General features: G+C 57.5%; 50 protein-coding genes and 1 pseudogene (1 of these 51 only partly in view). 17 read left to right on the top strand and 34 right to left on the bottom strand.

The features are described 5' to 3' along the window. The 10 genes from Enr8_RS19850 to Enr8_RS19805 form a co-directional block, all read right to left on the bottom strand. Positions 1-20: the 5' portion of an amino acid kinase family protein gene (locus tag Enr8_RS19850; protein WP_146434828.1), read on the bottom strand. 592 nt of this gene lie to the left of the window's left edge; the window shows 20 of its 612 coding nt (coding positions 1-20); the start codon lies at positions 18-20; the stop codon falls past the left edge of the window. 7 nt (positions 21-27) lie between these two features. After that, complete coding sequence (locus Enr8_RS19845; RefSeq protein WP_146434826.1) at positions 28-1038, bottom strand: hydantoinase/oxoprolinase family protein; 1011 nt, start codon at positions 1036-1038, stop codon at positions 28-30. A gap of 22 nt (positions 1039-1060) precedes the next feature. Beyond that, the gene (locus Enr8_RS19840; RefSeq protein ID WP_146434823.1) at positions 1061-2047 is read right to left on the bottom strand and encodes an ATP-grasp domain-containing protein; all 987 of its coding nucleotides are present in this window, start codon (positions 2045-2047) and stop codon (positions 1061-1063) included. A gap of 254 nt (positions 2048-2301) precedes the next feature. Then, positions 2302-2622 carry a metal-sulfur cluster assembly factor gene (locus tag Enr8_RS19835; RefSeq protein WP_146434820.1) on the bottom strand — a complete coding sequence of 107 codons (321 nt, stop codon included), beginning with the start codon at positions 2620-2622 and terminating at the stop codon, positions 2302-2304. Between the two features lie 18 nt (positions 2623-2640). Next, positions 2641-2955: a non-heme iron oxygenase ferredoxin subunit gene (locus tag Enr8_RS19830; protein WP_146434818.1), complete on the bottom strand. Its 315-nt coding sequence runs from the start codon at positions 2953-2955 to the stop codon at positions 2641-2643. Positions 2956-2973: 18 nt separating this feature from the next. After that, positions 2974-4293: a Fe-S cluster assembly protein SufD gene (gene sufD, locus Enr8_RS19825; protein ID WP_246120160.1), complete on the bottom strand. Its 1320-nt coding sequence runs from the start codon at positions 4291-4293 to the stop codon at positions 2974-2976. Between the two features lie 107 nt (positions 4294-4400). After that, positions 4401-5816: a Fe-S cluster assembly protein SufB gene (sufB, locus tag Enr8_RS19820; RefSeq protein WP_146434814.1), complete on the bottom strand. Its 1416-nt coding sequence runs from the start codon at positions 5814-5816 to the stop codon at positions 4401-4403. Between the two features lie 61 nt (positions 5817-5877). Further along, positions 5878-6699 carry a Fe-S cluster assembly ATPase SufC gene (gene sufC, locus Enr8_RS19815; RefSeq protein ID WP_146434812.1) on the bottom strand — a complete coding sequence of 274 codons (822 nt, stop codon included), beginning with the start codon at positions 6697-6699 and terminating at the stop codon, positions 5878-5880. Between the two features lie 78 nt (positions 6700-6777). Further along, positions 6778-7377 (bottom strand): NADH-quinone oxidoreductase subunit B, encoded by a 600-nt coding sequence (locus Enr8_RS19810; protein WP_146434810.1) that lies wholly within the window; start codon positions 7375-7377, stop codon positions 6778-6780. 142 nt (positions 7378-7519) lie between these two features. Further along, the gene (locus Enr8_RS19805; protein ID WP_146434808.1) at positions 7520-8239 is read right to left on the bottom strand and encodes a helix-turn-helix transcriptional regulator; all 720 of its coding nucleotides are present in this window, start codon (positions 8237-8239) and stop codon (positions 7520-7522) included. A gap of 211 nt (positions 8240-8450) precedes the next feature. Here Enr8_RS19805 and Enr8_RS19800 point away from each other — a divergent pair, with 211 nt between their 5' ends. Continuing rightward, positions 8451-10643 (top strand): alanine/glycine:cation symporter family protein, encoded by a 2193-nt coding sequence (locus tag Enr8_RS19800; protein WP_146434805.1) that lies wholly within the window; start codon positions 8451-8453, stop codon positions 10641-10643. 51 nt (positions 10644-10694) lie between these two features. Next, positions 10695-11225, top strand: coding sequence for a DUF4190 domain-containing protein (locus tag Enr8_RS19795; RefSeq protein WP_146434803.1), 531 nt, complete (start codon positions 10695-10697; stop codon positions 11223-11225). A gap of 185 nt (positions 11226-11410) precedes the next feature. On the opposite strand, the gene Enr8_RS19790 is transcribed toward Enr8_RS19795, so the two are convergent. Next, the gene (locus tag Enr8_RS19790; protein WP_146434801.1) at positions 11411-12829 is read right to left on the bottom strand and encodes an MATE family efflux transporter; all 1419 of its coding nucleotides are present in this window, start codon (positions 12827-12829) and stop codon (positions 11411-11413) included. A 60-nt stretch (positions 12830-12889) separates the two neighbouring features. Continuing rightward, the gene (speA, locus tag Enr8_RS19785) at positions 12890-14803 is read right to left on the bottom strand and encodes a biosynthetic arginine decarboxylase (RefSeq protein WP_146434798.1); all 1914 of its coding nucleotides are present in this window, start codon (positions 14801-14803) and stop codon (positions 12890-12892) included. 122 nt (positions 14804-14925) lie between these two features. Here speA and Enr8_RS19780 point away from each other — a divergent pair, with 122 nt between their 5' ends. Then, entirely contained in the window at positions 14926-15810 is an 885-nt protein-coding gene (locus tag Enr8_RS19780; RefSeq protein WP_146434795.1) for a hypothetical protein, read from the top strand. Positions 15811-15948: 138 nt separating this feature from the next. On the opposite strand, the gene Enr8_RS19775 is transcribed toward Enr8_RS19780, so the two are convergent. From Enr8_RS19775 to Enr8_RS19760, 4 genes are all read right to left on the bottom strand, one after another. Next, positions 15949-17040 carry an NHL repeat-containing protein gene (locus Enr8_RS19775; RefSeq protein WP_146434793.1) on the bottom strand — a complete coding sequence of 364 codons (1092 nt, stop codon included), beginning with the start codon at positions 17038-17040 and terminating at the stop codon, positions 15949-15951. Positions 17041-17222: 182 nt separating this feature from the next. Continuing rightward, entirely contained in the window at positions 17223-18218 is a 996-nt protein-coding gene (locus Enr8_RS19770) for an NADPH:quinone reductase (RefSeq protein ID WP_146435030.1), read from the bottom strand. A gap of 91 nt (positions 18219-18309) precedes the next feature. Next, complete coding sequence (locus tag Enr8_RS19765; protein WP_146434792.1) at positions 18310-19296, bottom strand: glycosyltransferase family 2 protein; 987 nt, start codon at positions 19294-19296, stop codon at positions 18310-18312. A 364-nt stretch (positions 19297-19660) separates the two neighbouring features. Beyond that, the gene (locus Enr8_RS19760; protein WP_146434790.1) at positions 19661-19969 is read right to left on the bottom strand and encodes a hypothetical protein; all 309 of its coding nucleotides are present in this window, start codon (positions 19967-19969) and stop codon (positions 19661-19663) included. Positions 19970-20169: 200 nt separating this feature from the next. On the opposite strand from Enr8_RS19760, the gene Enr8_RS19755 reads away from it, so the two are divergent. Next, positions 20170-21516 carry a nucleotide sugar dehydrogenase gene (locus Enr8_RS19755; RefSeq protein WP_186767756.1) on the top strand — a complete coding sequence of 449 codons (1347 nt, stop codon included), beginning with the start codon at positions 20170-20172 and terminating at the stop codon, positions 21514-21516. 218 nt (positions 21517-21734) lie between these two features. Here the strand turns inward: Enr8_RS19755 and ilvE are convergent, their stop codons facing one another. The 5 genes from ilvE to Enr8_RS19730 form a co-directional block, all read right to left on the bottom strand. Continuing rightward, positions 21735-22595, bottom strand: coding sequence for a branched-chain-amino-acid transaminase (ilvE, locus tag Enr8_RS19750; protein ID WP_146434787.1), 861 nt, complete (start codon positions 22593-22595; stop codon positions 21735-21737). A 240-nt stretch (positions 22596-22835) separates the two neighbouring features. Beyond that, positions 22836-24758 carry an ABC transporter ATP-binding protein gene (locus Enr8_RS26520; RefSeq protein WP_146434785.1) on the bottom strand — a complete coding sequence of 641 codons (1923 nt, stop codon included), beginning with the start codon at positions 24756-24758 and terminating at the stop codon, positions 22836-22838. A gap of 27 nt (positions 24759-24785) precedes the next feature. Beyond that, complete coding sequence (locus tag Enr8_RS19740) at positions 24786-25910, bottom strand: ABC transporter permease (protein ID WP_146434783.1); 1125 nt, start codon at positions 25908-25910, stop codon at positions 24786-24788. A gap of 12 nt (positions 25911-25922) precedes the next feature. Beyond that, positions 25923-26909 (bottom strand): ABC transporter permease, encoded by a 987-nt coding sequence (locus Enr8_RS19735; protein WP_146434782.1) that lies wholly within the window; start codon positions 26907-26909, stop codon positions 25923-25925. Between the two features lie 41 nt (positions 26910-26950). Next, positions 26951-28921, bottom strand: coding sequence for a peptide-binding protein (locus tag Enr8_RS19730; protein WP_146434780.1), 1971 nt, complete (start codon positions 28919-28921; stop codon positions 26951-26953). 440 nt (positions 28922-29361) lie between these two features. Between Enr8_RS19730 and Enr8_RS19725 the strand changes: the two genes are divergently transcribed. After that, positions 29362-33174, top strand: coding sequence for a DUF7133 domain-containing protein (locus Enr8_RS19725; protein ID WP_186767755.1), 3813 nt, complete (start codon positions 29362-29364; stop codon positions 33172-33174). A gap of 195 nt (positions 33175-33369) precedes the next feature. Next, entirely contained in the window at positions 33370-34875 is a 1506-nt protein-coding gene (locus Enr8_RS19720; RefSeq protein ID WP_146434776.1) for a hypothetical protein, read from the top strand. A gap of 135 nt (positions 34876-35010) precedes the next feature. Here Enr8_RS19720 and dusB read toward each other — a convergent pair whose 3' ends face one another. The 3 genes from dusB to Enr8_RS19705 form a co-directional block, all read right to left on the bottom strand. Further along, positions 35011-36081: a tRNA dihydrouridine synthase DusB gene (gene dusB, locus Enr8_RS19715; RefSeq protein WP_146434774.1), complete on the bottom strand. Its 1071-nt coding sequence runs from the start codon at positions 36079-36081 to the stop codon at positions 35011-35013. Positions 36082-36137: 56 nt separating this feature from the next. Next, the gene (locus Enr8_RS19710; protein WP_146434772.1) at positions 36138-36665 is read right to left on the bottom strand and encodes a hypothetical protein; all 528 of its coding nucleotides are present in this window, start codon (positions 36663-36665) and stop codon (positions 36138-36140) included. Between the two features lie 169 nt (positions 36666-36834). Next, the gene (locus Enr8_RS19705; protein ID WP_146434770.1) at positions 36835-37398 is read right to left on the bottom strand and encodes a hypothetical protein; all 564 of its coding nucleotides are present in this window, start codon (positions 37396-37398) and stop codon (positions 36835-36837) included. Between the two features lie 97 nt (positions 37399-37495). On the opposite strand from Enr8_RS19705, the gene queG reads away from it, so the two are divergent. Then, positions 37496-38629, top strand: a complete 1134-nt coding sequence (queG, locus tag Enr8_RS19700) for a tRNA epoxyqueuosine(34) reductase QueG (protein ID WP_146434768.1) — start codon at positions 37496-37498, stop codon at positions 38627-38629. A 396-nt stretch (positions 38630-39025) separates the two neighbouring features. Here the strand turns inward: queG and Enr8_RS19695 are convergent, their stop codons facing one another. After that, entirely contained in the window at positions 39026-40153 is a 1128-nt protein-coding gene (locus Enr8_RS19695) for an ISAs1 family transposase (RefSeq protein ID WP_146434766.1), read from the bottom strand. Between the two features lie 378 nt (positions 40154-40531). Between Enr8_RS19695 and Enr8_RS19690 the strand changes: the two genes are divergently transcribed. The 8 genes from Enr8_RS19690 to Enr8_RS19655 all read left to right on the top strand — a co-directional run bounded on the left by Enr8_RS19690 (position 40532) and on the right by Enr8_RS19655 (position 48048). Beyond that, entirely contained in the window at positions 40532-41077 is a 546-nt protein-coding gene (locus Enr8_RS19690; RefSeq protein ID WP_146434764.1) for a hypothetical protein, read from the top strand. A gap of 59 nt (positions 41078-41136) precedes the next feature. Then, on the top strand, positions 41137-43062 hold the full coding sequence (locus tag Enr8_RS19685) for an RHS repeat domain-containing protein (RefSeq protein WP_146434762.1): 1926 nt from the start codon (positions 41137-41139) through the stop codon (positions 43060-43062). A 17-nt stretch (positions 43063-43079) separates the two neighbouring features. Next, positions 43080-43871, top strand: coding sequence for a hypothetical protein (locus tag Enr8_RS19680; RefSeq protein WP_146434759.1), 792 nt, complete (start codon positions 43080-43082; stop codon positions 43869-43871). A gap of 15 nt (positions 43872-43886) precedes the next feature. Further along, entirely contained in the window at positions 43887-44399 is a 513-nt protein-coding gene (locus Enr8_RS19675) for a hypothetical protein (RefSeq protein ID WP_146434757.1), read from the top strand. Between the two features lie 145 nt (positions 44400-44544). Next, entirely contained in the window at positions 44545-45303 is a 759-nt protein-coding gene (locus Enr8_RS19670; protein ID WP_222434912.1) for a hypothetical protein, read from the top strand. Then, positions 45300-46268: an RHS repeat-associated core domain-containing protein gene (locus Enr8_RS19665; protein ID WP_146434753.1), complete on the top strand. Its 969-nt coding sequence runs from the start codon at positions 45300-45302 to the stop codon at positions 46266-46268. The genes Enr8_RS19670 and Enr8_RS19665 overlap by 4 nt, the downstream gene beginning before the upstream one ends. An 18-nt stretch (positions 46269-46286) precedes the next feature. Next, a complete protein-coding gene (locus tag Enr8_RS19660; protein WP_146434751.1) occupies positions 46287-46841 on the top strand; it encodes a hypothetical protein in 555 nt (184 codons plus the stop codon). 529 nt (positions 46842-47370) lie between these two features. Then, positions 47371-48048, top strand: coding sequence for a transposase (locus tag Enr8_RS19655; protein WP_146434749.1), 678 nt, complete (start codon positions 47371-47373; stop codon positions 48046-48048). A 310-nt stretch (positions 48049-48358) separates the two neighbouring features. Here Enr8_RS19655 and Enr8_RS19650 read toward each other — a convergent pair whose 3' ends face one another. From Enr8_RS19650 to Enr8_RS26715, 9 genes and pseudogenes are all read right to left on the bottom strand, one after another. Next, positions 48359-50143, bottom strand: a complete 1785-nt coding sequence (locus Enr8_RS19650; protein ID WP_146434747.1) for an amidohydrolase — start codon at positions 50141-50143, stop codon at positions 48359-48361. Positions 50144-50280: 137 nt separating this feature from the next. Further along, positions 50281-50820, bottom strand: coding sequence for an antibiotic biosynthesis monooxygenase (locus Enr8_RS19645; protein ID WP_146434745.1), 540 nt, complete (start codon positions 50818-50820; stop codon positions 50281-50283). Between the two features lie 9 nt (positions 50821-50829). Next, positions 50830-51501: a hydrolase gene (locus tag Enr8_RS19640; protein ID WP_146434743.1), complete on the bottom strand. Its 672-nt coding sequence runs from the start codon at positions 51499-51501 to the stop codon at positions 50830-50832. 180 nt (positions 51502-51681) lie between these two features. Further along, positions 51682-52146 carry a MarR family winged helix-turn-helix transcriptional regulator gene (locus tag Enr8_RS19635; RefSeq protein ID WP_146434742.1) on the bottom strand — a complete coding sequence of 155 codons (465 nt, stop codon included), beginning with the start codon at positions 52144-52146 and terminating at the stop codon, positions 51682-51684. Next, positions 52143-52565 carry a DoxX family protein gene (locus Enr8_RS19630; RefSeq protein ID WP_146434740.1) on the bottom strand — a complete coding sequence of 141 codons (423 nt, stop codon included), beginning with the start codon at positions 52563-52565 and terminating at the stop codon, positions 52143-52145. Before Enr8_RS19630 ends, Enr8_RS19635 begins: the two co-directional genes overlap by 4 nt. Before the next feature lie 236 nt (positions 52566-52801). Further along, positions 52802-53500: a pirin family protein gene (locus Enr8_RS19625; protein ID WP_146434737.1), complete on the bottom strand. Its 699-nt coding sequence runs from the start codon at positions 53498-53500 to the stop codon at positions 52802-52804. 61 nt (positions 53501-53561) lie between these two features. Then, complete coding sequence (locus Enr8_RS19620; protein ID WP_146434735.1) at positions 53562-54365, bottom strand: pirin family protein; 804 nt, start codon at positions 54363-54365, stop codon at positions 53562-53564. A gap of 56 nt (positions 54366-54421) precedes the next feature. Beyond that, positions 54422-54892, bottom strand: a complete 471-nt coding sequence (locus tag Enr8_RS19615; RefSeq protein ID WP_146434733.1) for a MarR family winged helix-turn-helix transcriptional regulator — start codon at positions 54890-54892, stop codon at positions 54422-54424. A 435-nt stretch (positions 54893-55327) separates the two neighbouring features. Further along, positions 55328-55420, bottom strand: a pseudogene (locus tag Enr8_RS26715) (pentapeptide repeat-containing protein); the annotation flags it as partial. 136 nt (positions 55421-55556) lie between these two features. Between Enr8_RS26715 and Enr8_RS19605 the strand changes: the two are divergent. Continuing rightward, the gene (locus Enr8_RS19605; RefSeq protein ID WP_146434731.1) at positions 55557-56237 is read left to right on the top strand and encodes a transposase; all 681 of its coding nucleotides are present in this window, start codon (positions 55557-55559) and stop codon (positions 56235-56237) included. 426 nt (positions 56238-56663) lie between these two features. Next, a partial coding sequence (locus Enr8_RS19600) for a DUF1559 domain-containing protein (RefSeq protein WP_146435024.1) occupies positions 56664-57671 on the top strand: 1008 nt, incomplete at its 3' end.

Below are 57671 nucleotides of genomic sequence, written 5' to 3'. Positions count from 1 at the left end.
TTCACCACCCGCAGGTTCATTGCGGCGTTACCAATTCTCTTCGGCGTAAACCGCCAGGGCGAAGGCGGGGCCGCAGCGGGCGGCCCGATCGTTGATCAGGTCCGACAGGTAAATCTGCTGCGAGCTGACGCCGACGGCGTCGAGAATCGCTTCGGCCAGAAAGTCGCCATGGCCGGAGATCACCACCAGTTCTGGCGACAGCGAATGGGCGCTTATCGCATGTTGCCAGCGAGCGGCGGCGAACTTGACCTGTTTGCGGAACAGTTCGCGAGCCATCTCGTTCACTTCGGTCCAGGTCAGCTCTTCGGCGTCAGCGCAAACCATGCGAGCCAGCCGCGACTTGGCGAATTCGCGCGTCGCCGGGCGGCCGTCGGCTGTCTCATGATTTTCGGTCGCTTCGTCGATCTGCCCCATCACCAGGAAGATGTCGAGCGACGTAGCGAACAGCTCGGCCGCCAAGGGGCACTCTTCCCCCCGCAGCTGCACCGTTTGCGCCATGGCACAAATCGGCGTTCGCTCAACGCCGGAGTAGACCAGCTCGCCGGAGAGAAGCCGCTCGGGATCGGTCCGGCCGACGTTGGCCAGCTTGCCGTTGCGGATCGGTACGAAGTCGATCGTCGTCGAGCCAACGTCGATGACGGCGCCATCTCCGGTCGCGGGGAAGTGGCGGCAGGCGTAACTGCCTAAGGCGTGCCAGTTGGACGCGGCGGCGTCGAGCGGTCGTTCGGCGGCCCCAGAGACGGTCGCCAGTTCGCCGGTGGTCAGGTAGACCTTAATCTCGCTGTCGTCGAACACGCTTTGCACGGCGGAGAGGATGCAGCGAACTCCCTCCTGCTTGGTGCCGAAGCAATCGGCCAATTCGCCGGTCATGGTCAGCGCGACCCGCTCGAAGACGGGCGAGTGCTCGCGAACTTCCTTCAAGATCTCAGGCAAGTCATCGCGGCGTTTCCAGAGCGGAAATTCCATCGAATCGGCGTATCCTGCAGCGTTGGCGAACTTGATGTTCGCGCCGCCAACGTCGAGAGCAAGTACCGGCATCAGTCGTTCACCGTAGACGTCGTCAAAGGTCTAAGTCGTACGCCTCGCTCGAAAACTGCAGCTCGATCGCGTCTCCCATGGCGAAGGCCAACATCGCCGCCGACAGGTTGCCGCGACAAAGGCGACGCAATCCAAAGAACGAGGTGGTCAGACGTGGATTGATCTCAATGGCGAAATCATCGCCATCTTTCGCGCCCAGAATCATATCAACGCCGATATAACCCCGAAAAGGCGGCAGAGCCGTGGCGGCCTGCTTGGCTAGTGCCTGAGCACGCTCCGTTAGATCGCCCGAAAGCGGCCAACATCCTCCACGATATTGAAATCTGTTACATGGATCAATCTTCTGCGTCCCAGGAGGGAGACAAACGATCTGTTTTGCGTCACTTAACAGCGCGCAGCTGGCGTGCAAGCCTTCACAGTAGGTTTGAACAATAGCCTCGGCGGCGCCGTCGAATTTTTCTCCAGAATCGTAGAAATCGATCGCCTGAGATCCGGCGCCGTCCCGCGGTTTTCGCACCCACCGCGACGTTTTGCCTGCGGATGTCGCATCAAACTCGCTGGCCAACCAGGTCGGCGGCGTCGGTACGCGGGCTCGCGTCCAGCGGCGATAGGTGTTCCATTTGTCCCCAGCGATCGCGGTGAAGTCCGATCCTGGACTAACCAGCCGGGCAGGGCCAGCTTCGGCCCAGAGAACGCGTTCCAGCAGCAGGGCGCCAAACTCCGGCGCGATCACCAGCACCTCGTCCGCCGCTTCGCAGGCCGCGGCAAACGCCGTCTTCTCGGTGTCGGCCGAGTCAATCACCGTCTCTTCGCAGCCGGGCTTCGCCAGCGGAGCGAGTCGCTGGTCGCGGAGGAGCGAGACCTCGACGCCGACATCCAACAGATCGTCGACCACCGCCGACCGCATCAACGTTCCCTCGTCCAACAGCGAGCCGCTTGGCTCCGGAGCGCCCGGCATGGCGAAGAGACCGCCGGCGGTGATGAACTCGTAGACGAAGACGCGCGTCACGGGTGAGCCTTTTTGCGAGTCAAATCTCGGTACCGCGGCGGGTGGTTGGCCGCGATAGCTCCGCTATCAGGGCCGACGTAGTCGGCAGGAAGCATCGCTCCGCGGCGAAAAGTAAACCGGAGGACGTTTCGCGTTAGGCAGGTGGAGCCACCCCGCCGCATCTGACTTCGACCTGATGCTTCCAGCGGCTGCGCCGCCCCGATAGCAAAAGCTATCGCGGCTAACCGTTGGATGCTATACGAGGGCGATCGGATCTAAAAAATCCCCAGCTGATCCCGGGCGTCTTCGGTCATGCGATCGGGAGTCCACGGCGGCTCCATCACGATCTTCACTTCGACTTCGTTGACTTCTTCCATCTGGCTGACGAACTGCTTGGTTTGGCCAATCAGTTGTGGGCCGGCCGGGCAGGCAGGGCTGGTCATCGTCATCTCGATGAAGACGTTCGACTGCTCCGAATCTTCGACCGGCTGAATGTCGATCACATAGACCAGACCAAGATCGACGATGTTGACAAACAACTCGGGGTCGATCACTTTGCGGATTTCTTCGCGAACGGAATCTTCGCTAATCGCCATCGTATTGCTCTCTCCTAGTTAACTACGAAGCCGAACCCAAACGGCGTCGTCTTCAACTTTCACTTCGTGGCATACGGTCGGACGCGTGGCGGGCATCGACAGAGCCGCGCCGGTCCGAATGTCAAACTTGGCGCCATGTCGCGGACACGCGATCGTACAGCCTTCGAGACGACCATCTCCCAGAGGACCGTCGTCGTGCGTGCAGACGTCGTCCAGGCAAGAATACTGCCCGTCGACATGAAACACGACCACGATCTGATCTTCGACTTCAAATACCTGTTTGCCAGGATCGGCAATTGCATCGGCCGCCGCGACGCGAACAAACTCAGACATAGCTGGTTCCGAGCCTTTCTATTCGTATTCGCGAACGCGAACGGCGATCGACTTGCCAAGCGCTTCTCGCACGCTTTCGACCGGAATCCGATCAAAGACCTGCTGGAAGAAGCCGATCACGATCGCCCGGATCGCTTCGTTCCGCGTGAAGCCGCGGCACTGGGCGTAGAAGATTTGCTCTTCATCTACTTGCCCGGTCGTAGCGCCATGCGTGCAGCGCACGTCGTCCGCTTCGATCTCCAAGCCGGGGATCGAGTCGGCGCGGCAATGTTTGGTCAGCAGCAAGTTGTCGTTCCGCTGATAGCCGTCGGTCCTTTGGGCGCCTTCGTCGACTTTGATCATCCCCCGCCAAACGGTGCGCGAGCGATCTTGCAGCGCCGCTTTGTACAGGAAGTTGCTGTGACAGTGCGGGGCCTGGTGATGTTGGAGCGTGTGATACGAGAGGTGCTGACGACCTTCGGTGAACATCACGCCGTTCACTTCGCACTCGGCGCCTTCGCCGACCAGGCCGACGTGCTGATTGACCTTCGACAGCTTGCTGCCGAGCGCGCCAATCGTCCACTGGATATGGGCGTCGCGATCGACGACTCCCTTTTGGTGGGCGAAGTGCCAGACGCCGCGGCCCCAGTTCTGCAGGTTAACGTAGCGGAGACGAGCCCGCGGATGGACGAACAGCTCAATCGCCCCGCAGTGCATTCCCGGCGAGGTTTCGTCGACGCTGGCCGTCTCGTTCAGCATGGTCGCTTCGGCGCCTTCTTCCAGGATCACCAGCGTGTGTCCCAGATCAACGCCGCCGGCGCCCATCAGCGACAACGCGTGCAGCGGCTTCTTCACAACCACACCGCGCGGCACGTACAGGACTTGCCCGGTGGTGAAGAAGGCGGCGTGCAGGGCCGAGAACTTGTCGAAGTGGGGATCGACCGCGTGACAGAGGTGCTCGCGAATCACTTCGCCATGCGACTCCAGCACTTCGGCAAAGCTGCCGAAGACGACCCCTTGCTGCTTGAGTTCGTCGCTCAGCTCCGACGAAATGGTCCGACTGTTGTACGAAACGACTCGACCGCCCAGGTCGACCCCTGCGGTCAGCAAGCCTTCCGGCAGGTCGGCGGGAATTTCGGAAAGCTCAGCCGGCGGCTCGAAGTTGTCGAGATGGAAGGTGCGAATGTCGGTCCGCATCCATTCTTCTTCTTTGCGCGACGGCAACGCTTTTTCGCAGAACGTTTCAAAAGCGGCGCGGCGCAAATCGACCAGCCATTCCGGCTCTTGTCGTGCGGCGATCAATTCGTCGAGCGCGGCGGCGCTAAACTTGGCGGAATCAGTCACGGCGGTGACGCCCATCGTCATAACTCTATTGCGGTAATGTCTCAGTTAGGAAACAGTTTCGGCCGGACCCAAAGGCAGCGGACCCGGCCGAACTGCGATGATTTTCTCAGCTGGAAGCGGTCTTAACCGACCGAACCTTCCATCTGCAGTTCGATCAGGCGGTTCAGCTCGACGGCGTATTCCATCGGCAGCTCTTTAACGAGCGGCTCGATGAAGCCGTTGACGATCATGGTGCTCGCTTCGGCTTCGCTCAGACCGCGGCTCATCAGGTAGAAGAGCTGCTCTTCGCCGATTCGCGACACGCTCGCTTCGTGCCCGATCGAGACGTCCGGTTCGGCGATCTCGATGTAGGGATAGGTGTCGGTGCGGCTTTCCGGATCCAAGATCAACGCGTCGCAGACGACGCTGCACTTCGAGTTCTTGGCGCCTTCTTCGACCTTCACCAAACCGCGATAGCTGCCGCGTCCGCCATCCTTCGAGATCGACTTCGAGACGATCTGGCCGGTGGTGTTCGGGGCACAGTGGACCAGCTTGGCGCCGGTGTCTTGATGCTGATCTTTGCCGGCGAAGGCGATCGACAGGATCTCGCCGCGAGCCCCCGGCTCCATCATGTAAACGGCCGGGTACTTCATCGTCAGCTGGCTACCCAGGTTGCCGTCGACCCATTCCATGGTCGCGTCCTGATAAGCGACGGCTCGCTTGGTTACCAGGTTATAGATGTTGTTGGCCCAGTTCTGGATCGTCGAATAACGACAACGCGAACCCTTCTTGCAGACCACTTCGACCACGGCCGAGTGCAAGCTTTCGGTCGAGTACATCGGGGCGGTGCACCCTTCGACGTAATGAACCTGGGCGCCTTCGTCGACGATGATCAAGGTCCGCTCAAACTGGCCCATGCTTTCGGCATTGATGCGGAAGTAGGCCTGGAGCGGGAAGTCGATCTTCACTCCCTTGGGAATGTAGATGAACGATCCGCCCGACCAGACGGCCGAGTTGAGGGCGGCGAACTTGTTGTCGTCGGTCGGAATGATCTTGCCGAAGTACTCGCGGAGCAGTTCGGGATGTTCGCGAACGGCGGTGTCGGTGTCGGTGAAGAGCACGCCCTTCTTCGCCAGATCTTCCTGCAGCGAACCGTAGACCACTTCGCTCTCGAACTGCGCCTTCACGCCGGACAGGAACTTGCGTTCCGCTTCCGGAATGCCGAGCCGCTCGAAGGTGTCTTTGATTTCCGCCGGAACGTCGTCCCAGGTTCGCCCCTGGTGATCGGTCGGCTTCAGGTAGTAATAGATGTCCTGGAAGTTGATGTTGATGTCGCCGCCCCATTTGGGCATCGGCTTCGCGTTGAAGACTTCCAGCGCATCGAGACGGAACTTCCGCATCCAATCAGGCTCGTTCTTGATGTCCGAGATCTGATTGACCACTTCGGCGTCGATGCCCTTGCGGGCTTTGAAAACGCCAGCGGTCTCGGTGCGAAAGTCGTACTTGTTGATCTCGCCAACGGGAGATTCAACCGCATCAGACGTAATATCAGTCGCCATATGCTCGCTCTATATTCTTTCTTGAAGTCGCATTTGCCAGGGGGAAACGAAGACGGCCTCGTTAGCCGGCGACTTGCGTTTCTTCTTCATTCATCTCTTGCTCGATTTCGGCCGCTTCCGGATAGGCTTTGCGAATCCGGTCGTAACCGTGCGAATGCAATTCCTTCGCCAGTTCGACGCCGCCGGTCTCGACAATTCGGCCGCCCAGCATCACGTGGGCGAAGTCGGGCGGATTGTGTTCCAGCAGCTTGTCGTGGTGGGTGATGATCAGCAGGCCCATCTCGGCGCCGCCGATCTCGGCGATGCTCTGGCTGGCCAGACGCACGGCGTCGGCATCCAGACCGCTGTCGGTCTCGTCCAGGATCGCGAACTTCGGCTGCAGCATCGCCAACTGCAGAATCTCGGCACGCTTCATTTCGCCGCCGGAGAAACCGTCGTTGACGTAACGGCGGGCGAAGTCGAGATCCATGTGGAGCTGCTTCATCTTGGTCTTCATTTCCTGGCGGAACTCCCGCATCGGAATCAGCTCTTCGCCTTCTTTCCGCTCAGGATTGCGAACGTTGGTCGTCGCGTGACGCAGGAAGTCGGCCAGCTTGACGCCGGGGATCGACATCGGACGCTGGAAGGCCATGAACAGGCCGACGCGGGCACGCTCGTCCGCTTCCATCTCCAGCACGTTCTCGTCATTCAGCCAGATGGCGCCACCGGTCACTTCGTACTTGGGGTGCCCCATGATCGCGTAGCCGAGGGTGCTCTTGCCGGAACCGTTCGGTCCCATCAACGCGTGCGTTTCGCCCCGACGAATCGTCAGGTTCACGCCGGTCAGAATCGGCTTATCTTCCACGGCGACATGCAGGTTTTCAATCTTTAAAACGTCAGTCATGCTCGTCTCAATCAATCCCATTCACACTTCGCCCCAACGGCGAGGCATCGTAACTTTTTGCCAGGCCAACCAGGTTGGTTAGCTCTTGGTAATCTTCTGGTGATCGGTCAGGGGAGCGTCGCCGCCGGGAGCGTCGACCCATCCGCTGTGGTGCGGAATCGGCAGTTCGTCTTCGACTCGCACGCCATTCCGCTTGTTGATTCGTTTTCCCTTGATCTTGTCCTGGATCCGCATCAGCCCTTCCAGCAGCGCCTCGGGCCGCGGCGGACATCCCGGCACGTACACGTCAACCGGCACGACTAGGTCCACGCCTTTGACGACGTGGTAGCCATACTTGAAGTATGGCCCGCCGCCGACGGTGCAAGCGCCCATCGCGATGACGTACTTCGGATCAGGCATCATGTTGTATAGGCGACGCACTCGGCTCGCCATTTTGTAAGTCACCGTGCCGGCGACGATCATCAGGTCGGCTTGTCGCGGGGTCGCCCGAAACGCCCCGGCGCCAAAACGATCCATGTCGTATCGACTCGCCCCCGCCGCCATCATCTCAATCGCACAACAAGCCAGACCGAACGTCATCGGCCAGATGCTCGATTGCTGCGCCCAGTTGATCGCCTGTTCGAGCGTCGTAAACACGACGTTTTCTTCAAAGCGACCTTCAATCCACGGCTTCGTCATCACAAGCTCCGTCTGTAAGACCAGGCAAGACCCGCAGCTAGCAGATCACGCCGCCATCCTACACCGCCGGGGGCTCAACCGTCAGGTCTTCACCACAGCCAACTGCCGAGTGGCTGGCAACTGCCGGGGGTTGGGATCGGGCTTACGACAACTCAAATCTGCAACAATTGTCGCCGTTCAGACGACACTCTCCCAGCCGCACGTCGCTTCCCAGCAGTTCGCCGAACATGATCTTCTCCATCGCGCAGACGGACTGATCAATTTCGGCCAAACCGGGGTAGGGACAGGCCAGAACATTCAGCACCGGGAGTTCCCCCTCGTGCTGTTCTACTTGTATGGGGATGCGGCGTTCGCCGAAGATGGCGGCCACCCGCTGGACTTTTTCTTCCAGCTCGACCCCTTTCAGCTCTTCCGCATATTGGGCGACCAGGCGTTCCGAAATCCGCTGCAACAGCCCGCGGCGAACATCCGGGTCTTTGATCGACCGCACTTCCTGCCACAAGGCAACCGCCAAATCGGCAAAGTTGCCCCCACCCTTACGTTTCCCCTTATCGGTCAAACGATAGTGGTGGATCGGCCGGCCGCGGCCCGACTTCTCGGCAAAACGCTCAACATAACCCTGTGCCATCAAACGATTTAGGCGTTGACGCACCGCAGTCGCGGTCACTTCCAGCTCGGTCGCCAGCTCCGCAATCGTCATATGCGAGGTCTGCCGTAGCAGGTCAACCAACACGATGTCGGACGGAACCACTTCCTGCGCCCAATAGGGATCGCTGGCAGGTTGTTTGGCCTGCTCGGCTTTTCCCGCGTCGGGGCTGGTCGACGCTGTGGGGCTGGTCGAATTGTGGTTATTGTCCGCCATCTATTTTGTTTCCTCTGTAGGCCATCTTATTGATTATCGCATTTTTGACAACCATATGTTTGAAAATTCGCGGGGAGCCCAACTTTGCGACGTAACCGGTTGACAGACAATTAGTTAAAATGGTAGAACCTTTTCGCCCTTACCCCACATGCGCAGATCCCCCTTATCACTAACGGCTAAATAGCCGCCAATCACGAAGGACTCTTCGGGCATGTTTCGCGCGCCACTCTCCCTGTGCGTAATCGCTTGCGCTGCGATCGCTTTCTCTCCTCTCGCTAGCTACGCTCAAGACCAGCCGGAAACGCCGGTCGCTGAGGAGCAACCTGCGGCCGCAGCGCCGCCGCTCTCTTACGAGCCAGTTGACGAAGAACAGTCGACCGTCGAGCAAATCAACGGTCAGGTCAACTCGGTTTTTGAACCGGGGGTCGATCTAGCGGCCAGCGTACTGATGGCGCCTGTCTATTCGACGACGCAAAAGTACGTGCAACTGGACCATATCGTCCGCTACACCCGGCCGATCGAAGAGCCGGAGATCCCCTTTACGATCTATCCGCCCGACGCCGCCGAGAAACCAGTCAACTTCCCCGACTCGCTCACCCTGGCTGACGCCAAGACGTGGCAAGCCCGCGGCAAGCTGCTGACCGGCAACTCGAAACAGCCCTTCAGCCCCGGCAAACTGGGCGAGAAGAGCGTCGAGGTGATCGTGATCAAGGTCAACACCTCGACCAAGTACGTCCAAACCGAGTCGGACGGCAAAGTCATCTACAAGGAAGCGGGCGACATCCGCGGCCTGCTCAGCCAGAACGAGGCCGACTGGAAAACGCCGGAGCAAATTCAAGAGATGGCCGACCGCCATCTGTTAGCGGTCCGCTCGGACGTAAAGACGGACGATAAAGATCCGCCGTACGTGCTCAGCGAATCGGTCGGCAAAGCGCCGCTGGTCGTCGTCTGGCTGGCCGGCGGGGCGTTGTTCTTTACGCTCTACTTCGGCTTCGTCAACTTCTGGGGCTTCCGCCATGCGATCGAAGTGGTCAAGGGAACCTACGACGATCCCAACGAGCCGGGCGAAGTGACCCACTTTCAGGCCTTGGCGTCGGCGCTGTCGGCGACTGTCGGTCTCGGCAATATCGCAGGGGTGACGATCGCCATGACGACCGGCGGCCCGGGGGCGTTTTTCTGGATGATGGTCTGCGGTTTCATGGGCATGGCCAGCAAATTCGCCGAATGTACGCTGGGGCAGATGTATCGTGAAGTGAAGCCGGACGGCACGATCCTCGGCGGTCCGATGCAGTATCTGCTGCGGGGCTTTGAAGAAGTCGGCCTGAAACCGGTCGGCGTCGTTTTCTCGGTCATCTTCGCGGTGCTCTGCATCATGGCGAGCTTTGGCGGCGGCAACATGTTTCAGTCGAACCAATCGGCCAACGCCGCGGTGCAACTGATTCAAGGCGCCAAGCAAGACCAGATCTCGGCCCTGACCAACGAAATCAAAGCGGCCGAGAAGGCCGAAGACTGGACGAAGCTGGGGGAACTGCAAGAGCAGAAAGCGGCTCTGCAATCCGAACTGACCGCGTTCGCCCAGACCTTTAAGATGGTCTTCGGCGTGGTGTTCGCCATCCTGGTGGCGCTGGTCATCATCGGCGGCATCAAACGGATTGCGGCCGTTTCTAGCAAAGTGGTGCCGCTGATGTGCGTCTCGTACGTGCTGATGTGCATTTACGTCATCGTGATGCACATTGGCGAAGTTCCGCACCTGTTCCAAAGCATCTTTACCGAAGCCTTCACCCCGAAGGCCGCCTTGGGGGGGATCATCGGCGTGGCGATCATCGGCATTCAACGCGCCGCCTTCAGTAACGAAGCGGGCGTCGGTAGCGCCGCGATCGCCCACAGCGCCGCCAAGACCGATCAGCCGGTTCGTGAAGGCCTGGTCGCCTTGCTGGGTCCGTTCATCGATACGATCGTCGTCTGCTCGATGACCGCGTTGGTGATCCTGATCACCAACGCTTGGGACAACCGCGAATGGATCCTCGACCAAGACCTGCAAGGCGCCGCTTTGACCGCCCAGGCCTTTGAGAATGAGGTTTGGTGGTTCTCGTACGTGCTCTCGATTGCGATCCTGCTGTTCGCCTACTCGACGATCATCTCGTGGAGCTACTACGGCGAACGTTGCTGGGAACGCCTGTTTGGCGCCGGCAGCACGATGATCTACAAGATCATCTACGTCGGCTTCGTCTTTATCGGCGCTGTGGCCAATCTGGGCGCGGTGATCGACTTCTCCGACATGATGCTCCTCTCGATGGCCTTCCCCAACATTGTGGGGGTCGTGCTCCTTTCGCCCAAGGTTCGCCGGGCGCTTGGTGAGTATTGGCAAAAATATAAGGCCGGAGAGTTCAAGAAATTCAAATAGCCGACGAACACCCTCTTGGAATAAGAGCCATTTTTCCCTGAGGGATCGTCCATGTGTTGTCGTAACTCCAATCAAGCCAAACCGTTGCGTCCCCCGGTCAACGCGCTGGGGATCTGGGGATTTTTCGTTTCGCTGTTTGGCCTGGTCTTTACGCTAGGCGCGATCAGTCCGATCGGCCTTATCCTAAGCCTCTTTGCGATGTTTCATCCTCGCCGCGGTTTCGCCGTCGCCGGGATGTTGATCGGCATCGTCGGCACAGCGCTAATCGCGGCAATTGTCGGCGCCGCGGCGATCGCGGCCGACACGTACCATCACTACGCCCACGAAGTGCCGCAGATCGAGCAAACGCTGGCCAAGCTAGACGACGCGATCATCGTGATCGAGACCGATCGTCACGAGAAAGGGGAACTGCCGGAAGGGGTCGACGGCAACAAGCTGGTCCTGCCGATCACCGACGCCTGGCAACAGTCGCTCCGCTACGAACCAGCCGACTCCGGCGAAGACTACGCCGTCCGCAGCGCCGGCCCGGACCAGAAGTTTGATACCGCGGACGATCTAAGGATGGCGCCGACGGCGCATTGAGTCGATAGATAACGACGGCCCATCGTAGCCCGAGGCGCAAGCCGAAGGAATGCGATAGGATCAATGACGAATACCGAAACCAAAATGACGAATGAAGAAGCGTTCGTCAGTCGAGCTTCGACATTCGTCATTCGCTTGCGTCCGCTTTCCCTCGGCACGCGCCTCGGGCTGCGATGGCACTATCTCTACACCTCGATCTCGCGCCATCCGCCGTGCCAGTAGCGGCCGGTCATCAGCAGCGCCCGGACCACGACGTCAAACACCATCACCCACCAGGCGCCCAGGATGCCGTAGCCCAACCCCGGCACATCGCCGAAGAAGGGGAGTGGAATCGTATCGAGGGCAATGATATAGACGCCAGGGATGCGGATCCCCAAATGGCCGATCATTGTGATCAAGAACGGAAATCGCGTATCGCCGGCGCCACGCAGCGCCCCAGCCAGAATCGCCAGGATCGCCATAAACGGGGTCGAAAAGGCGACGATCTTCAATAGCCGCACCGTCAGTGCGGCGGTCTCGGCATTGGCGCTGCCAGGTTCGACCTTTCCCAAGTAGAGCCACGTCAGGATGTCGCCGCCGAAGTAGAGAAACACGCCATATGCGGAGACCAGCGCCATCCCGGCGCCCAGCGAGTTCATCGTGCCGCGAAACGCCCGGACGGGATCTTTCGCCCCCAGGTATTGCCCCGTCATGGTCGACGCCGCCACGGCAAAGGCCCCAGCGCCCAAGAAGCTCGGCCCTTCGCACCGCACGCCCAATCCATGCGCCGCGGCAGTCAGCGTTCCCATGCTGTTGATCAGTCCCAGGTACCAAAGATGGCAGCCGAGAGTCAGCGCGTCATTGGCGCCGCTCGGCAGACCAATTCGGACCAGTCGCCAGATCATCTCTCGGTCGGGACGCAACCAACGCCAGTGCAGCTGCATTCCGGCGCGTCCGCCTGCCAACAGCAGCAGCACGAGGCCTCCGCCCACCACATGGGCCACCGCCGTGCCGATCGCAATGCCTGACCACCCCAACTGCGGCGCCGGTCCCCAGCCAAACGCCAGCGTTGTGCTGAGGCCCACGTTGATCAAGTTGACGATCGTCATCACGCCCATCCCGCTGACCGTATCGCCGGCGCCATGCAGACAGGCGGTGCCGATCGCGATGATCATCAGAAAGGGGATGGAAGGGGCGATGATCCGCAGGTACTGGGCGGCTAACTCGGCCGCTTCCGCTTCGAGCTGCATGATTGAGACGAAGCCGCTGGCGCCAAAGTAAAGGGCCGCCGTTCCCAGAATTGCCGCAAAGGCGCCTGCGACCAAAGCCTGATTGGCGGCCAGCGCCGCGTCTTCTTTTTCGCCGGCGCCGATCAACCGGGCGATCACCGCCGTCGCCCCCACGCCGACCGACGCGAAGATGGTGAAGGTCATCCACATCGCGTAGGCCATCAAGCCGACCGCCGCCAAGCCGGGCGTTTTCAGATCGTCCGGCAGCGCATGCCCGGCCAGGTAGGTGTCGACCATGCCGACCAGAAACTCAAGCGACTGTTCGGCCAAGACCGGCAACGCAAGTTGCAGCATCGGCCGGAATTCGCCGCTGGCGCGAACGAGATGCGTCGACAATGAATCAGCTCCACATAACCAAGGTCAAACGCCGCCCCCAGGCGGCGCTTCCTCGCCCGACTACGGCGACTTTTCCAGATAAGTATAGCCGCGGAGGCCTTGCTCGTAATACTGCATGATCGAGCCGGCTTCCTTGTGCTCGAGTTCTCCCTTGCGGGTCAACTCTTCGACTGATTTTTGCATCTTGTCGACCAGCTCTCGCTCGGTGAACTGCACGTACTTCAGCACCTCGGTCACCGTATCCCCCTTGATGATGTGGGAGAAATGGGGCTGCCCGTCGTCACTTAACTCGACATGCACGGTGTTGGTGTCGCCAAACAGGTTGTGCAAGTCGCCAAGGATCTCTTGATAGGCGCCAACCAGGAACGCCCCCAGCACGTACTGCCCGCCGTTGAGCTTATGCAGCGGCAGCACGCGTTTGACGTTGCGCAGGTCGATAAACGAGTCGATCTTGCCGTCCGAGTCGCAAGTGATGTCGCCGATCACGGCGCTGCGCCCCGGCTCTTCTTCCAGGCGATGGATCGGCATCACCGGAAACAATTGCCCGATCGCCCAGCTATCGGGCATTGATTGGAAGAGCGAGAAATTGCCGAAGTAGGTGTCGCAGAGCAAGCGGTCCAAGCCTTCCAACTCTTCCGGCACGTTCGACATGTTTTGCGTCAACGTCCGAATTTTGGCGCACAGGCTCCAGTAGATCGTCTCGGCGGTGCTCCGCTGATCAAGCGACAGGTTGCCGTTACTGAACATGTTGAGCGCGATATCGAGCGCCATCTGAGCGTCGTGGAAGCTTTCCAGCACGGTCCGCTGGGTGACGCTTTGGTACGCTTCGTACAGTTCCCGCAAGGGCGAAGGAGCGTCGTCGGCGACCGGTTCGATTTCATCGCCGGTCGTCTGCTCCGCCACGCCCAGAACTTCAAACAACAGCATGCTGTGAAACGCGACCGTCGCCCGACCGCTTTCCGACAGCAGATGAGGATGATCGACGCCGGCCGCATCGCAGATCCCCTGGACGTGCGAAACGACGTCGCGGGCGTACTCTTCGATCGTGTAGTTCATGCTCGACTCGAAGTCAGTCTGCGAGCCGTCGTAGTCGACCCCCAAACCGCCGCCGACGTCCAAGTACCGCAATCCGGCGCCGCGGCGAACCAGATCAACGTAGATCCGGGCCGATTCGACCAGGGCCGACTTCACGTGGCGGATGTTGCTAACCTGGCTCCCCTGGTGGTAGTGGAGCAGTTGGAAGCAATCTTCCATGCCGCGCGACTTCAGCTCTTCCAGCCCTTTCAGCACTTCGGTCACGGTTAGACCAAACTTGCTGCGGTAGCCGCCGGAAGCGGACCACTTGCCGGCGCCGCGCGACGCTAACTTGACCCGCATGCCGATCTGCGGCCGCACGCCGATCTTCTCGGCATATTCGAGAATCAGCATTAATTCGCTGTATTTCTCGACCACCGGGATGATGTTGCGGCCCAGCTTCAGCGCGTACATTGCGATTTCGATGTACTCGGCGTCTTTGAAGCCGTTGCAGATGATCGGCGTGTCGTTGTCGGTCAGCGCAATGACCGCCATCAGCTCGGGCTTGCTGCCGGCTTCCAGACCAAAGCCATGCGGCCGGCCGAACTCCAGCACTTCTTCGACCACATGCCGCTGCTGGTTGACCTTGATCGGGTAGACGCACGAATACTTGTTTTGGTAGCCATACTCGCCGATCGCCGCATCAAAAACGTCGCGGATCTCTTTGAGGCGGTTTTCCAGAATCCCGCTGAACCGAATCAGAATCGGCAAATCGACCCCGCGCTGCTCCAAGCGGTTGACGATCGACTCCAATTCGACCGAGACCTCGGGATCACGGTTAGGATGCACGGCGAGCTTGCCGTTTTCTTTGATCGAGAAAAACCCCTTCCCCCATCGCGAGACTTCGTACAGTTCTCGCGAATCGGAGACGTTCCATCGATTGCCTGCCTCTGTAAGCATCGCTAACCTTAGATTGGAAATGTCAAAGGCCAAACGCCTGCGTCCAGGCGTCACGAGTGTGGAAAAACCAATGCCGGGTATTCTAGGGCATTGGGGGCCAGTTGCGAAAGGAAGCATTCCAGATGAAACCAGAGTTGACCTGGCTGGCCAGCAGCACTGCCAGTCATTTGCACGTAGCCGAACTGCTCCGCAGGGGCGACACGATCGACGATACGGCCCTCGCCAACGCGACCGCCGAGCCGCTGGCGGCGCTAAAAGCCGACCTGGAAACTTCACAAATTGACGTTCGGCGGTTTTGGCGACACGTGGTCCCTTTGGCGGCCGGAATCGAGAACGAGAACGAGCTGGTCGAGGTTATCACGCGAAAAATCGGGGGTGGCGGCGGTCCCAACGATAACTCGCGGATCGCCGGACGGCTCCGCGACCTGAAGCTGGCGATGCAAGCGGCTACCCCGAATCTGACCGACCAACTAACCCAGCGCGGCGGTCCGATCCGCCAGCACTGGGAAGCCCGCGGGCCGGGGCTGCTCCACTATTTCTCGTTTCTGACCAGCGGCGACCTGCTAACCGAGACCGCCACGGTGATCCTGGTTCAGCCGTGTCGGGGGGGAGGCCTGCGGGCCCATCTGCCGTATAACAGCGTTCGCTTAGAGGCGATGCTTTACGACGGCGAGCCGCGACTGCCGGAGACGGTTCGCTTGGCCTGGGGTTTGGCCCAATTGAATCTGGATCTGCCGATCTACAGCGAGTTGATCTCACAGGATCGACTGCCAACGATCGCCGGTCTGGCCGCACTGCCGCCGATCTTGGCTGCGGCCGAATATGTCGAACTGACCCACTTCAACGAAGAGACGGTCCGCCTGGCGTGCGACGTCTGGCGATTTCCGCAAGGAAAAGATCTGGACCTACCCGGCACGGCGCTCACCTGGTGGAATACCTACCAGCAAAGCAAACCGCCCTGGCCGGTAGCGCTGCAGGCGCTCGACCGGATGATCCCCGAGATCTAGACACACCATCGAAAACTTGGCGCCATGCTCTTATCGCGTCTTCGCGAGAAGAGCATGTCTTCAATGCGGTTTAACGGGACCAAGCCATGCTCATCCGGCGAAGACGCCGCAAGAGCGCATGGCGCCAAGAGTATCTTCCTATTTCTTAGGCTCAACAATCCGCACGCGGTGATTGTTCGTGTCGCCGATGTAGACCGTGCCGTCGGCGCCGACGCAGACGCCGTGAGGGCGATCTAGCTCCGCTTCGGTCGCCGCGCCGCCATCACCGGCGCCTCCGCGGGCTTTCGGTCCTTGGCCGGCGACCGTCGAGACGGTGTTCTTCTGTAGATCGATTCGGCGAATCGTTTGGTTTTCGGTATCGACGACAAACAGATCGTTATCGGGGCCCAGCGCGATGCCCTTGGGACCGTTGAAGCGGGCCTTCTTGGCCGGGCCGCCATCCCCCGCAAAGCCCGACTTCCCTTCGCCGGCGACGTGGGTCAGTTGCTTGGTCGGCAGGTCCAACCGCCAGACGCTGTGACCTTCTCGCAAAGCGATCCACAACGTATCGCCATCCAGGTACAACGCCCGGGGACCGATCAGCGGTTTGCTCCCGTCGAGCAGACCTTCGCTCGGCAGTTCTCGCTTGCCATTGCCGGCCAGCGTGTTGATGACGCCGGTCCTCAGGTCGACGTGGCGAATGCGATGGTTCTGAATATCGGCGACGTACAGATTCTCGCCGACCGGATCGACGACGATGCTATGGGGCCGATTGAACTGAGCTTGGGTCGCCGGTCCGCCGTCGCCGGAAAAGCCCGCCTTGCCGGTACCGGCAAGGGTTTCGATCTTCTTCGACTTGCTGTCGACGCGACGAATGTTGTGCCCCTGCATGTCGACGATGTAGAGATTGTCGGCCGCGTCAAAACGCAGTTCGTACGGTTCGATCAACTTCGCTTCGGTCGCTGGTCCGCCATCGCCGGAGATGCCGGGCTCACCCGTGCCGGCGACGACGCTGATTTGCTTCGAATTGGGATCGAGCCGCAGCACGCGGTGGTTTTCAACCTCGGCGATGTACAAGGCGCCATCCGGCCCAACTTCGACGCCAAACGGCTGACCGACGTTCGTTTCCAAGGCAGCGCCAACGCCGTTCGGTTTCGGCTGCCCGGTTCCGGCGATTGTTACAATCTTCGGCGATTGGGCGAGCAGGGGTCCAGCGACGAGCAAACAAGCGAGGAAGGCGAGATGGCGCATGGCGGGCAAGTCCTTGCAAGACAGGTGGGGGCGAGTCTCTTCGTAGGGTCCGCTGTGCGGACCAAGGGAGCCGCACAGCGCATGGCAACACCGTTGGGCGATTCCGCTGGTCCGCACAGCGGACCCTACAAAATTTTTAATTTTTGGTAACGCCAGCAGTATAGTTCACCCACCAGCGCGAATCACGGGTGCAGGACGATTTTGCCGGCCAGGGTCTGCTGCTTGTGCAGCGTGTTCCCTTCCTGAAGCTCGTGGGCTTTCGCCGCTTCGCCCAGCGGGAACTCGGCGCCGATTTGGCTTTGCAGCTTGCCGGCGCCCAACAGGACGCTGATCGCCTCGCCGCTGACCCGCATTTCCGAAGGGGACGCCTTGAACATGACGAAGCCGAAGATGCGGCACTGCTTCACATAGAACGGTCCGACCGGGAATTCGGGCCGAGCGTCGCGGCCCGCCATCAGCACGATCCGTCCTCGCTCGGCCATGGCGCCGACGATCAAGTCAAAGTCGGGCTCGCGCTGCGTTTCCCAAAAGACGTTGATGCCGTTGGGGGCGAGTTCTTTGATCCGCTCGGCGACGTTCTCGGTCTTGTACAGCACGACCTCGTCAGCGCCCAACTCGCGGCAGATCGCCGCTTTTTCTTCGCTGCCGGCGGCGGCAATCACGCGGGCGCCAGCCAACTTGGCCATCTGCACCACCATCGAACCAACGCCGCCTGATCCACCTTGGATGTAAAGCGTTTCGCCCGACTGCAGATCGGCGTTCCCTTTGAACAGCCCCAGATGCGCGGTCACGCCGACCAAAGCACAAGCGGCGGCGTCCTTCTCGCTGGCGCCTTCCGGCAACTTGTAAAGCCACTTGGCGTCGACGGCGCAGTATTCGGCGAACGTACCTTGCTCACCGAAGAAACCTTGATTGGAACACCAGACGCGATCGCCCACTTCCAGGCTGTCGACCTCGGCGCCCACTTCTTCGACCACGCCAGCCAGGTCCGAGCCGATGATGTACGGCTGCGGCAGATCCCAGTAGTTGGCCCCGTTGCGAATGTAGGTGTCGATTGGATTAACCGACACGGCGGTCATCTTCACGAGCGCCTGATGCGGGCCGATCTGCGGAGTCGGCAGATCGCCATACTGAATCACGGACGGAGGACCGGGCTCCGAGAAGTAAGCGGCTTTCATCATGCGTCAACCTGCCGGGGCGGGGGATACGAAACGACAAACGTCGCTTCGTATCATATCGCAACCGCCAGCGGCTGACGACAAGTCGCCCTTAAGCCGCCCGACGTTCGAGCGGCACCGACGAATCAAACTGCGGATCGAAGTTGGTCAGCGTTCGCACCGCATAAGGCTGCTTGCGGGCGTCAGAATAGTAGATTCGCGCGTTGACTTCACCGATCATGCCGAGGCTGAAAAACTGCCCCCCCATAATCGTCGACAACACGCAGAGCAGCAGCAGCGGATTGCCGGTCATGTCGACGCCGCCAATCAGCTTCATCGCCACCACGCCGAGCGCCGATGCGGCCGAGAGCGCCAAACAGCCAAGTCCCAACCGTCCGAACAGCTTCATCGGGCTGGCGAAGAAGTTAAGCATGTAGGTGATCGTCAGCAAGTCGAGCACCACGCGGGTAGTGCGGCCGATGCCGTACTTGGTAGTACCGAAGCGGCGAGCATGATGCTTGGTCACCACTTCCACACAGCGAGCGCCGCGCTGATGGGCGAGAATCGGAATGAACCGATGCATTTCGCCGTAAAGTTCGAGCTCTTGCGCGATTTCGCGGCGGATCGCTTTCAGCGTGCAGCCAAGGTCATGGATCGGAAACTTGGTCACTTTCGAGATCAACCAGTTGGCGATCTTCGACGGCAGCTTGCGATTGACGAGCGCGTCTTGGCGATTCTTCCGCCAACCATGCACCAGGTCGTATCCTTCGTCGATTTTGGCCAACATCATGGGGATGTCGGTCGGATCGTTCTGCAGGTCGCCGTCCATCGTAATCACGACGTCGAGCGACGCGTATTGAATGCCGGCATGCATCGCGGCGGTTTGACCGTAATTGCGACGGAACTCGACCACCTTCACATTGTGATCGGTCGCGGCGATCTCTTGCACGCGAGCCAACGTCCCATCATTCGACCCATCGTCGACGAAGATGATTTCATAAGGCCGGTCCAAATTGGCGACGACGTCATGAATCTGTTGGTATAGGTGGGGGATATTTTCGAGTTCGTTAAAAATCGGAACGACGACCGAAACGCCCATGCTGTGCGATCCTCTTTGCTAGCTTCCATGCCGCAATCGCTACGCGTGCGAATTGTTGTGGCGAAGTTTAGTCGAACAAGGCCAAGCGAACAACCTCAATGGGTTGCTCACAGGTAGTACGAGAAGCTAGGCAAAATGGTTTTGGGGAAATCGGGATTTCCCTCGTTCCAAGGATAGTAGCCCGGGGCGCGAGCCGAGGGAAAGCGGCGTCCGTCGGAGGAGAGCTTCTACATCGGTTCAGCCCGGAACGAAACGATCCGCCTCTTCGACGCTGCGACACGCATTCCCTCGGCTCGCGTCTCGCCCTTAGTGTGTTGCCGGCTTCCTCCGCTTTCCGCTTTCAGCTTTCCACTTTCCGCTTTTCTCAGCAAACTCCCCGGGCCAGGTTTTCGATCTTGTCGAGCGCCAGCATTAGTTGACTCCACTCGGCGACCACTTCCAGCGTGTCGTATTGCGTGTCGGCGAGGCGGTCGAAACCTTGTTCGTTCAGGGTGATGGCATCCCCCAGCACCATGCCGCCCACCGGCTCTTGATCCGCTTCGTCCGGCACTTCTTCGACCAGCGGCAGAACCTGCTCCATTACGCGGTGGACCGACCAGAGGGCGGCGCGGCGAGCGTCAGCGGCTTGAATGACCAAACGGACCGAACCCGATTCAACGTAATACTTCGCCATGAGTCTGTTCCTTTTTGCTTCCTGCGTTTATGACCGGCGGGTTTCCCCCGCCCGCAATTACTTATCGCAGTCGGCCCGACACCTTAGGTCCTAGGACGAAAGATCCTGGAAAAACGTTCGCATGATACGGATGAAAAGGTCTGTGCTAGAATTACGTGTTCAAGATGGAACATCTGCGTAACCTTCAACGACTTAAAACCATGAGCCAAGACGCTAGCACCGAACAACTCTCGACTCAGCTCCACCAGGCGATCCTCTCCAAAGAGGCCAAAGTGGGGATAATCGGCCTTGGCTACGTTGGGCTGCCGCTGGTACAGGCCTTTATCGGCAGCGAGTTCTCGGCTCTGGGCTTTGATGTCGATCAGAAAAAGGTCGACGCGCTGACCCGCGGCGATAGCTACATCAAGCATGTCGACTCGAAGTGGATCGCCGATTGGGTCCAAAGCGGCCGCTTCGCCGCGACCAGCGATCCGAAGCGACTGGCCGAGGCGGACGTGCTGTTGATCTGCGTGCCAACCCCACTCGACGCGTCGCGCGATCCCGACCTGTCCTACGTCGAGTCGACCACCCAGATGATCGCCGAGAACCTGCGCCCCGGCCAATTGGTCGTGCTCGAAAGCACCACCTATCCCGGCACCACCCGCGATGTTGTGGCGCCGATTCTCGCCAAGTCAGGCCTCCAGCCAGGGGTCGACTTCTTTTTGGCCTACAGCCCCGAACGAGAAGATCCCGGCAACCCGAACTTCACCGCCAGCGGCATTCCCAAAGTCGTTGGCGGCTACGATCCGGTCAGCTTGAAGCTGGCCGATGCGTTCTATGCCCAAGCAGTCGTCCAGACGATTCCGGTTAGCAGCTGCGAAGTGGCCGAAGCCTGCAAGATTTTGGAGAACACCTACCGGGCGGTAAACATCGCCCTGGTCAATGAACTGAAACTGCTGTTCGATCGGCTCGACATCGACGTCTGGGAAGTGATCAATGCGGCTAAGACCAAGCCGTTTGGCTTTCAGGCGTTCTATCCGGGGCCAGGTCTGGGCGGTCACTGCATCCCGATCGATCCGTTCTATCTCAGTTGGCTCGCCCGGGCGAATGAGATGCCGACGCGGTTTATTGAACTGGCGGGCGAAATCAACACGTCGATGCCGCTGTTCGTCGTGCAAAAGTTGGCCGACGCGCTGAACAACGTCCGCAAACCGACCAACGGCAGCAAGGTGCTGATCCTGGGCGCCGCGTATAAGAAGAACGTCGATGACCCGCGCGAGAGCCCGACCTTCAAGATCATGGAACTGCTGGCCGAGCGGGGCGCGGTTCTGTCATACAACGATCCCTACATCCCGAAGCTGCCTTCGATGCGGCACTACGACCTGCCGCCGCTGGAAAGCGTCGAGCTTTCGCCGGCGAACCTCGCTTCGTTCGACGCGGTGATGATCGTCACCGACCATGACGACTACGACTATCAACAGATCGTCAACGACGCCCAGCTGGTGATCGACACCCGCAACGCGACGAAAAACGTGACCGAAGGCCGCGAGAAGATCGTCCCGGCGTAAGCGATCGCTCTTCCCAAACTAGCACGCAGCGCGAGCAAGGGAATTCGGCATCCATCGCAAAGCGGCCAAGAACAAAAGAAGCCCGCAGGACGCGTGACTAAAACGAAGTCACTCTGGCCTGCAGGCTTACTTGTTTGAATCTCTTCTTGGCGGCTGAAGACATGCTACAAGCCGGCGAAGACGCCGCAAGAGCATGGCGCCAAAGCTAGTGTTGTGTACTACGAACGGGCCAGCTTGTGGAACAGTTCCTGCAACTTTAGCGTGATCGGGCCTGGGCGGGCGTCGCCGATCGGGCGGCTATCGATGCGGACGACGGCGATCACTTCGGCGGCGGTGCCGGTCATGAAGCACTCGTCGGCGACGTAGACGTCGTGGCGGGTCAGCGTCTTTTCCTGCGTCGGAATGCCGGCTTCGACCGCCAGTTCCAAGACCGCTTCACGGGTCACCCCTTCCAGGATGCCGGCGTCGGTCGGCGGGGTCATCAACACGCCGTTCTTGACGATGAAAATGTTATCGGCGGTGCATTCCGACACTTCCCCTTTGTGGTTCAGCATCAGCGCTTCCAGGCAGCCCGCCTTCGAGGCTTCGCACTTGGCCATGATGTTGTTCAGGTAGTTCAGCGACTTGATTCGCGGGCTGAGGGCGCCGGGATGGTTGCGAATCGTGCTGGCGGTGACGATCTCAAGCCCGTTGCGGTAGTGCTCTTCCGGATAGAGCGAGATCTTGTCAACGATGATGATCACTTGCGGATTCGACGTCCGCTCGGGGCCAAGGCCCAAGGTGCCGGCGCCGCGGGTGATCAGCAGACGGATGTAGCAGTTGGCTAGGCCGTTCTTTTCGACCGTTTCCAGCACGGCGTCGGTCATCGCTTCGATCGGAAGCGGGATTTCCAGCAAGATCGCCTTGGCCGAGTCATACAGGCGTTTCAGGTGCTGCTCCATCCGGAAGACCTTGCCTTCGTAGACGCGCAAGCCTTCGAAAACCCCGTCGCCGTAGAGCAAGCCATGGTCGAAGACGCTGACGACCGCTTCTTCTTTGCTGTAGTACTTTCCGTTGATGAAAATTTGCTGCGACGACATGCCATCTGCCGGGGTTAAAAGTGCACCACTGAGGGCGGTGGTTGAATTGGAAAGCGACATTATAGCGACTACCTGTACGAGGGAAGGGGGGACATAATTTGCGTCCGAACTACCAAAGGAGCGGAATCGCCCCCAACGGGTTCGCGGGTCCAAAAATTGGTCCCTTATTCGCCGAATTCCTACAAAGCGGGGTGCGATTTTCCAGCGGCGCCCCGGCAATTGCGACGAAAATTTACCCGATTAAACTTCCGCCATCCGGGCCTCGAGCGCCTTTTTCCGCTCGGCCTGACGCCGACGGATATGATCGAGGTCATCCTGCGGCGTCGCACTGATCAGCCGCTTGGTGTAATCCTGCTGCGGGTTGGCGTAAATGTTGTCGGCCGGGCCAAACTCGACGATTTTCCCTTGGTTCATGACGGCGATCATATCCGACATGAACTTCACCACGCTCAGATCGTGGCTGATAAACAGATAGGTCAGCCCGCGACGCAGCTGCAAATCTTTCAACAGATTTAACACTTGGGCCTGCACCGAAACGTCCAAGGCCGAAACCGACTCGTCGCAGATCAAGAACTCGGGCTCCACCGTCAACGCCCGGGCGATACAGATCCGCTGCCGCTGACCGCCGGAAAACTCGTGCGGATAGCGGCGCAGATGCGACGCGTTCAGGCCCACTTCTTCGAGCAAGGCGGCGGCCCGGTCGCGGCGTTCTTTCTTGTTGCCAATCTTCTGGATCACCATCGGCTCGCAGATCGCCGCTTCGACCGTCATCCGCGGATTCAAGCTGCCATACGGATCTTGGAAGATGATCTGAAACTGGCGACGCAGTTGGCGCAGCTTGCGGGCACGCTGCCAACGATCGTAGGTCACCCACGGCAACACGTCGGCCATCGACGGGGCGGGGTTGAGCCACGATAGTTCGGTGTCTTCAAAGTGCATCGTGCCCGAGGTAGGACGAATCAGCTGTATGATCGCCCGACCGGTGGTCGTCTTGCCGCAACCTGACTCGCCAACCAGTCCGAGCGTCTGACCGCGATAAATGTTGAAGCTGACGCCGTCGACCGCTTTGACATAGCCGGCGACCGTGCGGAAGATCCCTTTGCGAACCGGGAAGTGGACATGCAAGTCACGGACCTGCAGCAGCGGCTCTTCCCCTTCGGCGACCATCTTCGCATCTTCCGCGTGATGACCTTCTTCCCAGGGATGCCCCATCGCGTCCAGTTCCGACTTCGGGTGCAGCAACCGTCCGCGGCCTTCGGTCATCAACTCGCCCAGGCGAGCTTCGTCGACGATCTTCTCGGTGATCTTCACTTCGCCGTCTACGGTCGTCGCCGACATAAAGTCGTCAACCGTCGGCAGCTTTTTGTATTTGGTATCAAGCCGCGGCCGACAGGCGAGCAAACCTTTGGTGTACGGATGCTGCGGGTCCTCGAAGATCGAGACGACATCTCCCTGCTCGACAATCTTGCCGCGGTACATCACCGTCACATAGTCGGCGATGTCGGCGATCACGCCCAGGTCGTGCGTAATGAACAAGACCGCCATGCCTCGTTCATCGCGCAAACGGCGAAGAATGTCGAGGATCTGCGCCTGGATCGTTACGTCAAGCGCGGTGGTCGGCTCGTCGGCGATCAGCAGTTTCGGATTGCAGGAGAGGGCCATCGCGATCATGACGCGTTGTTTTTGCCCGCCTGACATCTGGTGCGGATACGAGTCGATCCGCTCTTCTGGATTGGGGATGCCGACTTCTTCGAACAGCTCGATCGTCCGCTGCCGGGCTTCGGCCTTGGTCACCTTCTGATGCAACAAGATCGCTTCCATCACCTGGGCGCCGACCGTAAAGACCGGGTTGAGCGAGGTCATCGGCTCTTGAAAGATCATGCCGATGTCTTTGCCGCGCACTTTGCGCATCTCGGGCTCGGGCAGATGAACCAGGTCGCGCCCCAGAAACGAGATCGAACCGCTTTCGACCCGAGCCGCCTTGGCGAGCAGCTGCATGATGGTCAGCGAGGTCACGCTCTTGCCAGACCCCGACTCGCCGACGATCCCCATCGTGGTGCCGGGGTCGATATGCAGCGAAACGTCGTCGACCGCTTTGACGACGCCGCTTTCGGTGTGGAAGTAGGTCTTGAGATTGTCGATTTGGACGAGTGCGTCAGTCATAGATTCAATACGCCTGGCAGGTGTAGCCTAAGCTCCCTCACGGGTACGCGGATCAGTCGCTTCCTGGACCCCTTCGCCGATCAAGTTGTAGGCGAGCACGGTGAAGAAAATCGCCAAGCCGGGGAAGAGGACAAGCCACCACATTGACTGAATATTGGCGCTTCCTTCTTTGAGCAGCGTGCCCCAGCTGGGATTGGGCGGGGGCGCCCCGAAACCGAGAAAACTGAGTGCGCCTTCAGTCAAAATCGCCGAGGCGATGCCAAACGAAATCGGCACCAGGATCGGCGCCAGCGCGTTGCGGAGAATATGGACGAACATCAACCGAAACTGACCGGCGCCCAGCGAGCGGGCGGCCGAGACGTATTCGATTTCGCGGATCTTCATGAACTCGCCGCGGGTCAATCGCGCGACGCTGGTCCAGCCGGTGATGCCGATCAAGACCATCAAGTGCCAGATCGTGATGTCATCTAAAATCGAGCGGACCGCCAAAATCAACACCAGCGTCGGCAGGCACATGACCATTTCGATCACGCGACTAAGGATGATGTCGACCCAGCCCCCGTAAAAGCCGGCCAAGGCGCCAACGACGATGCCGATCGTCGCAGCGATTCCCATCGACACGATCCCGACCAGCAGCGAGATCTGCGTCGCATGGACCATCTGAGCGAAGACGTCGACGCCGTCGAGGTTCGTCCCCAACAGGTTGAACGAATTCGGCTGACCAGCGCCTCCATAGGGATTCTCGGGCTGATCGGGCCATTCGCCTTCTTCGATCGCCCGATAGGGATCTTGGTAGACCAGCGGCCAGATCGCCCAGCTATCGGGATCTTTCTCTTTCAGGTTGCCTGGATAGACGCCGCGAAACTTGTCTTGGGTGAAGACCGCCTCGATCTTGAAGGCCATCGAGTTCAGGCCGAGGATGCGGTAGTAGTAGTACGTGCAAGGAAAGTGGATTTCCCCTTTGTACTCGCAGACGATCGGACGCGTGCCGACGATCATCGGCGCGGTCAATGCGACCAGCGCCAAGAAGCCGACAAAGGCGAGCGCCGCCATCGCTTGCGGACGCTTCCGAAAGTTTCGCCAAGACTCGCGCCAGAAACCGTAAGATTCGCGCTCTTTGGTCGGTGAGTTAGGAGCCGGTTCGCTCGACATGTTTAACTGCGTCTAGGAATAAGAGATTCGCGGATCCACAACGCCATACAAAATGTCGGCGAGCAACTGGCCCAGCAAGGTCAGTGAAGAGAACAACAGGACGAGCCCCATCACCAGCGGATAATCGCGCTGACTGATCGCATCCAGAAACAGGGCGCCCATGCCCGGCCAGCTGAAGATCTTTTCAATGATGATCGCGCCGCTGAATAGCGCCGGCAACGTCAGGCCGATCAGCGTGACGAACGGAATCAACGAATTGCGAAACGCGTGGACCGTCAAAATCTTGAAGGGGCCGACCCCTTTCGCCTTCGCCGTGCGAATGTAATCCTGCTGCACCACTTCCAGCATGTTGGCCTTAATGAACCGCGTGTAATAGGCCAGCGAGGTGTAGGTAAAACAAGTCACCGGCAGGACGCAGTGCAAGAACAAGTCCCACGCTTTCCCCCACAGCGACAGCTCGGCGTAGTTGGAACTGGTCACCCCGTACAGCGGCAACCACTCCAGCTTCACGTGGAACAGAATCTGCAGGTAAAGCGCCGCAACGAAGACGGGAAGCGAGTAAAGCATGTACAGGACCAAATTCGTCCCGCGCTCCGGTATGGTTCCGTTTCGCGCGGTCGAATAAAGGCCGAGTGGGATCGAAAGCAGATACGCCAAAATGAGCGACGTCACCGACAGCAACAACGTCGCCGCGATTCGGTCCCCAATCAGCTTGGCGACCGAGCCGGGTCGCGAAAGCGCGTTTTGCAGGTCTCCCTTGAGCACCCCGCCGAGCCAGTCAAAGTAACCCAGCGTCCAGTGCTTGTTCAGACCGAACTGCTCCTTCATCCGCTCGTACTGTTGCGTGCTGATCGACTTGTCAGAGGCTTCGCCCCCGCCAGCCAATAGCGCCGTCAACGGCGAACCGGGCATCGCACGGATCAATCCGTAGATGCAGCCCGTAATCAAAACCAACGTGATGACGCTGATAAACAGACGTCGAACGATGTAAATAAGCATAAGTAAAAGCTACTTCGGTTTCGCTGGCCAGAAACTACGTCCTACTCGGCGGCCCAAATGCCGCTAAACCCGGGGCTGTAGTTGTAGGGTCCGCGGGGACTAAAGCGATAACCGCGGAGCTTCTTGTTGAAACCGTAGAACGAGTTGCGATAGAAGAGCCAGGTGTAGACCTGATCTTCGTACAGGATCTCGTGCACCTTGCCGTAGATTTTTGCGCGTTTCTCTTTGTCGAACTCGCGCAGACCTTGCTCAAACAGATCGTCAACTTCGGGGTTGGAGTACTGGCCGTAGTTACGACCTTCTTTCGTTCCGAAGATGTTCTCGGTCGAGTAGGGATCGGTGCTCGTTCCCCAGCCGCTGACCGAGGCCTCAAAGTTATGATCCAGGTTCAACTGCTGGAGCGCCGTGAACTCGACCATCTTGATGTTGCAGGCGACGCCGATCTTGCCCAGATCGCGCTTCAGCAGTTTGCAAACGCGCTCCAGCAGCGGATTCGGCGGGCAGACGACCGAGAACTCAAAGCGGACCTTCTTGCCGTTGATCTTCTTGTCGCGGATACCGTCCAGATCGGTGTCGACCCAGCCAGCCTCGTCCAACAGCTCTTCCGCCTTGTCCAAGTCTTGTTTGTAAGGTTCCGGAAACGGCTTCGGCGCCATCCAAGAGGTGGGATGAAACGGACCAGCGGCCGGCTCATAGAGTCCCCCAAACAGCTTGTTCAGCATTTCCTCGTGATGAAACGAGTACGACATCGCCTGGCGAACGCGTTTGTCTTCAAAGAAGACCGACTTCACATTCCAACAAATATGAAAGCTGACCCATTCGGTGTCGGTCGCTTTCGTGTTGTGCTCATAGAACTTTTCATCCGCCGCTTGCGTCGACCACAAATTGGCGGGAATCGCCATTTCCTCGATCGAACCGGTTTTCAGCGCCAGGATTGCAGTATTCGGGTCTTCGATAATGCGGAAGCGGATCGTCTTGAAGTAAGGCTTATTACGCACCTGCTTGCCGTCGACCATGTAGAAGTCTTCGCGGCGTTCCAAGACGATTTCCTGCCCGCGATCATGCTTGACCAGCATGTAAGGACCGCCGCAGACCGGGTTCTCTTCCAGGTCGGCGTGCGCCTTGCTCAGCCGCATCGTTGGATCTTCTTTGATCGTCTCTTCGTAGATGTGCTTCGGAATCACGGGGAAGTTGATGTTCCAGACGTTGACCGGAGTCGACTCGCGATGGAAGTAGACGATCGTGTTGTCATCGTAGGCCTGCACCCAGCGAATCCGATCGGTTCCCTGCTTCACGGCCGGAACCTGCGACGCCGGATCCATGATCACCTGAAACGAGAACATCACGTCCTGGGCGGTGAACTTTTTGCCGTCCGACCAATAGATGTCGTCCCGCAACACCACCTTGTCGTACAAGCCGTCCTCGCTCGTCTGCCAGCTGACGACGTAGTCGGAGTTGGCCAACGGGTCCATGTTCCAATCGAAGCCGAAGACCTCGATCCCCATCAGCCCAACCACGTCGAACTCGGTGACCGAGCTGATCATCAGCGGATTGGTGCTTTTGGCGTCGCCGCCAACGTGACGCACGATCGTCGCGTCGTAGTTGACCTCATCCTCTGACAAGGGCTGCCGACCGAGGGCCGACAAGATCTTTTCGTTATTCTCTTTATTGGGCGGAAAGTCGTTCTTCAGCGACAGCGCGGTCTCGGCATCGGTCAGCGCCGGCTCTTTTTCGAGCTCTTTCTTCAGCTGCTCGATCGGATCGACGACCGGCTGATCGACCCATTTGACTTTTTCATCCAGCTCTTCGAGCGTCGGAGCGTCATACGGCTCAAGCAGCGTTTCCGCTTCCTCCGGCTCTTCTGTCTCGGTCGTCGTTTCGCCTTCCCCACTACCAGAGGTAGTCGGCTGCTCAGTCGTCGTCGTCTCTCCTCCAGAACCGCCGCATCCAGAAACGCCCGCTAGCAGCAGGCAAGCTACGATCAGAAACCCTGGGAGAAAACGCCAATTCATCAGCAAATATCCTTTCCACGACGTCGCCAGAGGATAGCGAAGCCGCGCGTGGTGGGAATTTAAGGACTAGAGCCAAGCGAGCTAAGACAGGTAGCTTCCGCAAACGCTGCCCCTCGCGTCAGACAAGGTGTTTGCATCCTATTCTGTTGACGCGGTAACGGTCAATAACAAGTAAATGCGCAACTTTTTTCCCTTACTTTTCTCGCAATGGATGCGCCAGAGTGCTGGCACGTTTCCGCTGGCGCGGTTGGTAATTTTTCATAATTAGTCCGGAAATGCCAGTTTTGCTGATTTTGTGAATCGCGAGGCCCGATTCATGAAATGATGCCGCATTTTTCCATCTGCGACAAAGCGTCGTGGGAGGGTGGCATACCCCTACAGGGCAGACCAGTAACGACGTAACTAAGCCAACTGCTCGAATGCTCCAACCAGCCATGAACGTGAAAAGACTGACTCAGCTCCTGACTTGCGGGCTCCTGCTGATTGCCGCAGGATCGGTAAATGCCGAGACCGCCAACTGGATTTGGGCCCCACAGCATTCCAAAGACGCGGTCCCGCGCACCAGCTGTTTCTTCCGCAAGACGATCAACGTCCGCGGTTCGCAGCGGGTGATTTTGCAGGCCGCCGCCGATGACGCCTACGATCTGTGGATCAATGGCGATCGGGTCGCCAGCGGCCAGTCTTGGCAGCAAATGCGGACAATCGACATCAGCCGGCACATCGTCGCCGGCCGCAACGTGATCGCCGTTCAGGTCACCAATACGACCGGCCCGACCGCCGCTTTGGCGGTGCGTCTGCAGTTCACCGATCAAAACGGTCGCACGGTCGATGTCGTCAGCGACGGCACCTGGCTGGCCAGCACGCGGATCATTCCGCAGTGGCAATCGACGCAATACAACGACTCACAGTGGTCGGCGGTGCAGGTTTACGGCCCGAGGGGCACGACCGCTCCGTGGTTGGCCGAAGGAGCGATTCCGGTTCCGTCGGTCGACGATCCGACCACCACAACCGTTTCGACTCCCATCGCCCCGAAAGAAGAGCCCCGCTTCCAGATCATGCCGGGCTTCGCGATTCAGGAAGTAATCTCGGCCGAAAAGACCGGTTCGCTGTTGGCGATGGCCTTCAATGAGTTCGGCAGCATCGTCGCCTCGCAAGAGGGTGGCCCGCTGATGATCTTCTCGGACGAGAACAAGGATGGCGTCGTCGACACCGGCCGCGTCTACTGCGACGAAGTGAAAAACGTGCAGGGAATCCTGCCGCTTAACGGCGACGTTTACGCCATCGGCGAAGGCCCGCAAGGGACCGCCATGTATCACCTGAAAGACGAAGACCAGGATGGTCAGCTCTCGATCAGCGAAACGTTGATCAAGTTCACCGGCCCGCTTGGCGAACATGGCGCCCACCAAATGGCGCTCGGCCCTGACGGTTTGATCTATCTGACGGTCGGCAACCACACGCAAATGGCCGGCCAGATTTCCGAAACCAGCCCCCATCGCAACTACTACGAAGGGGACCTGGTCAAACGCTTTGAAGATCCCGGCGGACATGCGGTTGGCGTCAAAGCGCCCGGCGGGATGATCCTGCGGACCGATGTCGACGGCAGCTTTGTCGAAGTGGTCGCCGGCGGTCTGCGGAATGCGTTCGACCTGTCGTTCAATCGCGACGGCGAACTGTTCACCTACGACTCGGACATGGAATGGGACGAAGGCCTCGTCTGGCACTTGCCGCCGCGCGTGCTGCAGGTCATCCCTGGCGCCGAGTTCGGTTGGCGCAGCGGTTGGGCGAAGTGGCCGTCGTTCTACATCGATAGCCTGCCGGCGACGCTGGAAACCAAGGCCGCCTCGCCGACCGGCATGGTCTTTTATGATCACCAGAAATATCCGCCCCGCTACCAGGATCGCCTGTTTGCGTGCGATTGGTCGAATGGCCGCATCACCACGCTGCAGTTCATCACCGACCGAGCCGGCTACCGCGCTTCGCAGGAAGACTTCCTGGAAGGGAAGCAGTTCAACGCCACCGACATCGACGTTGGCCCCGACGGTTGGTTGTACATCAGCACCGGCGGTCGCGGAACCGACGGCGGCATCTACCGCATCGTCTGGAAAGGCGATGAACCGGCCGGCCAGCTGAAGGATGACGAAACCGGCATTGTCGCCGCCGTTCGCCAACCGCAGCCGCATAGCGCCTGGGGTCGCCAGCACATCGCCGAAATTCAAGCCGACATGGGCAACACCTGGGACGCCCAAGTCCAAGGGGTCGCCATCGCCGAGAAAAACCCGTCGCAGTTCCGCGTTCGGGCCCTCGAACTGATGCAACTGTACGGCCCGACGCCGAGCATCGAATTTCTGCTGAAGCTTTCCAATGATCCCGACGCCGACGTGCGAATGAAGACGCTGAAACTGCTCAGCCTCCGCAACGAATCGGAAGCGGCGGATCGCATCGCCGATATGCTGTCGGACGCCAGCCCCAAGGTGCGCCGCTCGGCCGCCGAAGCGCTCGCCTACAAGGACGCCAAGATCCCGCTGAGCCTGATCGAGCCGATTTTAACCTCGACCGATCGTCGCGAAGCCTGGGCGGGTCGCCGGTTGTTGGAACGTCAGCCGGTCGACGAGTGGTTTGGCGAAATCCTGTCGACCAAGGACGCTCACCTGTTCAACATGGGCGCCGTGGCGGCGATGATCGCCGATCCGACGCACGACCGGGCGGTCAAGATCTGCAACCGGGCCAGCGAGTTGCTCGACACCTACCTGACCGACCAGGATTTCAAAGACATCATGCGAGTGATTCAGGTCGCGATTTTCCGCGGCGAAATGAAGAACTCGGAACTGGGACGCCTGGGCGAACAGATTGCCCGCGAGTTCCCGGCCGGCGATCACGTGATGAATCGCGAGTTGATTCAGACGCTCGCCTTCCTGCAGGAAGGTTCGATCACCGATCGGTACATCACTCACCTCGACAGCAACATCCCGAACAGCGAACGCCTGTTCCTGGCGATGCAGATGACCTTCATTCCGACTGGCTGGTCCCGCGAAGAGAAGCTGAAACTGATCGGCCATCTTGAGAAGGGGTTGGAGATCGACGGCGGGGAAGGGTTGCGAGGCTATGTCGAAATGTCGACTAAGCAGTTCGTCAAACATCTGGACCCGGAAGAGAAGCTGTTGTTGTTGACCGTCGGCGACGTCTGGCCGAACGCGACCTTGGCGGCGTTGTTTGAACTGCCGGAAGAACGTCCGGCCTTCATCATCGACACCCTGTGCGGCGTCGACAGGAAGCTGCAGGGCCGCGAAGGCGCCGTGATCGAGCGGCTGCAGATGGGGATCGTGGCGATCCTGGCCGAAAGCGACAACGACGAGATGATGGCTTATCTGCGAGAGGTCTATCGCGACTATCCGGAACGCCGAGCCTCGGTCGCGATGGGTCTGGCCCAGCAGCCGACCGGCGAAAACTTCGCTTTGCTGTTGGACAGCCTCTCGATCTTGAAGGGGGAATTCGCCAGTGCGGTCCTCGCCAAGTTGCGCAACGCCCCGGCCACGTCGACCAATCCGGAACATATCCGCCAGTTGATCATTTTGGCCGACCAACTGCAGGACGAAGGGGGAATCAACGCGATTCGCCTGCTCGAAAAATGGACCGGCGAGTTTCCGGCCAGCAACACCGCGCCGATCGCCGATCGCGTCGTCGCCTGGCAAGATTGGTTCGCCGAGAACCATCCCGAAATGCCGGAAGCGAAACCGGTCGACCTCGCCAAGGGGAACTGGAACCTGGATGAGTTGGTCGACTACCTGACCGACGACGAGTTCCAGGGGGGCGATCACGCCAACGGCAAGCAGGTCTTCAAGAAGGCCCAGTGTGCGGCGTGTCACCGCGTCGGCTCGTTTGGCGAAGCGGTCGGTCCTGACTTGACCGAGGTTGCCCGTCGCTTCCAGAAACGTCAGATCCTGGAGTCGGTGTTGTTCCCGTCGCACGTGATCAGCGATCAGTACGCGGCTCGCAAAGTATTGACGATGGACGGCAAGGTCCTGGTCGGCTTAGTGACTCGCACCACTGACGGCGACGTCATCCTGACTGGCCAAGATGGCGCCAAGCGGACGATCATGGCCAACGAGATCGACGAGATCGCCAGCAGCCCGACCAGCGTGATGCCGGAAGGCCTGCTCGATCAGCTGACCGCCGAAGAAATCGCCGACCTGATGACCTTCCTGGGCGCCGCCCCCGAAGCGAAAGTCGCCGGTCAGGCCAAGACCAGCCGCTAGGCAATAGATGACAATCCTAAAAGGAGCCGCTTTCACCCGAAAACGGCTCCTTTTTTCGTGCGCCAGTCCATGGACCGGGTGGCCCAGCTTCTTCCTCGGCAAAGATTGCATTCCCCCCGGCGGTCGGCTATAAAAATCGAATCCCCTGACGTTCTCCCATGTGCCGCCACTTTTCTCGCGCATGAAAGGCAAGTCATGCAAGAAGCAGAACCGCATCGCGTCCTCGTTCGGGGCGAGATTTCGTGGGTCATTCACCTCCTGCGGGCAGTTGGTCCGATTCTGGTCGTCATCGGGATCGTCCTTGGTTTTCAGCCCAATAACGACGGGGCGGACGACTTCTTCTTTTATGGCGGGCTGATCGTCACCGGCATCATGGAAACGATCGCTTTCCTCAAACGACGCGGCCGGGTCTGGTGCGCCGACTTGGGGCATGGCTTCGCCATTTCCGAACTGGGCGAGGACCACACGTTTGCCGACGCCGACGTGCTGGCGATGTCGCTCTGGGACAAGAAGATTTTTAACAACGGCAACGCGGCCGGCATCCAGCGTGACGTTCGCTATTGGGTCGTCGATCGCGACAAGCCGATCGTGATGAACTACCGCATCAAAGAAGATCGCCCCGACCAGGTCGCCGATCTGCATAACCGCCTGCTCGACATGCTCGAGCACCGCGCGTCCGAGGCGCTCGAGCGAGGCGAACATGCGGCCGGCGAAGGGTGGGCGATCAGCCAATCGGCCTTGGCGGTCGGGACGTCGCAAGACAGTCTCGTTCCGTTTGAGCAACTGCAGGCAGTCGACGTCTACGGCGACCAGGTCTGCATCTGGCGGCACGATGACGAGCATGCGTCGATCAAGTTTCCGATCAAAGGCCGCAACTCGTACCTGTTGATCCGAATGCTGCATAAGCTGATCCCCGAGCGCGATTCCAGTCATACCCCGGTCAATGGCCTGGGCCGCGTGTTGTTTGAACGGGCAACTCGCTTCCGTGCGGTTGGCTGGTTCGTGGCGATCACGCTGACGATTCTTAGCCTGCTGCTCTTCGTCATCCACCCGCTGCTCGGCATCGCGGCGCCGCTTGCGGTGATCGCCATCAGCGCGTTTAGCTATTACTACTGCGAAAAGACCTCGTTCCGCTGTCACGAACATGGGGTCTATCAATCAGGCATGTTCGGCGAGCAAGAGCTGCGGTACGAAGATGTCGAATCGTTCACCTATTCGGCGACCCGCCACTACTACAACGGCGCCTACACCGGCACGCAGACGCAAATGTCGTTCGAGCCCCGTCTTGGTACCGACAGCAAGAAGATCACCTACAGCGCCAACATCCGCGGCGCCGACGATGACCTGGATGTGCTTCGCAACCAAGTCTCATCGGTAATCGGCGCGGCGATGCTACAAGAAATCGCCGCTGGCCGCCCAGTCGCCTGGACGCCGGCAATCACTTTCTACGACGAGTATCTCGAATTCGTGCCGACCTCGTTCTTCGGCGGCAAGAAAACGCCGGTCCAGCTACCCTGGAACCAGATTGCGAACTTCGATATTCAGGAAGGCAACTTCCACATCTGGCAAGTCAACAACCAGAAATCGGTCATCCACGAACCAGTCTCGAACAAGAACTTCTTCCCCGGCTTCTTCGTCTTCTGCCAGATACTGTCGCCGCCAGAGAACGCGGAAGAGGAGCAGTTGGTCGAAGCAGAGTAGACGCCCGCCTGCTCTCTAACGTGTGCCACTGCTGGCTTGCCCAGCAGTGCGAACCGGGTACCAGCCAGCCACCGCTGGCGCCATCTTCTTATCGCGTCTTCGCGAGAAGAGCATGGCGCCAGGGGAATAGACCTACTACGAAGCCCCGGCCGATTCCACCGCTTCCGGCGCTGGATCGCGCGGAAACAGATTCTCGACAATCTCATAGAATTCGGCCTGCGACGAGACCTTCGCCGCCGCGGTCCGAAACGCCCGGGCGCCGTACATGCCGGTCGCATAGCAGCAGGCGAACTTCCGCATCAGCATCGTTCCCTTCTCAACGCCAAACCGCTTCACCACCAGGTCGTAGTGCCGCAGCAGACAGGCCCGCTGCTCGGTCAGGCTCGGGTCAGCCGGAACCGGCTCTCCCTTGAGCGCGGCCGCCGCTTGGGCAAACAACCACGGGCGGCCCAAACAGGCCCGGGCGATCATCACGCCGTCGACGTTGTAGCTGCGAAACGCCTCGACCACCTTGGCGGCCGAATCGAGATCGCCATTGCCGATCAGCGGGATCTTCTTCAGGTACGGTTTGATCTCCGAGATCTTCTCCCAGTCGGCGCTTCCCTTAAAGAAGTCAGCGGCAGTCCGGCCATGCACCGTCAGTGCGGCGGCGCCTGCCTCTTCGACCACCTGGGCGATCTCGTGGGCGTTGATGCACTCGCGGCTACAGCCGAGACGAATCTTGGCCGTCACCGGCGTCGGAGCACATGCCTGGACGACGCGCTGAATGATCGAGAACATCTTCTCGGGCCACCGCAGCAGGTACGATCCGCTATGGGCCGACTGCGTCACTTGCTTGACCGGGCAGCCAAAGTTGATGTCGACCACACTGACGCCGAATTCGCCGACCAGCCGTTCGCCCACGCGGGCCATCGTGTCAGGGTCGTTGTCCCACATCTGCACCGCCAGCGGCCGGGCTTCGTCTTCGACGCCCCACAGACGATCAGGGAACTCCGCCTGCTGATCGAGCCAGACAAAGCTGCGGGCCGAGACCATTTCGGTCGCCTGCAGCCCGACGCCCCCATATTCGCGGACAATCTGCCGGAAGGCGTAGTTGGTGTAGCCCGCCATCGGCGCTTGCAGGATCGGGGGATCAATCACCAGATCCCCGATTTGCAGCGGCTCTACCGAGATTGGGGGGAGCGCATTGTCGGCGGAGTCATTCATAACGCTCTATCGTCGGCGGCATGCCGCTTGCCGTCAAGCCGCGCTTGCCGCAGCAATTACTGGCTGACCGGTTGCCAATTGAGGCCGCCCGCAGGCTCATTGACCCGCATTCCCTGGGTTTGCAAGGTCGATTGGCCCGATGCCGGGACCGGCGTGGTCACCGACTGGACCGGTTCCTGGGCGCTGGTCAGTTGAATGTTGGAATTGCTGGCCGTGTCCAGGCTCGAACCGCGCCATTGCGTGGCCGGCGGAGCGCCGGTCGACGGATACGTGGTCGCGGGTGGGGCGCTTAACGCCGGAGCGGCGCCGGCCGGCGGAGGAGCCAGATTGCCGCCCAGTGGAGCATACGCGCCGGTTGCCGGAGCGCCAGCCGCCGGCGTGCCCAACGTCGCGGCAGGAGCAGCCCCTGCTTGCGGCTGATAATACGGGGCGGTTGTCGCAGGCTGCCCATAGCTGCCGGTCGCCGGCGGCGGAACCCGCTGCGGCCCATACGCGGCGAACGGATTGAGCTGCGAACTATTCTTTTGACAACCGAGCGTCAGTCCGCACGCGACGATAGCCAGCCCTAGATATACGCGATTCATCGGGAATTCCTTTCCCTTGCAGCGTCTCGTTCGATCTTGAAATCGGACGCTTGAAGCTCGTCCTCATTGCCTTGAAAGGAGGACGAGCAGGTTCCATTAGGTCGATGCAAGCACGCGGAAGGATAGCTAGAACGCTGGCGCCGACCAAGGCCTATTTTCGAAAATCTGACTACGGATTCACAATTTTCGTAAAGCTGACCGGCACAACTTCGCTGGAATCGACGAACGGGTTGATCACCACCTGCGGCGTCGGCCACGGGCTAGCAGTCGTTTCGTCCGCTGCAGGAACCGCTTCTTCCACGGCCGGGGCTTCGGTCGCCGCTTCGTCCGTAGCTTCGTTGCTCGGCGTTTCGGCGACGGGGGCGGCTTCTTCGGTCGCAACCGGAACTTCGGTCGCAACGTACGGGTTAATCACGACCTGCGGCTCCGGCGTCGGCGCTTGATAGACGACCCGCTGCGACGGTTGGTAGCTGCTGATCGCGAACGGGCTGATGCCGTACGGGCGAGCGACCGAGTGCGAATAATAGACCGGCGGGTGAATCGCGTAGTACGGGGGCGTCGGAACATTGTTGCTGTAGTAGCCAAATCCGCCGTAACCGCCGAAGTTGGTGATGCCGTAACCGCTAAAGCCAGCCCGCGGTCCAAAACAACCGGGGAAGTAAGCGTCGGCGGACGAACTCATGGCGCAAGCCGCAGCGACGGCCACCAGGCCGAACAAAAGAGAGCGTAACATTGGGGAGACTCGCTTGTCGGGGGAGACGATAAGCACCTATCTTGGTTCAATAAGTTCCACGCTAATTACGAACCGCTAGCAGTCAAATAAAAAACGCTTGACCTGTTCTCTCGATCCATCAACGCTCACCCGCGCAATTAAGGAAGCGGCCCACCGGCTTGGCTTCCTGCATGTCGGCGTCTGCCCGGCGGTAACGCCGACCGGTATCGACGCCTTCCGCGACTGGCTGGCCGCCGGATACGCCGGCGAAATGCAGTACCTGGCCGATCGCGTCGACGCCTACGCCGATCCCAATTTGGTGCTAGACGGCGCCCGCAGCATCGTGATGCTGACCTTGCCCTACCGCACCGATCCGCCGCGGCAATCCGCAGCGGGGCAGGGGAGAGTCTCGCGCTACGCCTGGGGAGAAGTCGATTATCACGATCTGATTCACGACAAGCTGAAAGCGCTCAAGCGGGAGGTTCAACAACGGACCGGCGACGCCGATGCCCGCGGCGTGGTCGACACCGCGCCGCTGCTCGAGCGCGACTTCGCCAACCTGGCAGGCCTCGGCTGGATCGGCAAGAACACGCTGCTGCTCAACAAACATGCCGGCAGTCTCTTCTTCCTCGCCGCGCTGCTGACCAATGTCGAGCTTGAGTATGACGAGCCCCACACCGCCAGCCACTGCGGCACATGCACGGCGTGCCTAGATGTCTGCCCAACCGACGCCTTCCCTGCGCCGCATGTCTTAGACGCCACCCGCTGCATCAGCTATCTGACGATCGAACTACGCGGCCCGATCCCCCGCGACCTGCGCGACGGAATCGGCGAGTGGGTCTTCGGCTGCGACCTCTGCCAAGACGTCTGCCCCTGGAACCGCAAAGCGCCCCACAGCGCCGAGAAACAATTCCTCCCCCAGCGCGGCAACAACCCGCTCGACCTGATCGCGCTGTTTGATTTAGACGACGAAACATTCCGCCACCGCTTCCGCAAATCGCCCATCTGGCGCCCACGCCGCAGAGGCCTACTGCGCAACGCAGCAATCGCACTGGGCAACCGACCCACGCCCGCCGCGGTGCCGGCGCTGGTTAAGGGATTAAACGATGAAGAGCCGCTGATCCGCGGAGCAGCCGCTTGGGCGCTATCGAAGTATGGCTGCTCCGAGTCGCGAAATGCACTGCAGGCAAGAGCCGAAATTGAAGCGGATTCAATGGTTCAAGAAGAACTAAAATTCGCCCTTCAATCGTAGGGCAGGCCGTGCCTGCCGAGTGCAACCGGTCGCCAACCAAAGGACGCCACGGTCGTCTGCGACAGTGCTCTTCAACCTGACCATGTGACGGGGTCAGCAACGCAAGAATCTCAGGCAAGCTATTCTTTTGACTTCCCGTCCACAATTCAATACTTTACTGAATTGAGGCACTTGGCACTGTCGCAGACGACAGTGGCACCCAAGACAAAGATGGGCGAACAGTGCCACCCGGCCGTGTTTTTCGCGAAGTAGAAATTGAGGGTGAAGGATGATTAAGGTCATCGTTGAGTACATGGCGCGGGGAAGTTGTGGTTCGTCGGCGATTCATTCTCCGATCTGGTGTGTCCTTGAAATGGGATTGCAGCATATCCAAAGTCACGGCGATCGCACCATAAATTACGTCCCCAGCAACACTTCCAGCAGATAGGCGTCGTTCCGCCCCGCTTTTAGCCGCTTGTTCTTCACGCCCACCTTGGCCGTTTTGTTGTTCTTCAAGAGGCTCAAGCTCGTTCTTCGCAGCAGGCTGAAGTTGATGTCGGCGCTTCCTTTTCGGATGCGGCTTTGGTCTTCGCCGAACGTTACGTCGAGTTGCCAATGCAAACTGTTCTCGATGCTCCAGTGACCACGCACCGCTTCGGCGAAGCGTTTGCCCGTGAGGTATTTGCTCACGATATAGTAGCGGACGTCGCTTGTCTCTTTGCCGTTTTGCGTCACGATGTTGATCGTCATGCCGATCGCTTTCAAATTCTTCCACTTGCTCGCGTACGGAAAGTCCTCCGCATCGATCGGGCAGAGATAATAGTAGCGCGACTCCTCGCGGCCATGCCCTTTCTCGTGTGTCTCGTGACGATGAACTTTCAGCTTCTTGAAGTCGACTTCCATCGCGGCGACGAAGTGATCGCGAATCGCCTGGTGCAGGTATCGCTGATTTCCTTTGATCGCCAGGCAATAATCGCCGCCTGCGTCGACGATCTTGGCGGCGATTTCTTTCTGACAACCCATCGCGTCGATCGTCACCAAACAGCCGGAAACCTCGATGATTTCAAGCAATTTCGGAATCGCCGTGATCTCGTTACTCTTGGCGTCGGTCGCCACTTGACCGAGGCTGACATGGTTGGCGGTCGCCCAAGCGCTGACCATGTGAATGGCCGCCTTGCTGCTGGCGGCGTCGAAACTGTGCCGCAAATTTTTACCATCGATCGCGATGATTTGTCCGTCGGTAATGTCCTGCAGCGCCGTGATCCAACTCAGCAAACACTTCTCGAACTCGGCCGGCTTGAGCGCGCCGAGAATCGCGTTGAAGCGATCGTGCGAAGGGACGCCGGTGCTCATGTCGAGAAACTTCGAGAGCCACTCCTTCTTATCCTCTGCCCAATCGGCGATGGCGACAAAATCATCCGCCCCGCCGAGCACGGCGCAGAGCGACATCGTGACGATGTTGACCAGCGGATAAGTCACCTTCCGCGTGCGCGGATCGGTCAGGTCGGCAAAGTGCTGTTGAATCGAAGCGGCCGCAGAAGACATGCGGAAGACCTCCCTGCAAAGCGAACGCCTGGCGGCGAAACGAATGTCGCAAAAACGCCAAGACGTATTTGCCGGATTATCGCAGATTGCCCATCATGGCGCAATCGCCGTGATTGTTGGAATCTGTTGATGCATGTCGTAGCTGTCAGACATACCTTTCAAGTCTAGTGACACTCCTTCCTCCTGGATAGTATTATTGTAGGCACGATGGTCCTTACAAACTTATGTGAAGAATTCTGTGCGACTTGGGGACGAACTTCTATCAGTTGTGACATGTGTCCCCATCCAATGTTATCCACAGAACAGAATTCGGTACTACAGCGTTTTCTTTCCTTTAGTTATCCGTCGCGTTGTTCCTTTGAGACGCCTAGATTTGAGGTGGCCTTTTTCCAACCCAATCCGAACGAATCCGTCGATGCTTACTTATCGCGTCGAATCTTTACCTCCGGAATTGAGGTGATCGTTCCGGATTGTCAGACGGACGAGACGCATGAACCAGATGGACTTGATCTCTTCCCTTCCGGCGAAATCGGAATTTCCCGATTGCACGGAACTCACGACATCGTCTACGACTCGATTAGTCAGGTGCTCGAAAGGGATGCGTTGTTGGAGTCAAGGGATGTGGAGTATTTAGGAACAATTGAGCTTGATCCAAATCTTGACCGTGATGACATTCTGGATTTGCTTCCTTCACATACATTATACCAGCCGGCATCAGACCCTCGTAATATTATTATGTTTTGCAATGACTCGGTTGTCATTTGCCATAACTGGTGTCATTACTATATACCGAACTTTATGACCATCCGTCCAAACTTCACCATGCGTGCGTTTGGGCATTCGGCTACACAATTTCTACCACTGGCTAGGGACTTAGGCAGTGCTGTAACGTCGTTCGTGCCTTGCGATAACCCACGACTTTAGGACAGTAGACGAACAAGCGGTCGACGTACAACGACAAGCTCACTGAGTTCGACTACGAAGTGCGGGCCGATGGCAAGCGGATCGGCGTTACCGAAACGTACTGGCTCGACGAAAACCAAGACGGCACGCCAGAGGCCCACACGGTCGACATCGATTGGACCTACGATGCCCTGGGCCGCCTGACGCAGGAAACGATCGACCACTTCCACAACCAGTTCGATCAAACCGAGACGTTCGAGTACGACCTGGTCGGCAATCGCACCAAGAAGGAACTCGACAGCGACTTCGATGGCAACGTCGACGAGGCGATCGCCTACCTGTATGACGCCAACGATCGCTTGCAAACCGAAGAGCGAGATGTCAATAATGACAGCACGGTCGACGTCACCACCACCTACGCCTACGACCATACGCAACAGACGTCGAAAACGGTCTTTGACAATTCAGCTTCCCAGAACACTTCGCAGACGTCGTTTGAGTACGACCTGCAAGGTCGGTTGTATACGGCCACGGTCACCACTTACACCAGTGGTACTGCATCACGAATCGAAAAAACGACCTACGACTACGACGCCACCGGCATCCGCGTCAGTGCCAAGCATCAAGTCGATACCGACGCCAACGGCACCTGGGACGAGACGACCGACACCGAGTACCTGGTCGACCACCAAAACCCGACCGGCTACCAGCAGGTGATCAAGGAGACCATCTACGACGACCAGGGCAACGTCGTCAAAGTCATCGAGTACAACTTCGGCCACGACGAAATCAGCCAGACCGTCACCGAATATAATACGGCTGGCCAAGTCACTGCACAGCACACCGAAATCTTCGGCCACGATGGCCACGGCAGCGTGAAGGTTCTCTACGACGCAGCCGCGGCAATCGCCCAGGTCTACACCTACGAAGCCTACGGCCAAATGCTGGCGATTCATAATGCAATCGCCGGGGTAGTAGGAACCACCGAAGCCACCGCCCTAACTACGCTGCTCTATAGCGGTGAGCAGTTTGATTCTCGGATTGGTCAGCAGTATCTCAGGGCAAGGTACTACGATCCGAACTCCGGGCGGTTTAACCGGTTGGATCCGTTCGCGGGGAATTCTCAGGACCCTCAGAGTTTCCATAAGTATTTGTATACGCATGGAAACCCGGTGATGGGGCTGGATCCGACGGGAGTGTTTGATGTCATCAGCATGCTTGCTTCCGTCGACATTAGCGTTTCTACAGATTCTAAAGATGCAAGTGCAAGCGTTAATGCCATTAGTACAGCTCACCGCTTTAAACGCACAATGCAGATCTATCAGAAAGCTCTAAAGATCTTTAACAAGGTGAGAGATACCGCACAAGACATTGCTGATATTATTGATTTGCTTTCATTTGATCCAAGCGACATCAAGGGCATAACGAACTCCCTGGCAGCAGTGGGGATTAGTAAAGCAATTACATATCTTCCGGATAAAGTTATTTCGCGCAAAATCACTCTCCCCAAAAAGGTCCTGAAGAAGTTCAATAAAACCGCCTCACGTTTTTACGGTTGGGGTATGTTCCATTCCAAAGTTTCTGAAATCATAGGAGAGTTAGGACTCGGGCTTATCCTGTACGCCCTGGATTTTGAAATGGCCCCCCTAACAATTCATGCCGTTCACGGTCCAGACCAAGTTGCACGACAGCGGTCAACCGGACTTTGGGGCATCTTCGAGGCAAAGGGAGGCAAAGCTGGTTTAGGGGGCGCTAAATATGGAAGACAGATGATGGGAGACTGGATTACCCATTGGATGAAGAGGATGATCGATCAGAATCAAGGTACATCATTTGGAGAATCACTCGAAGACGCCTACGACGATAAATCACCGATGCTTGCTGCTATCGCAAGATTGAATCTCCGTGATCCTAACACGCAATTGCATTTTGCCGCGCAAAAATACGAACCTCCTACCGGTTCGAACATGAAGTGGTGGGGCGATGAGTGGAATAAGCCCTATTAAATCAACCGAGGAGCCATATGACCAAAACGTATTTCGACGTGACCGGACAAGAACTTTCTCCGAACCTTAGGGAGCAGCTAGAGTATTTCGATGGAGATGTATCGCGGTTTAACAAACGAGTTGACAGGGCGAGTGACGATGAACAACGTACCGATCGTGCCTTACGAGCAATAACTAGTTGCATGTGGGGATTGACGATACGTCATTTTGGATTTCCGTATGAAACTCCAGCACTCGCATATTGCCAAAAGGGGCTCGAACTAGCAGAGCTTTATTTCAATCTCGTTGGCCCAAAGATCTTAGCTGCTGCTCCTAAAGTAGAATGGTACACAGTTTCTCTACGTTCGTTTCTATTGGCTTCCCTTAGCAATCAGCACGAAGTTCGAACTCAATTCGCGGATTACCTCGTACCGCAGCTTCAGGTCGAACCCATGGCAATTCCAGAGGAACCACTGCATGGAGACTTGCTGTTGGTCATTGCCTCTTCGATGCGAAGTGAACCAATGAATGTCACCCAGCAACTCACGCAACTGGGTAATTCGCGAAAAAAGCGACCGAAGCTTTTGCTTCAGGCATTTCATGCCCTGCAGAACGATGATCAGGCCAAATTTACCCAGTCCATCATCGCCTCGACGGATCGATTCGTGAATAGTTCTGCCTGCGAGAATAACGTTCTTCTCGATGCCACGGCGAAACTGGAATCCGTTCTGGTAGGATTGGCATGGGAGAAGGGTTGGCAAGATTTGGATTTTCCCTTCGAGACGGCTGCCCGGCTGATTACCCATCGTTCGATCGGTATTGCCCCTTAGTCGAGGACTGAGTCGATGCCATCGATCTATTTCTTCGCCGTCGATTTCGCCAAGTATCCTCTTCCAGTGACAGAGCCCGCGGGACTTGCCAATCAAATCGTAGCCAAAGCACTGCAAAAAGGAACGCTCGATCCGAAAGCATCGAGCGTATTCCGGGATCGGGTCGAGGAAAGTGCCCGAGGCTTGTGGCCAGAACCGCCTGATTCAGTTTCCATCGGTATCTATTTGTGGCTGCTTGAATCGTTGGCCGAACCAATAACGCTTCCATACCAAGATGTACGCAGCGATAGTGATTTAGAAGAAGCAAGCTTTTGGGACTATTTTCAAGAACACGTGTCCGCCTCTGCCCCGAACTGCGAAGGCATGCGTTATCTAGATTCGACGCAAGCGGCCAATCTTCAAAAGCATGTCAAGAGTGCAGGCCTATCCGAACGGCGCGAACTACGCGTGTTGCAAGAAGAGTTGCTCGAAATCGTAGAGTCGGTAGCCAGTGATGGCTTGGCCCTCCTGGCTGTTCGAACGGAATAGCTTGATCGAAAAAAACGGCAAATAATGAACAAGATGCGGTATCATGACTCAATGATCTCGTTCTCCGTCGCTCGACGACCCACTGGCCACCACCTATAAGTACGACCTGCGTGGCAACCTGGACGAAACGCACTTGCCGGGCGGCGTGATCGAGGACTACGTTTACGACGAGCTCAATCGGCTCGATGTCCTCACCCACTACGCTCCGGACGCAACGCCGGACGACCTTTCCGATAACGATAAGCTCGCTGAGTTCGGCTACGAAGTGCGGGCCGATGGCAAGCGTACCGGCGTCACGGAAACGTACTGGCTCGACTCCGACGAAAACGGCACGCCTGAACCCCATGTCGTCGATATCGACTGGACCTATGACGAGCTAGGCCGACTTGTCGAAGAATCGATCGATCACTTCGACAACCAGTTCGATCAGACCGAATGGTTCGAGTACGACCTGGTCGGCAATCGCACCAAGAAGGAACTCGACAGCGACTTCGATGGCAACGTCGACGAGGCGATCGCCTACCTGTATGACGCCAACGATCGCTTGCAAACCGAAGAGCGAGATGTCAATAATGACAGCACGGTCGACGTCACCACCACCTACGCCTACGACCATACGCAACAGACGTCGAAAACGGTCTTTGACAATTCAGCTTCCCAGAACACTTCGCAGACGTCGTTTGAGTACGACCTGCAAGGTCGGTTGTATACGGCCACGGTCACCACTTACACCAGTGGTACTGCATCACGAATCGAAAAGACGACCTACGACTACGACGCCACCGGCATCCGCGTCAGTGCCAAGCATCAAGTCGATACCGACGCCAACGGCACCTGGGACGAGACGACCGACACCGAGTACCTGGTCGACCACCAAAACCCGACCGGCTATACCAGCAGGTGATCAAGGAGGCCATCTACGACGACCAGGGCAACATCGTCAAGGTAATCGAATACAACTTCGGCCACGATGAAATCAGCCAAACCGTCACCGAGTACACCGGCGGTGTCCCTGTCACGCCAACGACCCACATCTTCGGCCACGACGGGCATAGCAGCGTAAAAGTCCTCTACGATGCAGCCGCCGCGATTGCCCAGGTCTACACCTACGAAGCCTACGGCCAGATGCTGGCGATTCGCAACGCGATCGCTGGGGTAGTAGGAACCACCGAAGCCGCCGCCCTCACCACGCTGCTCTACAGTGGCGAACAATTCGATTCTCGGATCGGCCAGCAGTATTTGCGGGCTCGGTATTACGATCCGAACTCGGGGCGGTTTAATCGATTGGATCCGTTTGCGGGGAATTCCCAGGATCCGCAGAGTTTCCATAAGTATTTGTATACGCATGGGAACCCGGTAATGGGGGCGGATCCTAGCGGGTTATCCCTTACTTCTTTGGCGTTGGGAGCCCAAAGATATATGTCACTTCAAGCGGCACGGGCACAATCCGCGTTTGCTGCAGGGGGAACAATATTAGGCCGATACTGGCAGGCGGTTGGAAGGCACACAGAACGTTTTGCACAAAACGTGATTTCTATGTTCCGTTTTGAGGCAGTCCTACGAAATCAAAGGGTCGGTAGAAATCTAATCGACTTCATCCTAAGAAGAGGAGATCGAATTATGCAACTTGAAATAAAATACTCGATCCCCCAGAAATTTGGAAGTTCATTCACTCGGCTCGTAAATCAAATCACTTCAATGTCGAATGCGAATGGCGGCAACATAACGGTATGGAGTATGCGTGCTCCCTCTGTTTCAACTCTCAATCGACTGCAAAGGACACTAGGCGACGATCTCTTCAATAGAGTACAATTTGCCGACGGGATTAATGGGCTTTATCAAGTGTTGCGGTTGTATTTCGGAATGTGATTTGCGAGGAATTTCTTCATGCTCAGCACTCTTAGTAAGAGAGTTGTCCAACAATTTACCAAGAAGCTTCAGGAGCTTGTGCCTGGATCCGCAAAGGACGCTTCAGTCAAGCTGCCAAGAGGGTTTCACTGTTTCGCACTACCATTGCGACCTGATGTGTCAACGTTTCTGGTCCTTTTAATTTCCCCAAAAGACGATGAATTCACACTGGAAGTAGCTTGGAGTACCCACGGTCGTTTCCCTTTCTCGCTGTCCGCCATCTATCTGCCTTTTGATCCGGAAAATGGCTCGCTCAAGGACTCTCCAATAGACGGGGAGTTCTTGTTCAGACTTCCGTTCCTTTATCCACCATACGCTGACGTGTGGTGGACAGTAGACGAAAAATCAACGCATGAGATGACCATGGAAGAAATACTTGTAGATGATCCACTTGCTCCGCCCCCCGAAATAGCAGCTAATGATTTAGCAAGAGTCGATGCGTCACTGGAGACGGCAATGTCAGCAGTTAAACAATTCGCTATTCCTTATTTGTTGAAACTGCAAGAGCATTATCCGTCAAACTTTAGGTCCTGACGATCAATGGAATTAGGCTCTTGATCGAACTTTGTCTCAGTCGAAATATTATCCCGGCATGCGCGAAGATCGATTGACTGCAAGTCGATCAAATCGACAGTGCGATAGCCCACGACTTTCGGACAGTGGCGGGAACCGGAATAATGGTTCCTGAAGGAGGTCCGAACTGTGGACGAACAAGCGAAAAAGAAGAGCTATTGTCAAATCTCGTGTTCTAGCTGAAGAGGTGAAAAGCGGCGTATCCTGCTGGTGGATTTCATTTCATCAGCCGCCCAACGTGGGCATGAGGATACGCCATGAATCAGGATACGAAAGAACCTTCCGAGCGAACAGACGACAACGTTGTGGCTTTTCCGGAGCCGGAGGACGCTCGCAGTTTGCTTGATCGGATTGTGCAACAGGGGGCTCAGCGGATGCTTCAAGCGGGTGAAGAAAAGGGGACGGGGGTCAATTCTCTTTCAATCCCGCTTCCAATCGCTTATCATCCTCTCAGCCAGTCTATCCTATTGCAACTGCTGAAAGTCAACAAATGCCTCGCCAAAAGCGCGCCGATGAAGCCGGCGCCATCTATCATACGCTGAATCGCGGTAACGCCCGGCAGGCTCTTTTTCGCAAACCGGAAGACTACGACGCGTTTCTCCGCACGCTCGGCCAGGGGCTTGAGCGCTATCCGGTCGAGCTTTTCTCTTTCACGCTGATGCCCAATCATTGGCACCTCGTGCTTCGCCCAGCCGAAGACGGCATGATGGGGCGATTGTTGCGCTGGGTGACCGCCACGCACACGCAGCGGTACCACGCCCACTATCACACCGCGGGCGAAGGGCATTTGTACCAGTCGCGGTTCAAGAGCTTTCCGATCGCCGACGACGATCACTTTCTGACGGTTTGTCGCTACGTCGAACGAAACCCGCTGCGGGCGAACCTGGTGAAGCGGGCCGAAGATTGGCGGTACGGTTCGCTGTTTCGCTGGTCGCAAAAATCGGATCGCGAACCGAAACTGCTCTCGGCCTGGCCGATCGCCCGGTCGCCAAAATGGATTGAACGGGTCAATCAGCCGCTGAGCGAAAAAGAGCTGGCGGCGCTCCGCCAATGCGTTAGCCGCGGCCGCCCGTTCGGCAATGAGAAATGGACGGAAAAGATCGCACGAAAAAGCGGGCTAGAGTACACTCTGCGCAGCCGCGGCCGGCCGCGGAAGACATCGGATTGACAGAAAAGACCCCCGTCCCCTTTTCTGTCGCCGTTGAAAAAATCAACGGACTGCTAGGCGCAGGGGATTGCAGCCGGCAACTGCGATAAACAGGATGACAGGCATCATCTGGGGGACTGTGGGCGTCATGGCTTTTCTCTTTCGCTTGGCTCGGACGAAATTAATAGTAATCTGAGTAGCCTAGGATGTCCCAGGTGATATTTCCAATGGAGTCTTCCGTGACCATGGAAAGTGCCATTCGCCCCCGTCCTTTTCTTCACCCAGTGCAAAGAACACCAGCAATGTTGAAGCGAATAGACGACGCAAGAAACTAGACCCCACAACCACAGCCGGTTTCCCATGCTCTACCGTCTGCCGACATAATTGGAGTGTGAGTATGCATCGGGACGGCAGGACCAGAATTGTCGTACCCGCCGTAGTGTGTCACGGGGGACCAATCGGGACTAACAGGCGGAAGCTCAGGGGCCAGCTTGGCATACTTGCCGGTGCCGTAGACAACCTTACCACCGAGCACTGTCAGAACGCTTTCGATGTTTCGGATATCGTCTGCCTCCACAGCGAAGTAGTCGTCTGAAAGAACTGCAACGTCCGCAAGTTGACCAACCGACAAGGTGCCCTTGTGATCTGATTCACCACTGAACCAAGCGCTGCCCTGCGTGTACAGCCGAAGAGCTTCCTCTCTAGTCAGGCAATCTTCAACGCCGTGTAGCTTAGTGCCGCCGACGGTCTGTCCGGTAACCAACCACCATAGGCAAGTCCACGGATGATAACTGGCGACGCGGGTTCCATCGGTGCCCGCGCCGACAGGTAGCCCCATCTTCAGCATTTCGCGAATGGGTGGATGTCGTTTAACTTCTTCGATGCCATAGCGACGGATAAAGTATTCACCTTGGTAAGCCATGCGATGCTGGATTGCTACCCCGCCACCAAGCTTCTGAATGCGTTCTAGGCTCTTCGTGGAAACCGTCTCAGCGTGGTCGATGAACCAACCCAAGTTGTCAATCGGATGTTCCCGATGGACGCGCTCGAAAATTTTGAGAAAACGCTCAATGGTTTCGTTGTAGGTCGCGTGAATCCGCCAGGGCCATTTTGCCTCAGCTAGTTTCAAGATGATCGCTTCAAGCTCAGACTCCATCACGGGGCGCAGATCTGGCCGCGGTTGCAAGAAGTTCTCGAAATCAGCCGCACTCCAAACCAAGTTTTCGCCCGCTCCGTTGACACGCAGCAATTCCGTTCCGTCACCGGGATGCGTCAACCCAAGCCAACGCGTGTAGTCGTTCAGTTCTTCACCGGGCTTCTGGGCAAACAGGCTATAGGCAATACGTAGTGTGAGGTGCCCGTTCTTCTCCAATTGCTGAACAACGGAGTAGTCGTCGGGGTAGTTCTGCCCTCCTCCTCCCGCATCCGAGACACTGGTTACTCCGAAGCGATTCAGTTCCCGCATGAAGTGACGCGAGGAATTCAGTTGGTCCTCCGTAGAAAGCTTGGGGGCGTTGGCAATCGTTGAGTAAAGGATCAATGCATTCGGTTCTGCAATCAACATTCCCGTTGGTTTACCACGACTGTCCTTCACCACCAAACCGCCAGGAGGGTTGGGCGTGTTTTCATCCATGCCAAGCGCGCGAATCGCAGCCTTGTTCAGCATCGCCGAATCATACAGATGCAAAATAAACACGGGAGTGTCGGGCGCCGCATCATTAATCTCCTTGAAAGTTGGCATCCTACCTTCGGCGAACTGGAACTCATTCCAGCCTCCGATGACGCGAACCCACTGTGGTGGTGGTGTTCTCTGCGCCTGCTCTTTCAGTTGTCGCAACGCCTGTGCAATTGTGGGCACACCATCCCAACGCAACTCAAGATTTGAAAACAATCCAGCACGTATGACGTGCAAATGTGAGTCGTTTAGGCCTGGAACGGCTCTGCGATTCTCTAAATCGATCTTCCGAGTTGATGAATTTGTCAGCTTTAGGATCTCATCATCCGTGCCAATCGCAATGACCTTCCCGCCGGAGATCCCAACTGAGGAGACTTCGGGCTTGGTTGGATCTTGAGTCGTTACTTTGCCATTGAACAAAATCGTATCGGGAGTTTGCATTTGGATACTCTGAGCTCGGCTTTCTTGTTGACCAATGAATGCGAGTGTTCCGACGGCCGCGGTATTCGCCACAAAATTGCGTCGTGAAACAGTTATGGATTTGGTGATGTTTCTCGAAAAGTTTGATCTGTTAAACGTCACTCAGTTGGATGAAGCCAGTGGTGAAAAAGCTTCGTGAGAATCGGCATAACGCCCCAGGTCAGCGTTGCAACGACAGCGATGTTGGTCGCGATGGCACCAACGAGCCAATGCAGGTCGGCCATTAACGGTCCAAGTACGTTGGACCACACCAAGACTGCCGGGAGCACGCCAAGAAACGTCACAATGGCCATCTTCCAACGTGGTGGCATGGATGTGCCGCCACGAAAAAAGGCCTCCAGCCCGGAGAGTCTTCGACGAACTGGTTCGCCCACAACCAACGGTTCGATACTCGCAAGCCACTGTGCGAAGAGCTTCGAGTCGTAAAACGCGGCTGCCGCATCTTCGTCCTCAAATGATCGCATCAAGCCATATTCCTTTGCCTCGGAATCGGCCGGCGGACGAAGCACAAGGACTCCCGACGACCCAGGAACGTCGAGTGAACGACTGATGAATTGCTTCAGAAGTCTTTCAAACTCCGCTTCGGAGCCATCGCGAACGATGCGAGTGACTGCAACATGGACTGGCTGGGTTTCCAAAACGCGTTCCTAACCTGTTACCTTGCGAGCCGAAGGAGCCTTGTGCACCATGGTGTAGCAATACTCGATGCCAATGCCGTACGCTCCGCCATGGTCACGGAACAACTGCATCAATGCGTCGTAATGATCACGATTCGCCCAATCCCGTTGGAATTCAAGCACAGTACCAATCGTCGTCGTGCGTACGGCACCCGCCTGAACCATCCGTGACAATGCTGCATCATGGGCAGCCTGGGAAGTGCCGCCACATGCGTCCTCCACCACGTAGATGTTGTAGCCTTCGTTGATCATGTTCAACGTCGGCCACGTAATGCAGACTTCGGTCCACAGCCCCGACATGATGATGTTCTTCTTACCCGTTGCTTTGATTGCATCGCGGAACTCGGCGGTGTCCCACGAGTTCATTCCGGTTCGCTCAATCGGCTCTTGATCCGGGAATACATCGAGTAGTTGGGGCCACATGGGTCCGCTGAAGGACTCGGTTTCGACGGTCGTTAGAATGGTTGGTACGCCAAATTCTTTGGCGCCTTTGGCGAGCAGCAGCACGTTGTTGATTAATTGCTGCCGGTCAATCTGATTGGCGACTCCAAATGCCATCTGTGGTTGATGGTCAATGAAAACGAGCGCGCAGTTGTCCGCAGTCAGCAGACCACCGTCTGTCTCGGGCAATATATTGGTCATGTCGATTCTCTCTGATTCTTAATTGACAAAAGTTAGATTTGGTTGAGATGTCAGCGGCATGGTTCTTCACGCGACTCACATGGCATGAGTTGACTTGTACAAGTCGTTGCGTTCAGCATCAACGCGGAACAAGGCAACAGTTCGTATGTTTGCATGTAAACCGAATGAGACAAAAATGCGCTACCTTGGCATCGGTTTGGCAGCTTTCCTTAGGATTTTGGAGGCTGAGTCAGCTTCGGACTGTGTCAAATGACCAATCAACAGCTCCTCCCAGTTTGTTAAGGAAACGTGAATTCTGTTGAGGGTGCTTTCGCCTTCATCCGTGAGCACGACGAGCACCTGCCGCCGATCCTCGTCACCACGTTCGCGTGCAACCAGGCCGGCTTTGACCAACCGATCGACATAAGCTCCCAAGGCGGAAGTTTGCTTCACCAGTCGGACATTGATTTCGCCCGTCGGCAAACGCCCACCAGCGTCCTTCAGAATCGCGAGGATGTCGTACTGGCAGGCGGTCAAACCGAACGGCTTGAGAAACGCTGTGAGTTGATTCTCAAACTGGTCTGCTGTGTAAATGGTCGTGAAGAACATCTCTTGCAACGGCGCACCGAAGTCGTTTTCTCGACGAAGGAATCGGGCAAGGCTCATGGCTGCGTTTCCTCCGTTGATTTGGGAGACTGGTCGTCAATACTCAGAAGTCCTGAACCATTGGCCATCAGGAAAACCATCGTCCCCATCAAAGACAGGTTCTTCATGAATTGGATCATTTGCTGCTGACGCGCTTCGCCCTCCAATGTCCAGAAATCGTGGAAGAAGTAAGTCGCAAAAATCAGGAACACAAGCAGTAACCCCGCGCCGATTTGGGTCTTGTACCCCGCAATCACAGAGAGACTGCCAGCGATTAAGAAAACGATGCCGCCAAACAACATCACGCTCGGTAACGGAACGCCTTCTGCGGCCATGTACTGTGATACACCGCTGAAGTTCGGAATTTTGTTGCCTACTGCACTCATGAAGAAGATTGTGGCGATCATGATTCGACCGGCGAGAGAGAGGTAACGGTTCATAAGGGTTTCCTATATGGGATTTTTAAAAAGAGGGAGTGAAACGCAGGCTGTCGGCCCAGGTTGAAGTTTGACTTTGCAAAGCACTAACAGTCCGTTGATTTTCTCGACGGACTGCGTGATCGCACGGATGCGATCCCAAAATAACGACGTAAGTCGTTATTTTGCGAGCCGCGAAGAGCTATGCTCTGAGCCTGGCGAGGTTGGAAAATGCCACGATGGCATTTTTCAACAGGCAGCTAAGCCAAATCGAATAACATCAGTTCCGCATCAGAGGATGCCTTGATGGATACTTCTGATTCGTCGCTGACGGCGATTGCGTCGCTTGTTTGGAGGTCGTGACCAACAACTTCAACTGCGCCTCGCAAGACTTGCAGCCACAAGTGGCGATCGCTGGGCATCTCGAACGTCAGTTCTTTGCCTGGCTCGAGATCTGCGAGATAGATGTTCGCATCCTGATGGATAAGCAACGAGCCATCTTTGGCGTCAGGTGACGCAACCAACTGCCATTGGTTCTCGCGTCCGGAAGGATCAAACGCCTTTTGTTCGTAACCGGGTTCAATTCCCTTTCGTTCCGGCAACAACCAGATTTGGTAGAAGTGCGTCGGCTTGTCCGCAGAAGGATTGAATTCACTGTGCGTGATCCCGGTTCCTGCCGTGATGCGTTGAAATTCGCCGGGACGAAGGACTTCGCCGTTTCCCATCGAATCCTTGTGCTCCAGTTCACCGTCGAGGACATAGGAAACGATTTCCATATCGCTATGCACGTGAGTCCCAAAACCCTGGCCGGCGGCCACTCGGTCTTCGTTCATAACACGAAGCGAGCGGAAGCCCATGTGATTGGGGTCCCGATACCCAGCAAATGAAAAGGTGTGATACGAGTTTAGCCAGCCGTGATCTGCGTGGCCTCGTTCTTCAGAGCGTCGAATCGTGAACATCTTTTGCTTCTCCTGTAGTGGACATGTAAACTAAGTGGTGAAAATTTTTTGAGTCCGTTGACTAGCCGAGATCGAAAAGCAAGGCGTCGGTTTTTTCCTCCGCGACCGCGTGCAGTTGAGTCGCTCGGCTCGTCGCAATCGCGTCCCCGGCCTGAAGCTTCGTTCCATTCACCGTCATGGAACCTCTCGCGACTTGAAGCCACGCGTGGCGGCCCTTTTCGACGGTGTAATCGAGCGATTGCCTAGCGTCGAGCTTGGTCGCAAAGATGATGGCGTCCTGGTAAACCGAAACGGTGCCGTCGCTACCATCCGGCCCGACGATTCGCTTCCACTGGTTACGTGTATCGTTGGCCCTTACCTTTCCATCGCTGTAGCGTGGTTGGACGCCCCGCATGGACGGCTGAATCCAAATCTGCAGAAAGTGATTGACCTCGGTTCGGGACGGGTTGTATTCGCTGTGCGTGATGCCGGTTCCTGCTGACATCATTTGAATGTCGTCTGGCGTGATGATCGCGCCCTTCCCTGTACTGTCTTTGTGTTGAAGCGCTCCATCGAGAACGTAGGAAATGATTTCCATGTCTCGGTGAGGGTGCGTAGGAAAGCCACGTCCTGCGGCGATCTTGTCATCGTTGATGACCCTCAACGATCGAAAGCCCATGTGCCTTTGGTCGTAGTAGCCGCCAAACGAAAATGAGTGGTAGCTCTTGAGCCATCCAAGATCCGAGTGACCACGCTCGGCCGCCTGCCGCACGAGCAGATCTGCTGAGCGGCCACTTTCTAGGCCCTCCGCCAAAGCACTTTCCGATAGCGCAGAAATATGAATCAGCCCGGCTGCAGTGAGAGATAGTGCGTTTCTTCGATTCATTTTCGTTTCCAAAAATCCATTGCTATGGTTTACATGTGAACTACACGTGCAAAAACTCAATCCGCTACGCTGCTACGAACCGCTTCCAAGGTGTGGATGATCGAACGCAAATCACTTTTCTTCACGCTGCTTAAAAGCGATGCATGAAGGTCGAGTACCGGTTGGTCCATCTTCTTCAGCAACTTGGCGGCCGCTGAAGTCAATTCGATCTCAAACACGCGTCGGTCTGAACTGGATTGCGTCTTCGTAATGAACTTGAGCTTGAGGAGTTGATCAACCACTCTGGTGATCGCTGGAGCCACCTGAATCATCCGCTCGGCAACTTCCAGGCATGGCAACGGCTTGCCCTCGCCCCGCAGGATTCGCAGCACGTTGTATTGCGTAAGCGTCAATCCGTATTCACGAAACAGCCGAGCCAGGCGATTTTCCAGCAAATCCGACGTTCGCATCAACGCTAGCATCGCCTCCTGCTCGAGGGAGTCGAACGGACCGCGCTTCTTCAGTTCGCTTTGTAGTGTTGGCGCCATGTGTTCAAGTTCTCCTGGGGTACATTAAGTTTACATGTGAACGATCGGCGTGCCAAGCTCCTCTTGTGAGTTTTTTTAAAGGCGTGCGTTTCGCGCCGCAAATGCCCGTCCTGTGCAAAAAATAGAAGTGAGAAAATAAGGTACCGTCCGTCAAGTTGCGCTCTTTTGATTTTCAGCCTGGCTCTGGAAAATTGTCGTCCTCGTGCTCCTCCAGTTCGTGCAGGCGGTCCATGTCGAGGTAGCGCCTTGTACCCCAGAGCGCCCCGGGCTTCCCTGAGTCGTTCTCTCGCACCCTTGCGGCCAACCGCCTCTTCCGACTAGCCCGGCTCTAACGAATCCCCCGCTTGCACTGATGGCGACGGTTGTGGGTGCTGGCGGATCAGAAAAGGTGAGATCAGAAAAGGTGAGATCAGAAAAGGTGAGATCAGAAAAGGTGAGATCAGAAAAGGTGAGATCAGAAAAGGTGAGATCAGAAAAGGTGAGATCAGAAAAGGTGAGATCAGAAAAGGTGAGATCAGAAAAGGTGAGATCAGAAAAGGTGAGATCAGAAAAGGTGAGATCAGAAAAGGTGAGACCAGAAAAGGTGAGATCAGAAAAGGTGGGATCAGGGGATCAGGGATCAGGACTCTTTTTTTCCTCCGCCAGCACATGATACCCTGCTGTCGTGGGTAGACCGAAGCGAGCAGACGAAGCCGGCGGCATTTATCATGCCTTGAATCGAGGCAACTCTCGGGCGGCGATCTTCGATACGCCGGACGATTTCGACGCGTTCGAGCGCATCTTGGCCGAGGGGCTGTCGCGGTACCCGTGTCAAATTTTAGCCTACCAACTGATGCCCAACCATTGGCATTTGGTCGTCCGCCCCACCGCTGACGGCGGCATGAGCGACTTGCTGCGGTGGGTCACCCTGACGCACACGATGCGCCGACACGCGCACCGCCACACTTCCGTCAAAGGGCACATCTATCAAGGGCGGTTCAAGAGTTTTCCGGTGCAAGACGACGGGCACTTTCTGGTCGTATGTCGTTTTGTCGAACGCAATGCCCGGCAGGCTGGCCTGGCAACTCTGGCCGAAGACTGGAAATGGGGATCGCTCGCCCGTTGGTTGGCCAAGCCGAGGCGAAAGCCAGATCTCCTGACGCCGTGGCCGATCGCCCGACCTGGTCATTGGAAAGCCCGAGTCAATCAGGCGATGTCCAAGATAGAAGTCGACGCCGTCCGCCACGCGATCCGCCGAGGCTCCCCCTTCGGCGATCCCGATTGGACCCAATCAACCGTCCGCCGCCTGAACCTAGATTCCACCCTCCGCCCCCGCGGCAGGCCGAAGAAGGTAGCGCCTGGTTGACACAAAGAGTCCTGACACCTTTTCTGCTCCGTAAAAATATACCGAAGAAACCCGGAATTAAATTCATTGCCGCTGCTGGCTAGGTTGGCCCGACCCGTTCGGATGGAATCTGGCGCCAGTTCGGACAAGAAAACGGAAAGATAGTCAAGAATGCCTAGCTGTGTTGCAGTCAGACGGGCAAGGCATGGGTACCTGCTGGCAGCTGACCATGTTCCACTTCATTGCTTTCGTGAAAATCTTGAGGCACTTTTGCTGCGAGTGTCGCATGTATTGTTTAGCAACCGCTGCTGCAATCAAACGATTTGTCGGCAGCTGGCTCATCGCTTCCCCCATTCTGCAAAGTAATAGGCTTCTGGATTGCCCCCCCAGAGCCCATCAAATTCTCTTCTTACTTTCAGTGGCCTCATCCTAAGGAGGAATTACGCCATGGTCTGTCATAAATCGCCCAAGCACGGCTTCACGCTCGTGGAATTGCTGGTCGTAATCGCAATTATTGGGGTTCTAATCGCACTTCTGTTGCCGGCAGTTCAGCAAGCTCGTGAAGCAGCAAGACGGATGAGTTGCTCCAACAATCTAAAGCAACTTGGTTTGGCCACTCACAACTACCACGATACCTACCAAGAGCTGCCGCCTGGCAACGTGGCCAGCATAAATTGGAAGGTTTGTCTTCTGCCGTTCCTTGAGCAGCGGACGATTACGGATCAGCTCACCTACGACCTCGGCCTTGACTTCTACTCGAACTCAGGCAGTAACAACGTAGACGTGCTGTCTGGCGTCTTAGTGGATGCTCTTAACTGCCCCTCAAGCGTCGTTGATCCGTTCGTTGATCAATTCGGCGAGAATCCCGGTCGACTGCAATACCACACTTATCTTGGTGTGAACGGGGCTGCTGACCCAAGCGTCGCGGGAAATCTTGCGACCAGTGGAAAGTGTGAAAAAACTATAACGGGTGCTTACGCATGCGATAACGGGTCGATGCTCGGTCTTGTTGGCGTTGCTTTTCGCGATATTACCGACGGTCTCTCAAACTCTGTGATTATTGGTGAACAAGCGGGGCGAGACCCCGGTCGGACGGCGAATGCTGCAGCTTACGGCTATGATCCAGTTTACCGCCAAGGCCTTTCTGGGGGCTGGCATGGCGATTTTACATCAGCCTTACTCGCCGATTTCGGGTACTTCGATCCCAGTGATAGTCCGGGCGGTTGGTCGGGAGCAGCGTCATACGAGGCAATAGTGCCAATCGTATATCCCCTCAACTCAGCTTGCACTGATTCAGTATGCTTGGCCTCCTGGGGCAGTGGTGCGAATTTTAACTCCGAGCACCCTGGGGGCGTTCAATTCTTGCTTGCCGATGGTTCGGCGAGGTTCATTCCGGAGACGATCTCATTGCTCACGCTAAAGCAGTTAGCCATGAAGAGCGATGGACAGGTGATC

Origin of the sequence: Blastopirellula retiformator (assembly GCF_007859755.1) — a bacterium.
Classification (GTDB): Bacteria; Planctomycetota; Planctomycetia; order Pirellulales; family Pirellulaceae; genus Blastopirellula; species Blastopirellula retiformator.
The sequence above is the reverse complement of the archived record's forward strand: the minus strand, read 5'-3'. Positions and strand labels throughout refer to the sequence as shown.

Coding starts and splice junctions, on each gene's coding strand:
- Enr8_RS19735 (WP_146434782.1), bottom strand. CDS start 26,909: ATGCTTATTTACATCGTTCGACGTCTGTTTATCAGCGTCATCACGTTG.
- Enr8_RS19780 (WP_146434795.1), top strand. CDS start 14,926: ATGAAACCAGAGTTGACCTGGCTGGCCAGCAGCACTGCCAGTCATTTG.
- ilvE (WP_146434787.1), bottom strand. CDS start 22,595: ATGTCGTCGCAGCAAATTTTCATCAACGGAAAGTACTACAGCAAAGAA.
- sufC (WP_146434812.1), bottom strand. CDS start 6,699: ATGACTGACGTTTTAAAGATTGAAAACCTGCATGTCGCCGTGGAAGAT.
- Enr8_RS19835 (WP_146434820.1), bottom strand. CDS start 2,622: ATGGCGATTAGCGAAGATTCCGTTCGCGAAGAAATCCGCAAAGTGATC.
- Enr8_RS19705 (WP_146434770.1), bottom strand. CDS start 37,398: ATGTTACGCTCTCTTTTGTTCGGCCTGGTGGCCGTCGCTGCGGCTTGC.
- Enr8_RS19680 (WP_146434759.1), top strand. CDS start 43,080: ATGACCAAAACGTATTTCGACGTGACCGGACAAGAACTTTCTCCGAAC.
- Enr8_RS19830 (WP_146434818.1), bottom strand. CDS start 2,955: ATGTCTGAGTTTGTTCGCGTCGCGGCGGCCGATGCAATTGCCGATCCT.
- Enr8_RS19760 (WP_146434790.1), bottom strand. CDS start 19,969: ATGGCGAAGTATTACGTTGAATCGGGTTCGGTCCGTTTGGTCATTCAA.
- Enr8_RS19640 (WP_146434743.1), bottom strand. CDS start 51,501: ATGACCAATATATTGCCCGAGACAGACGGTGGTCTGCTGACTGCGGAC.
- sufD (WP_246120160.1), bottom strand. CDS start 4,293: ATGGGCGTCACCGCCGTGACTGATTCCGCCAAGTTTAGCGCCGCCGCG.
- Enr8_RS19650 (WP_146434747.1), bottom strand. CDS start 50,143: ATGCAAACTCCCGATACGATTTTGTTCAATGGCAAAGTAACGACTCAA.
- dusB (WP_146434774.1), bottom strand. CDS start 36,081: ATGAATGACTCCGCCGACAATGCGCTCCCCCCAATCTCGGTAGAGCCG.
- sufB (WP_146434814.1), bottom strand. CDS start 5,816: ATGGCGACTGATATTACGTCTGATGCGGTTGAATCTCCCGTTGGCGAG.
- Enr8_RS19775 (WP_146434793.1), bottom strand. CDS start 17,040: ATGCGCCATCTCGCCTTCCTCGCTTGTTTGCTCGTCGCTGGACCCCTG.
- Enr8_RS26520 (WP_146434785.1), bottom strand. CDS start 24,758: ATGACTGACGCACTCGTCCAAATCGACAATCTCAAGACCTACTTCCAC.
- Enr8_RS19755 (WP_186767756.1), top strand. CDS start 20,170: ATGAGCCAAGACGCTAGCACCGAACAACTCTCGACTCAGCTCCACCAG.
- Enr8_RS19730 (WP_146434780.1), bottom strand. CDS start 28,921: ATGAATTGGCGTTTTCTCCCAGGGTTTCTGATCGTAGCTTGCCTGCTG.
- Enr8_RS19615 (WP_146434733.1), bottom strand. CDS start 54,892: ATGGCGCCAACACTACAAAGCGAACTGAAGAAGCGCGGTCCGTTCGAC.
- Enr8_RS19620 (WP_146434735.1), bottom strand. CDS start 54,365: ATGAATCGAAGAAACGCACTATCTCTCACTGCAGCCGGGCTGATTCAT.
- Enr8_RS19845 (WP_146434826.1), bottom strand. CDS start 1,038: ATGCCGGTACTTGCTCTCGACGTTGGCGGCGCGAACATCAAGTTCGCC.
- Enr8_RS19635 (WP_146434742.1), bottom strand. CDS start 52,146: ATGAGCCTTGCCCGATTCCTTCGTCGAGAAAACGACTTCGGTGCGCCG.
- Enr8_RS19625 (WP_146434737.1), bottom strand. CDS start 53,500: ATGTTCACGATTCGACGCTCTGAAGAACGAGGCCACGCAGATCACGGC.
- speA (WP_146434798.1), bottom strand. CDS start 14,803: ATGCTTACAGAGGCAGGCAATCGATGGAACGTCTCCGATTCGCGAGAA.
- Enr8_RS19800 (WP_146434805.1), top strand. CDS start 8,451: ATGTTTCGCGCGCCACTCTCCCTGTGCGTAATCGCTTGCGCTGCGATC.
- Enr8_RS19630 (WP_146434740.1), bottom strand. CDS start 52,565: ATGAACCGTTACCTCTCTCTCGCCGGTCGAATCATGATCGCCACAATC.
- Enr8_RS19720 (WP_146434776.1), top strand. CDS start 33,370: ATGCAAGAAGCAGAACCGCATCGCGTCCTCGTTCGGGGCGAGATTTCG.
- Enr8_RS19675 (WP_146434757.1), top strand. CDS start 43,887: ATGCCATCGATCTATTTCTTCGCCGTCGATTTCGCCAAGTATCCTCTT.
- Enr8_RS19770 (WP_146435030.1), bottom strand. CDS start 18,218: ATGAAAGCCGCTTACTTCTCGGAGCCCGGTCCTCCGTCCGTGATTCAG.
- Enr8_RS19740 (WP_146434783.1), bottom strand. CDS start 25,910: ATGTCGAGCGAACCGGCTCCTAACTCACCGACCAAAGAGCGCGAATCT.
- Enr8_RS19660 (WP_146434751.1), top strand. CDS start 46,287: ATGCTCAGCACTCTTAGTAAGAGAGTTGTCCAACAATTTACCAAGAAG.
- Enr8_RS19710 (WP_146434772.1), bottom strand. CDS start 36,665: ATGAATCGCGTATATCTAGGGCTGGCTATCGTCGCGTGCGGACTGACG.
- Enr8_RS19695 (WP_146434766.1), bottom strand. CDS start 40,153: ATGTCTTCTGCGGCCGCTTCGATTCAACAGCACTTTGCCGACCTGACC.
- Enr8_RS19805 (WP_146434808.1), bottom strand. CDS start 8,239: ATGGCGGACAATAACCACAATTCGACCAGCCCCACAGCGTCGACCAGC.
- Enr8_RS19655 (WP_146434749.1), top strand. CDS start 47,371: ATGCCTCGCCAAAAGCGCGCCGATGAAGCCGGCGCCATCTATCATACG.
- Enr8_RS19810 (WP_146434810.1), bottom strand. CDS start 7,377: ATGACGAAGCCGTGGATTGAAGGTCGCTTTGAAGAAAACGTCGTGTTT.
- Enr8_RS19765 (WP_146434792.1), bottom strand. CDS start 19,296: ATGGGCGTTTCGGTCGTCGTTCCGATTTTTAACGAACTCGAAAATATC.
- Enr8_RS19795 (WP_146434803.1), top strand. CDS start 10,695: ATGTGTTGTCGTAACTCCAATCAAGCCAAACCGTTGCGTCCCCCGGTC.